Here is a 57,671-nt window from a genome sequence, read left to right as displayed (position 1 = left end):
GGGACCTGACGACGAATCAGCGCCGCCAGGCGACCACCGCACCGCTGGGGGTGGAGACCGCCGCCATCGAGCCGGACGGCCACGGCCTGTGGTGGTTCGACGCCGCTCCCGGCGGTCAAGGCCGCTGGCTGCGCGGGCCGTTCGAGGGTGGGCACCCGCGCCCGGCGCTCGACGGCGTACCCGCCGGGCGGATGCACGGCCTGGCCTTCGACCCCCGCGGCGGCCTCGCCGCCGTCGGCGTCGGGGTCGCGGACCGCTCGCGGCACTACCTCGGCCGACCGGGCGAGCGCGCCCGCCTGGTGGCCGAGGAGCCCGGCTATGCGGCAGTGGTGGGCCTGGCCCCCGGCGGCGGACTGCTGGCCACCGCGGGGTGCCCGGACGGACCGGCCGCGGTCCGGCTGTGGTCACCGGCCTCCGGCGTTCTCGTGGACGCCATCCCCGGCGCAGCGGGGGACGGCGACGGCGGCGCGGTGTGGGCGCTGGGCTTCCGCCCGGACCTCATCACCGCACGACCGGAACTGCTGCTCGTCCTCGAACGCGCGGGCCGCTACACCCTGGCCTTCTGGCGGCAGGGCGAGGGGATCCGTACGCACGGTCCCGGCTCCGCCCTCGACTTCGATACGGAGATCACCGCCTGCTGGTACGGGCCCGGCCGCACGGCGCTGGTCCAGCAGGACCGGGCGGGACGCAGCCGCCTGCTCCGCGCCGACCTCGACCGCGGGACGACGACGGTGCTTCCCACGCCCGAGGGCACGATCATCGACTTCTCCTGCGCACCCGACGGCACGGTCCACTGCCTGTGGAGCCGCGACGGCGAACCGCCCCGGCCACTGATCTGCCACCCGGAGAGCCCGGAAAGCGCGGAGCACCCGGAACCCCCGGAACGTTCCGGCCGCTCCGGCCACGCCGGCCGCTCCACGACGGCGTCACGCGGCACGGCGCCCGGCGGACCGACCGGATCCAGGCGCCGCGAGCTCTGGACACGCCGGCCGTACGGGCAGATCCACAGCTTCGTGGCCACCCCGCCAGGCCGCGGGGCGGGCCGCCGCCCCTGGCCGACGGTCTTCCTCGTCCACGGCGGACCCCACACCCACGACCGGGACGCCTACGACGCCCGGACCGAGGCCCTGGTCCGGGCCGGATTCGCCGTGGTGCGCACCAACTACCGCGGCTCGACGGGCTACGGCCCCCGCTGGCGGGACGACTTCGGCCACCGGGTCGGCCTCGCCCAGCTCGAAGACCTCGCCGCGGTGCGCGGCCACCTCATCGACGCGGGAGTCTCGGAGCCGGGCCGTACCGGCCTGTGCGGCTACTCCTGGGGCGGCTATCTGACGCTGCTGGCGATGGGCGTCCAGCCCCGGCTGTGGGACGTCGGGCTGGCCGTCGCCCCGGTGGCCGACTACACGGCGGCGTACCGGGCGACGACGCCGGCGCTGCGGGAGGTCGACGACCGCCTCTTCGGCGGCACCCCCGAGCAGGTGCCGCACCGCTATCGCGCGGCCTGCCCGATGACCTATGTGGGCCGCGTACGCGGCCCGCTCTTCCTCGCCGCCTCGGCGGACGACGAGAAGTGCCCTCCGGAACAGATCGAGCGCTATCTCGCCGCGCTGCGGCGCCGCGACGTCCCGCATCGCGTCCGGTGGCTCGGCGGCGGACACGACGTGGGCCGTGACCCAGCCGGACACGCCGCCGCCTGGGCCGCCATGGTGCGCTACGCCGACGACACGCTGCGCGCCTCCCCCAGAACCGCCGACCGCCGCGACATCGGGCGGACCGGCTCGCACCACCCCGTCCACCACACCGAAGAAAGGCCAACCCCATGAAGCGTCACGGACTGCGCGTCGACCCCATCAGCGCCACCGAGCGGGAGCGCGGGATCATCATTCCGCCGGACCACCAGCTCACCCTGGACAAGGCGGTCCCGGTCCGGCCGAACGGCCAGGCGCGGACCTGCACCACCACCCGCACGGAGAAGAACGCGGAGAAGTAGTCGCCTCTGCAGCGAGCCCCAGCAGCGCCGCAGCGGGGTGCCGTGCCCGGCACCCCGCCGCGGCGCCGGCCGTGCCGGTGAGGACAGGAGAACATCATGACCACAGCTACGGCAGCGACGGCAGCACCCCGGACGAACGGTCCCCGGCCGGAGAAGCACCGGCCGGACAAGCACCGGCCGGACAAGCCCGAGACGACGGAACCGCGCCAGAACCCGCCGACGTTCCTCAGTGACCCGTACCCGACCCTGGCCAGGATGCGGCAATCGGCCCCGGTCTCCGTGCTGCACAGCGACGGCGGCCTGCGACTGTGGATCATCCCGCGCTACGACGACGTCCGGGCCGCGCTCTTCGACCCCCGCTTCGCGCAGGACGTGCGGCGCGCCCAGGCCCTGGCCGACAGCCGGGTCGAGGGCGTCAACCTGGGCACCGAGATCACCCATATGCTCAGCAGCGATCCGCCCGACCACACCCGCCTCCGCCGCGTGGTCCAGGCGGCGTTCAGCCGCAAGCGCGTCGAGGCGATGCGGCCGATGGTCGAGCGCATCACCCTCGAACTCCTCGACGGGCTGGACGCGGCAGCCGCGCGCCACACGACCCGCACCACCACCGCCACGGTGGACCTGGTACGTGACTTCGCCTTCCCGCTGCCGATCCTCGTCGTCTGCGAACTGCTCGGCTTCCCGCCCGAGGACCGCGACCTCTACCGGAAGTGGTCGACCGCCATCGTCACCCAGGAGGGCGACCACGCCGCGTTCCAACAAGCCGTCCAGGAGATGGGCTCGTACGTCCTGGCCATCGCCGACCGGCGTATCCGCCGCAATGACCGTCCCGCCGATCTGCTCACCGAGCTGCTGGAAGCCCGCGAACGCGGAGAGCTGACGGACGACGAGATCGTGGGCATGGTCGCCCTGCTGCTGATCGGCGGCCATGAGACCACCGTGAACCTGCTGGGCACCTCCTGCCTCGCGCTGCTGCGCGATCCCGGCCAGGCCGCCTGGCTGCGCGCCGATCTCACCCGGATGCCCAGGGCCGTCGAGGAGTTCCTGCGCTACGACTCCCCCATCTGCATGGCCACCACCCGCTTCACCACCGAGCCGGTGGACGTCGGCGGGGTGGAGATCCCGCAGGACGAGTTCGTGCTGCTGTCCCTCGGCGCGGCCAACCGCGACCCGGCGCGCTTCCAGGACCCCGACCGCCTCATCCTCGACCGCCGGGACGCCGGCCATCTCGCCTTCGGCGGTGGCATCCACCGCTGCCTCGGGGCCCTGCTCGGCAAGCTGGAGACCGAGATCGCGCTCACCGCGCTCCTCGCCCGCTTCCCCGGAACGACCCTGGCCTGCCAGGAGCGCGACCTGCGCTGGCGCAACACGATGATGCTGCGCGGCTTGGAGGCGCTGCCCCTCACCCTGCGCCGCTGACCCCCCCCGACCCGGTGCGCGGAAGGAGGCCTACCGGGGGAAGCGGGAGGCCGCAGAACGCCAGGCGCCGGCTCCGTCCGCCGCGAGACCGGAAATCCCTGGTCGGCATGGTGCGGACCAGGGATTCGCCAGGGAGTCCTCAGGGAGGTTCAGAGCTGTCCGAGGGGCCTTTCAGGCACTTCGGGCTGTGTGCGCAGAGAGAGGCCTGGCAGCTCTGACGGAGAAACCATGCAGGTCAGCACACTTGCCTAGCACTCGATGACGTTGACGGCGAGGCCGCCGCGCGAGGTCTCCTTGTACTTGATCTTCATGTCGGCGCCGGTCTCCTTCATGGTCTTGATCGCCTTGTCGAGGGAGACGTGGTGGCGGCCGTCGCCGCGCAGGGCCATCCGGGCGGCGGTGACGGCCTTGACCGAGGCCATGCCGTTGCGCTCGATGCAGGGGATCTGGACCAGGCCGCCGACCGGGTCGCAGGTGAGGCCCAGGTTGTGCTCGATGCCGATCTCGGCGGCGTTCTCGACCTGCTCGGGGGAACCGCCGAGGACCTCGGCGAGGCCGCCGGCCGCCATCGAGCAGGCGGAGCCGACCTCGCCCTGGCAGCCGACCTCGGCGCCGGAGATCGAGGCGTTCTCCTTGAAGAGCATGCCGATCGCACCGGCGGCGAGCAGGAAGCGGACGATGCCGTCCTCGTCCGCGCCCGGGATGAAGTTCAGGTAGTAGTGCAGCACGGCGGGGATGATCCCGGCCGCGCCGTTGGTGGGCGCGGTGACGACCCGGCGGCCGGAGGCGTTCTCCTCGTTGACGGCCATCGCGTAGAGGGTCACCCACTCCATGGCGTTGGCCGGCCCGATGCCCTCGGCGCGCAGGGCGCGGGCGCCCGAGGCGGCGCGGCGGCGCACCTTGAGGCCGCCGGGGAGGATGCCCTCGCGGGACATCCCGGCCCGCACGCACTCCTGCATGACGCGCCAGATCTCCAGCAGCCCGGCCCGGATCTCCTCCTCGCTGCGCCAGGCCTTCTCGTTCTCCAGCATCAGGCCGGAGATGGACAGGCCGGTCTCGCGGCTGAGGCGGAGCAGCTCGTCGCCGGTGCGGAAGGGGTACTTCAGCACGGTGTCGTCCGGCTTCACGCGGTCCGCGCCCAGCGCGTCCTCGTCGACGACGAAGCCGCCGCCGACCGAGTAGTAGGTCTTCTCCAGCAGCAGGCCGCCGTCGGCGTCGAAGGCCCAGAGGGTCATCCCGTTGGCGTGGTACGGCAGCGAGCGGCGCCGGTGCAGGATCAGCTGGGTGCCCGGGTCGAAGTCGATCGGGTGGGCGCCGAGCAGGTCGAGCCGCTTCTCGGCGGTGATCCGCTCGACGTCCCGGTCGGCCTGGTCGACGTCGACCGTGCGGGGGGAGTTGCCCTCCAGGCCCAGCAGGACGGCCTTCGGGGTGCCGTGGCCGTGGCCGGTGGCGCCCAGCGAGCCGAAGAGCTCGGCGCGGACGCTCGCCACCCCGGTCAGCAGGTCCTCGGACTTCAGGCGGCGGGCGAACATCCGGGCGGCGCGCATCGGGCCGACGGTGTGGGAACTCGACGGGCCGATGCCGATGGAGAAGAGGTCGAAGACGCTGATGGCCACGGAGGACGTCCTTGTCTGGTCTCGTGGAAGGACTTGCAGGCGGGGTGCTGACACGGAACGGGGCACCGCGCGCACTGTCCAGTGTGCGCGGTGCCCCGGAATCCCAGGTGACCAGGCGAGGTGAGCCCGGTCACCCGTGTCCGAACTACAGGTTCGGGTAGAGCGGGTACTTCTCGGCGAGGGCGGTGACCCGGGCCTTCAGTGCGGTGGCGACGGTCTCGTCGAAGGCGGGCTTCAGCGCCTCGGCGATGATGTCGGCGACCTCGCGGAAGTCCTCGGCCTGGAAGCCGCGGGTGGCCAGGGCCGGGGTGCCGATCCGCAGGCCGGAGGTGACCATCGGCGGGCGCGGGTCGTTCGGGATGGCGTTGCGGTTGACCGTGATGCCGACCTCGTGCAGCCGGTCCTCGGCCTGCTGGCCGTCGAGCTGGCTGTTGCGCAGGTCGACCAGGACCAGGTGGACGTCGGTGCCGCCGGACAGCACCGAGGCGCCGGCCTCGGCGACGTCGGCCTGCAGCAGGCGCTCGGCCAGGATCCGGGCGCCGTCCAGGGTGCGCTGCTGGCGCTCCTTGAACTCCTCGGAGGCGGCGACCTTGAAGGCGACGGCCTTGCCGGCGATCACGTGCTCCAGCGGGCCGCCCTGCTGGCCGGGGAAGACCGCGGAGTTGATCTTCTTGGCCCACTCGGCCTTGGAGAGGATGACGCCGCCGCGCGGGCCGCCCAGGGTCTTGTGCGTGGTGGTGGTGACCACGTCCGCGTACGGCACCGGGTTGGGGTGCAGGCCCGCGGCGACCAGACCGGCGAAGTGCGCCATGTCGACCATCAGCAGGGCGCCGACCTCGTCGGCGATCCGGCGGAACGCGGCGAAGTCCAGCTGACGGGGGTAGGCGGACCAGCCGGCGATGATCAGCTTCGGCTGGTGCTCCTTGGCGAGGCGCTCGACCTCGGCCATGTCGACCTGGCCGGTCTTGTCGTCCACGTGGTACGCGGCGACGTTGTAGAGCTTGCCGGAGAAGTTGATCTTCATGCCGTGGGTCAGGTGACCGCCGTGGGCCAGGCTCAGACCCAGGATGGTGTCGCCCGGCTGGATCAGCGCGAACATCGCGGCGGCGTTGGCCTGCGCGCCGGAGTGCGGCTGGACGTTGGCGTGCTCGGCGCCGAACAGGGCCTTGATCCGGTCGATCGCGATCTGCTCGACCACGTCGACGTGCTCGCAGCCACCGTAGTAGCGGCGGCCCGGGTAGCCCTCGGCGTACTTGTTGGTCAGCACCGAGCCCTGGGCCTCCATGACCGCCACCGGGGCGAAGTTCTCGGAGGCGATCATTTCCAGGGTGGTCTGCTGGCGGTGCAGCTCGGCGTCGACCGCGGCGGCGATCTCCGGGTCGAGCGAGTGCAGGGACTGGTTGAGAACCGTCATGGTGTGGTCTTCCCAGGGAGGAGAGAAGGAGGTGCCGCGCCTGGCACGCCCCACGGAAGGGTGGCGGCGGGCGACCGGAGGGCGGAGGAGGCCCGGTGGCCGGGGCGGCCGCCGCACTGCGGCCACCCCGAACGGCCGGCTCAGGCCGGGTTGGTCAGGGCGTTGTACTCGTCGGCGCTGAGCAGCTCGTCGGTCGACTCGACGCGCACCTTGAACAGCCAGCCACCCTCGAACGGGGCGCTGTTGACCAGGGAGTTGTCGTCCAGGACGTCCTGGTTGACCTCGGTGATCTCGCCGGTGACCGGCGAGTACAGGTCGCTGACCGACTTGGTGGACTCCAGCTCGCCACAGGTCTCACCGGCGGTCACGGTCTCGCCGACCTCGGGCAGCTGCACGTAGACGATGTCACCGAGCGCGTCGGCGGCGTGGGCGGTGATGCCGACCGTGGAGACACCGTCCTCGACGGCGGTCAGCCACTCGTGCTCCTTGGTGTACTGCAGGTGCTGGGGGTTGCTCATGGCGTCATTCTCCAGGATGGGAAGCGGGTACGACGAAGCGGGCCGCCGGACGGACGGCTTCGACGTGGATCTTCGGGGTGGTCAGGCCCGGGCGGGCGCGCTCGTGAGGCCTCGGCGGGCGCGCCCGAGGGGCGTCAGCGGGCGCGCTTGTAGAACGGCAGCGCCACGACCTGCACCGGCTCGTGCTTGCCGCGCACGTCCACCGCGACGGTGGCGCCCGGGGCGGCGTGCGCCGCGTCCACATAGGCGATCGCGATCGGCTTGCCCAGCGTGGGGGAGGGCGCGCCCGAGGTGATCCGGCCGATCGGCGCGCCGTCGGCGGTCACCACGGTGTACTCGGCGCGCGGCACGCGCTTGCCCTCGGAGACCAGGCCGACCAGCACCCGCGGCGGGTTGGCCTCGGCCGCGGCGGCGGCCTGCTCCAGGGCCTTGCGGCCGACGAACGCGCCCTCGTTGGTGGTCTTGTCGAAGCGGACCACCCGGCCGAGGCCGGCGTCGAAGGGGGTCAGGTCGGTGGAGAGCTCGTGCCCGTAGAGCGGCATGCCGGCCTCCAGGCGCAGCGTGTCGCGGCAGGAGAGGCCGCAGGGGACGAGGCCGCGGCCGGTGCCGGCCTCGGTCAGCGCCGTCCAGATGTGCGCGGCGTCGCCCGGGTTGCAGAAGATCTCGAAGCCGTCCTCGCCGGTGTAACCGGTGCGGGCGAGCAGCACGTCGCGGCCGGCCACCTGGGCCGGGAGGATCGCGTAGTACTTCAGGCCGGGCAGGTCGGCCTCGGTGGTGTCGGCCAGGATCGCGGTGGACTCCGGGCCCTGGACGGCGATCAGCGAGTAGGTGTCGCGGTCGTCGGTGACGACGGCGTCGTAGCCCTTCGCGCGGGCGATCAGCTCGTCCAGCACCAGCTGGGCGTTGGAGGCGTTGGCGACGACCAGGAAGGCGTCCTCGCGCAGGCGGTAGACGATCAGGTCGTCCAGGATGCCGCCGTCCTCGGCGCAGATCATGGTGTAGCGGGCCCGCAGCTCGCCGAGCGCGGAGACGAAGCCGACCAGCGCGTGGTCCAGCATCGCGCCGGCCTGCGGGCCGGTCACGGTGATCTCGCCCATGTGGGAGAGGTCGAACAGACCGGCCTTGGTGCGGACGGCGAGGTGCTCCTCGCGCTCGCTGCCGTAACGCAGCGGCATGTCCCAGCCGGCGAAGTCGGTCATGGTCGCGCCGAGGGCGCGGTGCAGCGCGTCGAGCGCGGTGAGGCGGAGGGACGACATGGCCTGGAACTCCTCGGTCTGGGCACTCAGGTGTGCGCACGCCGGACCGGACCCGCTCGGGGACCGAGCCTGCGCGCGGGCATGCGGCGGCTGGGTCTCCCCATCTGTCGTCGAACCTGAGAGCTTCACCGCACGCGGGCCCGCAGCGCTTCACAGCTAACAGGACAGCATGGCGGCTTGCACCGTGGGTGGGCGCGCGACAGGGCCGTGCGCCGCTTTCCAGATGTGCCTAACCCGTGCGGTAGGGGGGCCTGAGAGATTCCGGGGAGGACTTGCTCCTTCGGCGCCGGCTGTACCGCCTCTCGGGGGTACTCCGGACTCTCCCGCGCGGGTTCGAGCGGCCGGTATGGAGTTGAGGTTCTCGGCGGGGAACACCCGCAGACGCGGACATCATGGCACGTCCCGGCGGAAGACGGGAGAGGGGCCCCGGGCCCGGCCCCGCCCGGCGGGCCCGGCCCGCACCCGCCACCGGTAGCCCACCGGTACCGCCCCGGCCCCGTACCGACCGGTACCGGCGCGCACCGCGGCCCCGGCCGCGGGCCCGCTAGGCTGCTCGGCGTCGGCGGACAGAGGGCGGTACAGCGGCGGATGGGGTACCCGGTGGAGCAGCAGCAGGGGTGGGGCGGCCCGGAGGCGGCGCCGCCCGGCGGTGGATGGCCCGCGAACGAGCTGGAGCAGGTGCTCACGGCCGCGCTCGGCGATCCCGGCGCGACCCCCCGGGTGTTCGAGGTGCTCGCCCGCAGCCAGGTGTGGATCCCGCTGCCGGCCGGCGGCGACCCGCAGGGCCAGGCCCTGGACCTGCCGACCATCGAGCTGGCCGGCGACCCCTACGTCCCGGTCTTCTCCTCGCAGGAGGTGCTCCTCCAGCAGGCGCCCGGGATGGCCTTCGCGATCGCGCCGGTCTGGGAGTTCGCCCGCGGGCTGCCGCTGGGCGTGGGCATCGCGGTGAACCCGGAGGCGCCGGTGGGCATCCCGGTGCCGCCGCAGGGCGTCGCCGAGCTGCGGCGCGGGCCGCGCGAGGACCGCTGGGACGCCCCGGAGGCACCGACCGGCGGCCGGGTGGCGCTGCGCGAACCGGTGCCGGGCGAGGACCCGGAGGCCTTCCTGGCCGCCTGCCGGTACGAGCTCTCGGGCCTGCCCGGCGTCCTGACCGCCAGGCGGGCGCTGGCCAGCGTGGAGGGCGAGCCGACGGTGATGTTCGTCGGCGTCCAGCTCGATCCGGCGGCCCCGGCCGAACCGGCCGCCGTGAACGAGGCCCTGGGCCGTGCGCTGGGAACCGCGCCGCTGCCCGGCGGCGTCCACCTCGTACTGCTCGACCTCGCGGAGGACCCCGTGGTCGAGTGGCTGCTCAACCGGGTCCAGCCGTTCTACGCACGGATGTGACGCGTTCCTCCTCGCCCGGCACCGGGCCGGAGGCCACCGCCGGGCACGTCGGCGTGGCGGTGGCGGGTGGCGCCCCATAGGGTGCCTGCAGATGACCGCCGGGCCGGCGGCAGGTGAGAGAAGAAGAGGCGCAGCGAGGTGGGCGCATGAGTGCGGGAGCGGTAGCGGGCGGTGCACCGGGGCCCTGGGGCCAGGCACCCGCCGGGCGCCCCGGCGCGGATCCGAGAGCGCTGGAGCACGCCCTGCGCGAGGTCGCGCCGGAACGCTGGGAGGCGTACGAGGCACTGCTGCACGCGCTGGCCGCGGGGCAGGTCTGGATGCTGCTCTGGCACGGTACGCCGGGCAGTCCGGACGCCCAGTACGGGAACATGGAGATCAGCGGCCACGGCTACGCGCCGGCCGTCACCTCGCCCGAGCAGCTGGCGGCGTCCGGCTGGGCGCGGGCGCACGAGGTGATCTCGGGGCGCGAGATCGCCGCCTCGCTCTATCGCACCCGCTGGGGCCTCTGGCTGAACCCGCACGCCCCCGGCGGCGGCGTCGGGGTGCCCTGGGCGGACCTGCGCCGGATCGCGGCCGGCCTGGACCGGCTGCCGGCCGGGCCGCTGAAGCTGAGCGAACCGCAGGTGCAGGCCCAGCAGTTCTTCGCGCTGCTGGAGCGGCAGGCGGTCGAGGTGCGGGCGGTCAAGGCGTTGCGCCGGGCCTGGGTGCAGCCCTCCGTGGGCGAACCGTACCTGGCCATCGGACTTGAGCTGTACGAGAGTTCGCCGCCCACGGTGGAGGCCGTCCGGGCGCTGATGCAGCGCGCGATCGCGGTCGCGCCGGAGGGGCTCGCGGTCTCCACCGTCGCCATGGGGGACGAGTACGACCCGGTGGCGCTCTGGATGCGGGCCAACGCGCGGCCGTTCTACGACCGCGAGGCGGGCGGCCACGGCCGCTCGCAGGCCGCGCCGTACCCGCCGGTGCCGCCGCCGCCCTACGCCTCGCAGGCGGGCCCGGCGTACGGCTACGGCACCCAGGCGCCCGGCCCGGTGTGGCCGGGGCAGCAGCCGCCGCCGCAGCAGCCCTGGCCCGGCTACCCGGGGCGCTGACGCCCGCACGGTCGACGCGGCGTGCGCCGGGCGTTCCGCCGCCCGTGCCGGGGCTCCGGGCATTGCGGTGTCGGCAGCGCACGCCGGGCATTCCGGCGCCCGCACCCCAACTCCGGGCAGACCAGGTGTTCGTGTCCCAACTACGGGCACTTCGGACACCTGTCGCAAGCACGGATGTTCGGGTGTTCTCGGCGCGATAACGGGTAGTCCGGGTATATGCACCCAAAGCCCTCCACCAGGACCGACATGACGATCCGTCATGTCGGTCCTGGCATTTCCGGTCGGATTTCCGGCTGGTTCGGTGCAGCCCCTTGACATGCATGTAACAGCTGTGTGAAGAGGGATATGCCGAAGATCCAGAGGTGCATGCCGACAGATCACAGTTGGGCATCTCTCGGTTGTCAGGGCTGGCGCAAGCCAGTTCGGATGGCAGAGAGTTCTGCGCAACGCACCGCGCGTACTGGGTGCCCCACGAGGGTGAACGCGCTGGCGGACCGCTTGAGCCTCGCGACGCCCATCCCGCGCGGCCGCAGTACCCGAGCACGTCGCACCGCTGAACACCCGCACCTGAACCTCCGCACGTCCGCACCAGCCGTACCGCCGAACCGGCGACCGGCACCCGTGGGCCGGCCACCGTCGGCGAGGGGACCGAACTGACCATGACCGCACCCATCAAGACCGCCGGGAACACGCCGGAGGCAGCCGCCGCCGCGAGCCCGGCCACGAAGATCGAGGGCCGCTCGCTCGGCCGGATCGCCTGGACCCGTTTCAAACGGGACAAGGCCGCCGTCGCCGGCGCCGTCGTGGTGATCCTGCTCGTCCTGCTGGCCGTGCTGGCCAAGCCGATCGAGTCGATGTTCGGCCTGGACCCCGACGCCCTCAACCAGGACCTCCTGGACGCCAACCTCGGTGGTCTGCCGTTCGGCGACTGGGGCGGCATGAGCCTCGACCACCCGCTCGGCGTGGACCCGCTGCAGGGCCGTGACCTGCTCTCCCGCGTCATCGAGGGCTCCTGGGTCTCGCTGCTCGTCGCCTTCGGGGCGACGCTGCTCTCCAACACCCTCGGCACCGTGCTCGGCGTGATGGCCGGCTACTACGGCGGCTGGGTGGACGCCCTGATCAGCCGGGTGATGGACGTCTTCCTGGCGTTCCCGCTGCTGCTCTTCGCCATCGCGATCTCCGCCTCGCTCCAGGGCGGCGCGTTCGGCCTGCACGGCCTCCCGCTGCACATCGGCGTGCTGATCTTCGTGATCGGCTTCTTCAACTGGCCCTACATGGGCCGGATCGTGCGCGGCCAGACCCTCTCACTGCGTGAGCGCGAGTTCGTCTACGCGGCCCGCAGCCTGGGCGCCCGGGGGCCGTTCATCCTGTTCAAGGAGCTGCTGCCCAACCTGGTCGGTCCGATCCTGGTCTACTCGACCCTGCTGATCCCGACCAACATCCTCTTCGAGGCGGGCCTCAGCTTCCTCGGCGTCGGCATCCAGGCCCCGCAGGCCTCCTGGGGCGGGATGCTCAACGACGCGATCAAGTACTACCAGGTGGACCCCCAGTACATGGTGGTCCCCGGTATGGCGATCTTCCTCACGGTGCTCGCCTTCAACCTGCTCGGCGACGGGCTGCGTGACGCCCTCGATCCCAAGAGCAACTGACATCACGTCAGGACCCTCCGATCCGCCACCACTTCCTCAAGGGGTTGATCTCACCATGCGTAGGTCCCGTACCGTCGGACTGACCGCAGTGGCCGCCGCCGCTGTCCTGGTCGTCACCGGGTGTACCTCCGGTTCATCCAAGAGCGGGGGCGACTCGTCGTCCTCCGCCGCGTCCGGCGGCGGCGCCGACGCGGCCACCAAGGGCATCGTCAACGCCTCGGACAAGAAGGGCGGGACGGTCACCTACGAGATGAAGGGCACGCCGGACTCGCTCGACCCCGGCAACACGTACTACGCCTACATCTACAACTTCTCGCGCCTGTACGGGCGTCCGCTGACCACCTTCGCGCCGGGCCCCGGCGACGAGGGCAACAAGCTCGTCCCGGACCTCGCCGAGTCCATGGGCCAGCCCAGCGCGGACGGCCTGACCTGGACGTACAAGCTGCGCGCCGGCCTGAAGTACGAGGACGGCAGCGCGATCACGTCCAAGGACGTGAAGTACGCCGTGGAGCGCTCCAACTTCGCGCCGGACGTGTTCTCCAACGGTCCGACGTACTTCAAGGACCTCCTGGTCGACAACCCGACCCCGTACGCGGGCCCGTACAAGGACGCGGCCGGCGACCTCAAGTCCATCGAGACGCCGGACGACCTGACCGTCGTCTTCCACCTGAAGCACGCCTTCGCGGACTTCGACTACCTGGTCTCTGCCCCGCAGACCGTCCCGGTCCCCAAGGACAAGGACAAGGGCGCCGACTACGTCAAGCACCCGATGGCCTCGGGCTCCTACAAGTTCGAGTCCTACGAGGACGGCAAGCAGCTCACCCTGGTGCCGAACACCAGCTGGGACGCGAGCACCGACACGATCCGCAAGCAGCTCGCGGACAAGATCGTGCTCAAGATGAACATCGAGCAGTCCACCATCGACAAGGACCTGCTGGCCGGCAACGCCCAGGTGGACCTCGTCGGCGGCGGCGTCGACCCGCAGACCCAGGCGCAGATCCTGCAGAACCCGAAGCTGAAGGCCAAGACGGACAACGCCTACGGCGGCCGCCTGGTCTACACCGCGATCGACAGCCAGGTCGCGCCGTTCGACAACGTCGAGTGCCGCAAGGCCGTGCAGTACGCGATCGACAAGGTCTCGGTGCAGACCGCGGTCGGCGGCCCGATCCGCGGCCAGATCGCCAACTCCGTCCTGCCGGCGGACATCCCCGGTCACCAGGACATCAACCTGTACGAGACCAAGGACAACAAGGGCGACGAGGCCAAGGCCAAGGAAGCCCTCAAGGCCTGCGGCAAGGAGGGCGGCTTCAACACCGTCCTGAGCGCCCGGACCGAGCGCGCCACCGAGATCGCCGCCGCGACCTCGATCCAGGCCGCGCTGAAGAAGGTCGGCATCAACGCCGAGATCCAGCAGTACCCGCAGGGCAAGTACCTCTCCGACAACGTCGGCGTGCCGGCGAAGAACAAGGAGAAGAACATCGGCCTGATGATGATGCAGTGGGGCGCCGACTGGCCGACCGGCTACGGCTTCCTGCAGCAGATCGTCGACGGCCGCGCCATCAAGGAGGCCGGTAACAGCAACCTGGCCTCGCTGAACGACCCGGCGATCAACAAGCTGCTCGACGACGCCGCCGTCAACACCGACAAGGCGGCCCGCGAGAAGATCTACGCGGAGATCGACAAGAAGGTCATGGAGCAGGCGGTCTACGTCCCGCTGACCTACTTCAAGGTGTTCCTGTACCGCTCGGACACCGCCACCAACGTCGTCTCCACCTCGGCCTTCTCGGGTGAGTACGACTACCTGAACATCGGTACGACCAAGTAAGAGCCTGGCTCCGTATCCCTGAAGGCAGGTGAAGGCAGCGGCGCCCGCCGCCGTCCGGAAGATCCCGGACGGCGGCGGGCCGCCGGAGCCGACCAACTGTGTTTGCCTACATCCTCCGCAGGACGCTCGCGGCCGTGGTGCTGCTGCTGGTGGTCAGCGCGGTCACCTTCGCGATCTTCTTCCTGCTGCCGCGCCTGGCCGGTGAGACCACCGACCAGCTGGCCACGCAGTACATCGGGAAGAACCCGTCCCCCGAGGCGGTCGCGGCGGTCAAGAAGAACCTCGGCTTCGACCAGCCGATCTACGTCCAGTACGGGCGCTTCCTGAAGGCGCTCGTCACCGGGGCCGAGTACAAGTTCGGCCCGGACGCCGCCACCTGCCACGTGCCCTGCTTCGGCTACTCCTTCAAGAACCACCTGGAGGTCTGGCCCGAGCTGACCAAGCGCATCCCGATCACGCTGTCGCTGGCCATCGGCGCCGCCGTGCTCTGGCTGGTCTCCGGCGTCACCACCGGTGTCATCTCCGCGCTCAAGCCGAAGTCGATCTTCGACCGGCTCTCCATGGGTGTCGCGCTGGCCGGTGTCTCGCTGCCGGTCTTCTTCACCGGTGCGCTGCTGCTCACGCTCTTCAGCTACGAGTGGCCGATCCTCGACAACCTCCAGTACGTCAACTTCACCGACGACCCGCTGATGTGGGCCCGCAACCTGATCCTCCCGTGGATCTCGCTGGCCTTCCTCTACTCCGCGCTCTACGCCCGGCTCACCCGCGCCGGCATGCTGGAGACGATGAGCGAGGACTACATCCGCACCGCCCGGGCCAAGGGCCTGGCCGAGCGCAAGGTGGTCGTGAAGCACGGGCTGCGCTCCGCGCTCACCCCGGTCGTCACCATCTTCGGCATGGACCTCGGTCTGCTGCTCGGCGGTGCGCTGATCACCGAACAGGTCTTCTCGCTCCAGGGCGTCGGCGCCTTCGCCGTCTCGGCGATCTCCGACAACGACCTGCCGAAGATCCTCGGCGTCACGCTGCTCGCCGCCTTCTTCATCGTCCTCTGCAACCTCGTGGTTGACCTCCTGTACGCCGCTGTCGACCCCCGGGTGAGGCTGTCGTGACCGAGCTCCAGAAGACCCCGGCGCCGGTGGCCGCCGCGACCGGGGACCCGTTCCTCTCGGTCCGGGACCTGCGGATCCACTTCGACACCGACGACGGCCTGGTCCGCTCGGTGGACGGGGTCAGCTTCGACCTGCACAAGGGGAAGACCCTCGGGATCGTCGGCGAGTCCGGCTCCGGCAAGTCGGTCACCTCGCTCGGCATCATGGGCCTGCACCGCTCCAAGCGGGCCCGGATCAGCGGCGAGATCCACCTGGACGGCGAGGAGCTGGTCGCGGCCGGCCCCGAGCGGGTCCGCCAGCTGCGCGGCCGCGAGATGGCGATGATCTTCCAGGACCCGCTGACCGCGATGCACCCCTACTACACCGTCGGGGCGCAGATCATCGAGGCCTACCGGGTGCACCACCCGCAGGCGACCAAGAAGCAGGCCCGGGCCCGCGCGGTCGAGATGCTCGACCGGGTCGGCATCCCGCAGCCCGACCGCCGGGTGGACGACTACCCGCACCAGTTCTCCGGCGGCATGCGCCAGCGCGCCATGATCGCGATGGCCCTGGTCAACGACCCGTCGCTGCTGATCGCCGACGAGCCCACCACCGCGCTGGACGTCACCGTCCAGGCGCAGATCCTGGACCTCATCCGGGACCTCCAGGAGGAGTTCGGCTCGGCCGTCATCGTCATCACCCACGACCTCGGGGTGGTCGCCGAACTCGCCGACGACATCCTGGTCATGTACGGCGGCAAGTGCGTCGAGCGCGGCCCCGCCGAGACCCTCTTCGACGCGCCCCAGCACCCCTACACCTGGGGCCTGCTGGGCTCGATGCCGCGTCTCGACCGTGAGCTCCAGGAGCGGCTCGTCCCGGTGAAGGGCACCCCGCCCAGCCTGATCAACGTGCCGTCCGGCTGCGCCTTCCACCCGCGCTGCCCGTACGCCGGGCTGACCGGCGGGCGCTCGGCCGACGAGGTCCCCGTCCTGACCGAGGCAGCGCCCGGGCACCACGCGGCCTGCCACCTCGCCGCCGCCGACCGGCGCCGCATCTTCACCGAAGAGATCGCGCCCCGGCTGTGAGCCCGGTTTCGTACCACCATTCTGGAGAGAACCGATGACGGACACTCAGGCGGCGGCCCCCGAGCCCATGAAGAAGGTGCCCGCGCCCGCGCCCGCGCCCGCCCCCGACCGCGAGCCGCTGCTCCGGGTGACCGGCCTGACCCGGCACTTCCCGATCAAGGGCGGTCTGCTGCGCCGCAACGCCGGGGCGGTCCGGGCCGTCGACGGCATCGACTTCACCGTCAACGCGGGGGAGACCCTGGGTGTCGTCGGCGAGTCCGGCTGCGGCAAGTCGACGATGGGCCGGCTGGTCACCCGTCTCGACGAGCCCACCGGCGGGAAGGTCGAGTTCGAGGGCACCGACATCACCCACCTGGGCACGGGTGCGATGCGGCCGCTCCGGCGCGACATCCAGATGATCTTCCAGGACCCGTACTCCTCGCTGAACCCCCGGCACACCGTCGGCACCATCGTCGGCGCGCCGTTCCGGCTGCAGAAGGTGCAGACCGAGGGCGGCGTCAAGAAGGCCGTCCAGGAGCTGCTGGAGCTGTGCGGGCTCAGCCCCGAGCACTACAACCGCTACCCGCACGAGTTCTCCGGCGGCCAGCGCCAGCGCATCGGCATCGCCCGGGCGCTCGCCCTGCGGCCCAAGATGGTCATCGCGGACGAGCCCGTCTCCGCCCTCGACGTCTCCATCCAGGCGCAGGTGGTCAACCTGCTGGACGACCTCCAGCGCGAGCTGGGCCTGACCTACCTGATCATCGCGCACGACCTCTCGGTGGTCCGGCACGTCTCCGACCGGGTCGCGGTGATGTACCTCGGCAAGATCGTCGAGATCGCCGACCGGGACTCGCTCTACGCGTCCCCGATGCACCCGTACACCACCGCGCTGATGTCCGCGGTGCCGGTGCCGGACCCGCGCCGCCGGCAGCGCCGCGAGCGGATCCTGCTCAGGGGCGACGTGCCCTCGCCGATCAACCCGCCGTCCGGCTGCCGGTTCCGCACCCGCTGCTGGAAGGCGCAGGAGGTCTGCGCGGTCCAGGAGCCGCCGCTGGCGGCGCTGAAGACCGGGCACCAGGTGGCGTGTCACTTCCCGGAGCGGAGCGAGGGGAACGACTAGCGGGGTCCGGAGAACAGTCCGGCCGGCGGCGAGAAGGTGCTCGCCACCGCGTGACGGTCCGCGCCCCTCTGCGCCCCTCTGCACGCCATCGGCCGTCACGTGCTGTGACGGCCGATGGCGCGGCCGTGACGGTCGGCCGAGCGCGGTGCCCGGGGGGTCCATAGTTGTCCGGTGACATCGCAGATCTTCCCCTCCGACGTGCAGCAGAGCCTGGACCTGGTCGGCATCTTCGTCTTCGCCCTCTCCGGAGGGCTGCTGGCCGTGCGCAAGAACATGGACATCTTCGGGATCTGTGTGCTGGCGGAGGTGACCGCGCTGGGGGGCGGGGTCATGCGCGACCTCGTCATCGGGGCCACCCCGGTGGCGGCCTTCTCCAACCTCGGCTACTTCAGCACGCCGCTGGCGGCCGGCCTGGTGGTCTTCTTCCTGCACCCGGAGGTCGAGCGGATCAACCGCGCGGTGCAGACCCTGGACGCGCTCGGCCTCGGGCTGTTCTGCGTCACCGGTACGGCCAAGGCGCACGACTACGGCCTCGGCGCGGTGGCCGCGATGGCGCTCGGCATGGTGACGGCGGCCGGCGGCGGCGTGATGCGCGACATGCTCGCCGGGGAGATCCCCTCGCTGCTGCGCTGGGACCGCGAGATCTACGCCGTCCCGGCCCTGGTCGGCTCGGCCCTCGTGGTGATCCTGATCGGCCTCGACCGGCTCACCGCGCTCACCGGGACGGCGGCCGCGCTGACCGCCTTCGGTCTGCGGATGCTCGCCCTCAAGTACGGCTGGCGCGCACCGCGGGCCTGGCACCGCAACGGTTCTCGCACCAGCGAGGAGTAGGCGAGCCCCCGTACGCCAGCGAGATCGCCTCGGCGGTGCAGAGCAGCTCGGGCAGCAGCCGGACCAGTTCGGCCGGCGGGACCCGGTCGGTCGGGGCGCTGACCGCGCAGGCGGCGACCGGCCGCCCGGCGCTGCCGGCCACCGGGGCCGCCACGCAGGCCACCGCCTCCCGGTGCTCGGCCGACTCGGCCGCCCAGCCCTGGCGGCGGACGGCGGCCAGCTCGGGAGGCAGCTCGTCCTCGCCGGCCCCGTCGTCGGGCAGACCGGCCAGCAGGACCCGGCCGATCGCGGTGCCGGCCGCCGGGGCGCGCCGCCCGATCCGGGTCGGCCGGGCGGTGTCGCTCCCCGTCCAGCGGCCGACCAGCTCGTCCAGGTAGAGGACCTCGCCGTCCTGGAGCACGGCCAGCTGGACGGTCAGTCCGCAGCGCCGGTGGAGGGCGGCCAGGTAGGGCGCGGCGATCTGGCGGACGTCGATCTCCTCCAGCGCCCGGTGGGCGAGCGAGAGGACGCGGCCGCCGAGCCGGTAGCGCCGGTCGGACTGGCGGTGGACGAAGCCGTGCTCCTCCAGCGTGCGCAGCAGCCGCAGGGCCGTGGACTTGTGCACCCCGATGCTGGTGGCGGCCTGGTCGAGGGTGACCGGCCCGTCGCCGAGGGACCCGAGGAGGGTGAGGGCGCGGTCGACCGACTGCGACATGGCGCCCCCAGTCCTGATCCGGTCCGGCCGATTTGCGGTGCCCGACAGGCTAACCGTTCGGCCCGGCGGGAGACCAACGAGCCCCCGGCCGTCCCGGCTTGGCCGCCGGCGGCCAAGCCGGTGCCCGGCGCCGCGGGTGGCGGGGGAGCGCCGGCCGGATGGCGGGCGGGTAGCGGACGGTTGGCCGGATCGGGGCGTTCGCGAGCGCTGCGCGGCGGCCGGATCCGCCGGGTGGCCCGAGCGTCGCGCGGTGGCCCTCTACAATCGGATGGTTATGCCATACCTGGACCATGCGGCGACCACGCCGATGCTGCCCGAGGCGATCGCCGCGATGACCGCGCACCTGGGGGTCGTCGGCAACGCCTCCTCCCTGCACGCGTCCGGCCGCCGGGCCCGCCGCGTGGTCGAGGAGTCCCGCGAGTCGCTGGCGGAGTCGCTCGGCGCCCGCCCCAGCGAGATCGTCCTCACCGGCGGCGGCACCGAGTCCGACAACCTGGCCGTCAAGGGCCTGTACTGGGCCCGGCGGGGGGCCGACCCGGCCCGGACCCGGGTGCTGTGCAGCCCGGTCGAGCACCACGCGGTGCTCGACGCGGTGCACTGGCTCTCCGAGCACGAGGGCGCCCGGGTCGACTACCTCCCGGTGGACGGCTACGGCCGGGTCCACCCGGCGGCGTTGCGCGAGGCGATCGAGCGGGACCCGGCCTCCGTCGCGCTGGTCACCGTGATGTGGGCCAACAACGAGGTCGGCACCATCCAACCGGTCACCGAACTCGCCGCGGTGGCGGCCGAGTTCGGCATTCCGATGCACGCCGACGCGGTCCAGGCGCTCGGTCAGGTGCCGGTCTCCTTCGCGGAGTCCGGGCTGACCGCACTCACCGTCACCGGCCACAAGGTCGGCGGTCCGTACGGCGTCGGCGCCCTGCTGCTGTCGCGCGGGGCCACGCCCGTCCCGCTGCTGCACGGCGGCGGCCAGGAGCGGGACGTCCGCTCCGGCACGCTGGACGCGCCGGCCACCGCGGGCTTCGCGGCCGCCGCCGCGCTCGCCGTCGAGCGGCGGGACGAGCACGCGGCGGTGCTCGGCGCGCTGCGCGACGAACTGGTCGCCTCGGTCCTGGCCGGCGTCCCGGACGCGGTCCTCAACGGCGACCCGACGACGCAGGGGCGGCTGCCCGCCAACGCGCACTTCTCCTTCCCCGGCTGCGAGGGCGACGCGCTGCTGATGCTGCTCGACGCCCAGGGCATCGAGTGCTCGACCGGCTCGGCCTGCTCGGCGGGGGTGCCGCAGCCCAGCCACGTCCTGCTGGCGATGGGCGTGGACCCGCTGCTGGCCCGCGCCTCACTGCGGTTCTCACTCGGCCACACCTCCACCCGGGAGGACGTCACCGCGCTCGCCGGAGCCATCGCCCCGGTCGTCCAGCGGGCCCGCAACGCGGGGCTGGCGGCGGCCGCGCGCGCCCGGTAAACCCGGCCGGGCCTCCGCCGCGACCACGTACTCTTGTGGGCATCATGACTGACTTCCCCGGTGCCCCGACCGCCCCGTCCACTGGCCGCCTGCGTGTGCTCGCGGCGATGTCCGGCGGGGTGGACTCCGCCGTCGCCGCCGCCCGCGCGGCCGAAGCGGGGCACGAGGTGACCGGCGTGCACCTGGCGCTCTCCGCCAACCCGCAGTCCTTCCGCACCGGCGCCCGCGGCTGCTGCACCATCGAGGACTCCCGCGACGCCCGCCGGGCGGCCGACGTGATCGGCATCCCGTTCTACGTCTGGGACCTCGCCGAGCGGTTCCGCGAGGACGTCATCGACGACTTCGTCGCCGAGTACGCGGCCGGCCGCACCCCCAACCCCTGCCTGCGCTGCAACGAGAAGATCAAGTTCGCCGCGCTGCTGGACAAGGCGATCGCGCTCGGCTTCGACGCCGTCTGCACCGGCCACTACGCCCGGATCGTCGACCTCCCGGACGGCCGCCGCGAGCTGCACCGCGCCGTCGACGCCGCCAAGGACCAGTCCTACGTGCTGGGCGTGCTCGACGCCGACCAGCTCGCCCACTCGCTCTTCCCGCTGGGCGACACCACCAAGGACGTCATCCGCGAGGAGGCCGAGCGCCGCGGCCTGGCCGTCGCGAAGAAGCCGGACAGCCACGACATCTGCTTCATCGCGGACGGCGACACCCAGGGCTTCCTGGCCAAGCACCTCGGCCGGGCCCCCGGCGACATCGTCGACGCGGACGGCACCAAGCTCGGCGAGCACGACGGCGCCTACGGCTTCACCATCGGCCAGCGCAAGGGCCTGCGGATCGGCCGCCCGGCCGCCGACGGCAAGCCCCGCTACGTGCTCGACATCTCCCCGGTGAACAACACCGTCACCGTCGGCCCCGTCGAGGGCCTGGACGTGACGGCCCTGACCGCGATCCGCCCGCGCTGGTGCGGGGCCGAGGCCGCGGCCGACGGCCGCTACACCGCCCAGCTCCGCGCCCACGGCGAGGAGGTCCCGGTCACGGCCGCCATGGTCGACGGCGAACTCCACGTCACCCTGGACACCCCCGCCCGCGGCATCGCCCCCGGCCAGGCCGTCGTCCTCTACGACACCACCCGCGTCGTCGGCTCCGCCACCATCGCCACCACCCACCGCCGCCCGGTCACGGCCTGACACGGGTCCTCCCGGTCGGAGCGTGCCGTGTGGGCCGCTGTATCAGCGGCACACACGGAAGACCAGTACGAGCGCGGCTGTGACGAGGTGCACCAGGGCGGGGTCTACAAGAACGTGAACCGCGGAATCGTCGCCCTGGTCTTCCGCTGCCGTCCCGAGGGCGGGTCCGAGCGGGTGTCGGACGAGTCGACCGCCGTCGACTGGCTCACGCCGGCCGAGGTGTCCGCCCGGATGGCCGAGGTCTACGCCGTGCGCCTACTGGATGCACTCCGGGACGACCGGGCACCCGCCGTCCGCACCCACGACCGTCGGCGGCTGCTCGGCGGGTGAGGCGCTGACCGGAACCGGATACGACCAGCCCGGCGCCTTCCCGTTCCCGGTGGGAGCGTCGGCCGCGGGTCCCCGGGGTGCGTCATAGTGGACGGAGCCGCACGGGTGGTGCGGCCCGCCGGTGATTCGACGACCCGGGCTCCGGGGAGCGGCCGGCGATGCCCGTGGCGCCTTGCGGAGAGGACGGCATGACCTTCTACGAGCAGCACCGCGACTTCGTCGAGGAGCTGGAGCGGATCGCTCCCGAGGGCGTTCGGATCGAATGGTCCGGGGACACGCTGATCATGCAGGCGTCACCCTCGAACATCCACCAGCTCAACGTCGCGCAGGTGCGCAGGCAGTTCGAGCGGCACGCCCCCGACGGCTACCTCCCCAGTGAGCGGAGCGAGATCGTCAGCCCGGACGTCTCCAAGGGGCGCGAGCCGGACCTGACCTACCTGCCCGAGGAGGCTCTCTCCCAGCCGGGCAACAAGGCCCCCGCCGGGGAGGCCCTGATCGCCGTGGAGATCGTCTCGCCCTCCAACCCGGGCAACGACTGGATGGACAAGCTGCACGACTACGCCGTGATGCGCATCCCGCTGTACCTGATCGTGGACCCGCGGCAGCAGACGGTGACGCTGTTCTCCGAGCCGGACCACGACCGGTACCACACGCGCAGTGACCGGAAATTCGGCGACGAGATCGGCATCCCGGAGCCCTTCGGCTTCACGCTGGGCCTGTCCGAGCTCGTCCCGTACAAGGACTGACCGTGCGCGTCGGCGGGGCGTGATAGACCAGTCAGCATTATGAACATCACTGTCTTCTGCTCCGCGTACTCGCTCGACGAGCGGTACTCCGCACCTGCCGCCGAATTCGCCCGTCTGCTCGGGGAGGGCGGGCACACCCTGGTGTGGGGCGGCTCCAACGCCGGGCTGATGGGGCTGCTGGCCGACGGGGTGAAGGCGGCCGGCGGCAAGCTGGTCGGGGTGCTGGTCGAACTGCTCCGGCACAAGGGCTACGAGGGCGCCGACGAGCTGGTGATGACCCTGGACCTCGCCGAGCGCAAGGCGCAGCTGCTGATGCGCGCGGACGCCGTCGTCGTGCTGGTCGGCGGCCTCGGCACGCTGGACGAGGTGACCGAGGTGCTGGAGCTCAAGAAGCACGCGCTGCACGACAAGCCGGTGATCGTCCTGGACACCGAGGGCTTCTACGCGGGCCTGCGCACCCAGCTGGAGCGGATGGACACGGAGGGTTTCCTGCCGCGGCCGCTCGGCGAGCTGATCACCTTCGCCGACACCCCCGCCCAGGTCTTCGAGCAGCTCAAGGCCTGAGAGGATCGGGACCATGGCTGCACATCTGATCACGGGCGCCGGCTCCGGCATCGGCGCCGTCCTCGCCGAGCGCCTCGCCGAACGCGGGGACGACCTCTGGCTGCTGGCCCGCGACGCCCGCCGGGCCGCGCAGTTGCGCGAGCGCTTCCCCGGGGCGCAGACCCTGGTCGGCGACCTCGGTACGCCGGCCAAGCTCTCCTGGGCCTTCGGCCACCAGGCGCTGCCGGCGGAACTCGACTCGCTGCTGCACGTGGCGGGCGTCGTCGAGCTGGGCCAGGTCGGTGAACTGCCGGTCAAGGCCTGGCAGGACACCCTGAACGTGAACCTGGTCGCGCCCGCCGAGCTGACCCGCCTGATGCTGCCCTCGCTGCGGCTGGTCAAGGGCCACGTGGTGTTCGTGAACTCCGGCGCGGGGCTCACCGCGCACGCCGACTGGTCGGCGTACGCGGCGAGCAAGCACGGCCTGAAGGCGCTCGCGGACTCGCTGCGCCACGAGGAGCACGCCGCCGGCGTCCGGGTCACCTCGGTCTACCCGGGCCGCACCGCGACCGCGATGCAGGTCAAGGTGCACCAGCAGGAGGGCCGGGAGTACGACGCCGACCGCTTCATCGCGCCCGAGTCGGTGGCGAAGGCGGTCCTGGCCGCGCTCGACGCCTCCCGCGACGCGGAGATCACCGAGATCACCGTCCGCCCCGGGAAGTGAGCCCCGGGAAGTGAGGCCGGGAAGTGAGCCCCGGGGACGTGGGTTCGCCGGCCCGAGCCCGGGCGTGGGAGGTCGGCCGGTCCGACTTCCCACGCCGGGCGCACTAGGCTCGGGCGAGTGAGCAACGGACACTCTTTCCCCGACCTGCGCGGCGCCGCCACCGGCGTCGGATCGCTGCCCGGCACCGACGCGCGGGAGGCCGCCAGGACGGCCACCGGGGCGCTGGAGCAGCTGCCGTTCCTGCCCGAGCTGCCCGCCCGCGGGCCGGGCGCCGACATGATCGGGCGCAGCGCCGGCCTGCTGGTCGAGCTGTTCGCGCAGACCGAACCCAGCGGCTGGCGCTTCACCGACCGCCCCGGCCGCGACACCCGGCGGGCCCGTGCCTGGCTGGGCGAGGACCTGGACGCCCTGGAGGAGTTCACCCAGGGCTACCAGGGCGCGCTCAAGGTGCAGGCCGTCGGCCCGTGGACGCTGGCCGCCTCTATCGAGCTCAAGCACGGCGAGAAGGCGCTCGCCGACCCCGGTGCCCGCCGGGACATCGCCGGCTCGCTCACCGAGGGGCTGCGCCGCCACCTCGACGAGGTCCGCCGCCGGATCCCCGGCGCGGCGGTGGTGCTCCAGCTCGACGAGCCCTCGCTGCCCGCGGTGCTGACCGGCGGGGTGAGGACCGCCAGCGGCTTCCAGCGGCTGCGCTCGGTGGACCGCCAGGTCGCCGAGGAGGCGCTGCGCGAGGTGATCCGCGGCGTCGACGTACCGGTGGTGGTGCACTGCTGCGCCCCGGACGTCCCGATCCCGCTGCTGCGCCGGGCCGGTGTGGCCGGAGTCTCCCTGGACTTCTCGCTGTTGACGGAACGTGAGGACGAGCAGCTCGGCGAGGCGATCGAGGCGGGCACCGTGATCCTCGCCGGCGTGGTGCCGCCCACCGACGGAGCTCCCGCTCAATCAACGGCACTGTCCGACCCGGCCGGTAGTGTCCAGGGTGTCAGGACGTTGTGGCGCAGGCTCGGGTTCGCCCCGGAGCTGCTGGGCCGCCGTGTGCTGGTGACGCCCACCTGCGGGCTGGCCGGGGCCTCTCCGGCCCACGCGCGCAAGGCGCTGTCACTCAGTGTGAGGGCGGCCCAGAGCCTGGTGGACAACCCGGAATGAGAACGTAGGAGGGCTTGCGGTGGTGGCTGTCGAGGGCTGGGAGGAGATCCCGGCGGAGGTCCGCGGGCGGCACGCCGAGCTGGCGGCCGAGATCGAGGACCACCGCGCCCGCTACTACGAGCAGGACGCGCCGGTCGTCACCGATGCCGAGTTCGACGCGCTGATGCGCGAGCTGGAGGCGCTGGAGGCCGGGCACCCGGCCCTGCGCACCCCCGACTCGCCGACCCAGAAGGTCGGCGGCGCCGTCACCGAGCAGTTCGCGGCCGTCGAGCACCGCGAGCGGCTGCTCAGCCTGGACAACGCGATGGACGACGACGAGCTGGCCGCCTGGGCCGAGCGGGTCGCCACCGAGCTGGCCGGCATCGAGTACCACTACCTCTGCGAGCTCAAGGTGGACGGCCTGGCCGTCAACCTCACCTACGAGAACGGCCAGTTGGTGCAGGCCGCGACCCGCGGCGACGGCCGGGTCGGCGAGGACATCACCGCCAACGTCCGCACCATCAAGGAGATCCCGCACCGGCTCAAGGGCGACGACGTCCCCGCGCTGGTGGAGATCCGCGGCGAGGTCTACTTCCCCACCGACGCCTTCGAGGCGCTCAACGCCTCCTTCGCCGAGGAGAACGAGCGCCGCCGGCAGGAGAACGAGGAGCGCGCCAAGGAGGGCAAGCGGCCCCGGGCGATGATCCGGCTGTTCATGAACCCGCGCAACGCGGCCGCCGGTTCGCTGCGCCAGAAGGACCCGCACATCACCGCGTCCCGCCCGCTGCACATGGTGGTGCACGGCATCGGCGCCCGGGTCGGCTTCGACATCGACAACCAGTCGCACGCCTACCGGCTGCTGCACGACTGGGGCCTGCCCACGGCCCGGCACAACAAGGTGGTCGGCACGCTGGCCGAGGTCCGCGCCTTCATCGAGCACTTCGGCGCGCAGCGGCACTCGGTCGAGCACGAGATCGACGGCGTCGTGGTCAAGGTGGACGAGATCGCCCTCCAGGGCCGGCTCGGCGCGACCTCGAAGTCCCCGCGCTGGGCGATCGCCTGGAAGTACCCGCCGGAGGAGGTCACCGGCAAGCTCGCCGCGATCAAGGTCGGCATCGGCCGCACCGGCCGGGCCACCCCGTACGCGGTGCTGGCGGAGCCGGTGAAGGTGGCCGGCTCGATGGTGCAGTACGCGACGCTGCACAACCAGCAGATCGTCAAGGCCAAGGACGTCATGCTGGGCGACACCGTGGTGCTCCGCAAGGCCGGTGACGTCATCCCCGAGATCCTCGGCCCGGTGTACGACCTGCGGGACGGCACCGAGCAGGAGTTCGTGATGCCCTCGCACTGCCACGAGTGCGGCGCCGAGCTGCGCCCGATGGCGGAGGGCGACATCGACCTGCGGTGCCCCAACGCGCAGTTCTGCCCGGCCCAGATCCGCGAGCGGATCGCCTTCCTGGGCGGCCGGTCCGCGCTGGACATCGAGGGGCTGGGCTACGTCGCGGCGACGGCGCTGACCCAGCCGCTGGAGCCGGCCGAGGCGCCGGTCCGGGACGAGGGCGACATCTTCCGCCTCACCACCGAGCAGCTGCTGCCGATCAGGGTGCTGGTCCGCGACCCGAAGACCGGCCTGCCGAAGCTCGACGACGAGACCGGCGAGGAGAAGGAGGTCTTCTTCTTCGCGACCACCACGGGCGCGGCCAAGAAGAACACCGGCCTGATGCTCGACAACATCGACCTGGCCAGGGAGCGCCCCCTCTGGCGCTTCCTCAACGGCCTGTCGATTCGGCACGTCGGCCCGGTCGCCGCGCAGGCGCTGGCCAGGGAGTTCCGTGACCTCGACCGGATCTTCGCGGCCAGCCAGGAGGAGCTGGCCGCCACCGAGGGGGTCGGTCCCGGTACGGCGCGCTCGATCGCCGAGTGGTACCAGGAGGAGTGGCACCGGGAGATCCTGGAGAAGTGGCGCGCGGCCGGGGTCCGCTTCACCGAGGAGGCCGGCGAGGAGCAGGGCGAGCGTCCGCTGGAGGGGCTGACGGTGGTGGTCACCGGCACGCTGGCCGGGCACACCCGGGACGGCGCCAAGGAGGCGCTGACCTCGCGCGGAGCGAAGGTGACCGGATCGGTGTCGAAGAAGACCGATTTCGTGGTCGCCGGTGACAATCCCGGTTCCAAGTTCGACAAGGCCGTTCAGCTCGGGCTGCCGGTCCTGGACGACGAGGGCTTCACGGTGCTGCTGGAGCAGGGGCCGGACGCGGCTCGCAGGCACCTGGGCCTGCCCGAACCGGAGGCCGTCGCCGGGGCCGCCGAGGAGCCCCCCGCCGAGGGGTGACCCGAACTCGGAGCCACCGAGTCCGTCTTGTTATCGTCCTGATGCGCCGTCACCGGGTGCCGCGCGGTGAAAGCGGGCATTGTGTCACTGTGCGGCACCGGAACGCGGTGGCGCGCTCCCGGTTGTCCGAAAGTCTGCCCGCCGGGTGGACCCCGGAATACCCTGGAGCGCAACAGAGTGTCAGCAGGGGTGGGGGCACCGGCTGAGCCGGTCTCCGCGGGGTCGCTCATGCCCGGCAGCTGCCGGCACCGGTACGGTGCCTCACCGTAAGGCGGCCTGACGGGGCGGGCCCGACGGAGGACAGGGCTTATGGATCGTACGACCGGCGGTGCGCCCACACGCCCGCCGCAGGGAGTGGCGGGTGCGGTCCTGCTGCTCGGAGTCCTGCTGGCCGGCGCCGCACCGCTCATCCCGCTGGCCGTCCTGGTCTACCGCTACGAGCCCGAGCTGCTGCCGCTGTTCGCGGTGCCGCTGGCCGTGCTGGTCGCGGCCTGGCGGATCGCCCGGGACCGCGCCCGTGACCAGCTCACCGACCCGCTGACGGACCTGCCCAACCGCCAGGCCCTCTTACTGGCCGCCCAGGAGGCCATCGCCGAGCACGAGCAGGGCTACAGCGTCGGGCTGATCCTGCTCGACCTCGACCGGTTCAGGTCGCTCAACGACACGCTCGGCCACACCGCCGGCGACCGGCTGCTGGTGCACATCGCCCGCCGGCTGCACCGCGCCCTGCGCTCCGGCGCGTCCGGCGGAGCGGGACGGGAGACGATCGACGACGTCTTCGCCGGGATGCCCCGGGACTACCGGCGCGGCCGCCCGATGGTGGCCCGGATGGGCGGCGACGAGTTCGCCGTGCTGCTGCCCGGCGTCGGCTGCCCCAACACCCTGGAGCGGGTCGCCAAGGCGCTGATCGCCGAGCTGGCCGCACCGATCCGGCTGGACGGGCTGCTGCTCGTCCTGGAGGCCAGCGCCGGCGTCTGCGTCTACCCGCAGCACGCCCAGGACGCCGAGTCGCTGCTGCGCCGCGCCGACGTGGCGATGGGCCACGCCCAGCGCGGCTGCACCTCCGTCGAACAGTACGACGAGGCCCAGGACGCCGACACGCCGTACCGGATCGGGCTGCTCGGCGATCTGCGGCGGGCGCTGGAGACCGGCGAGGTGCAGCTGCACTACCAGCCCAAGGTGGCCTTCGACGGCCGGGTGGTCGGGCTGGAGGCGCTGCTGCGCTGGGACCGGCCCGGCCAGGGCAAGGTCTCGCCGGACGAGTTCGTCGGGCTCGCGGAGTCCAGCGGCCTGATGCCCCGGCTGACCGACTACGTCCTGGAGGCGGCCGTCGGCCAGCTCGCCTCCTGGCGCGAGCAGGGCCTCCAGGTGCAGGTCGCGGTGAACGTCTCGCCGCGCGACGTGCTGAACCCGGGCTTCGCCCAGCGGGTCGCCGGGCACCTCGTCCGCCACCAGGTGCCGGCCCACGCGCTCCAGCTGGAGATCACCGAGCGGCTGCTGCTGGACGACTCCCGGCGGGCCGCCGACACCCTGGCCGAGCTGCGCGGCTACGGCGTCGGGATGTCCCTGGACGACTTCGGGACGGGCCACTCCTCGCTGGTGCGGCTGCGCAGCCTGCCGGTCGGCGAGTTGAAGATCGACCGCTCCTTCGTCTCCCGGATGGTCGCCGACGACCACGACGCGGCCGTGGTCCGCTGCTCGGTGGAGCTGGCCCACTCGCTGGGCCTGACCGTGGTGGCCGAGGGCGTGGAGGACGACGAGACCTGGGAGCGGCTGCACCGGATGGGCGTGGACGCCGTCCAGGGCTGGCTGGTCTCGGCGGCGCTGCCGGCCGAGCAGGCCACCGCCTGGCTCCGGGTGCACCGCACCGGCGCCCCGCCGGTCGAGCGGTTCGGCCCGGCGGGTCAACTGCCGCGGGTGATCCAGCCGGTGGTCAAGCCGGGAATCCAGCCGGTGCTGCCGCCGGTCATCCCGCCGGTGCTGCCGCCGGTGGTCCAGGCGGTGTCGGCAGCCCAGTTGGAGGTCCAGGCGCAGGGCACGCCGAGGTGGGTCCCGACGAGCCCGCAGTAGGGCGTCCGCGGCGGTCGCCGGCCCGGTCCCGGAGCGGGGCCGGGGCAGGGTGACCGCCCCGCGGGGTTACTCGTTGGCCGGTGGCCGGGCCGGGCCCCATAGGATGGGGTCCACAGACCAAGAGGACGGGAGCGCCGAGCCGGCTGCTCCTGCCCGGGCCCGGCACCGCCTGAGCGCGGCGCCGGGTCTCACCAGAACTCACACCCCTGAGGATCGCCGCATGCCTGGCATCACGCGCGAGGAGGTCGCCCACCTCGCTCGGCTGTCGCGTCTTGAGTTGCAGGCCGAAGAGCTGGACCACTTCGCCGAGCAGCTCGACGTGATCATCGGCGCGGTCGCGCGCGTTTCCGAGGTCGCCGGACAGGACGTCCCGCCGACCTCCCACCCCCTCCCGCTGACCAACGTCATGCGGGCGGACGTGGTGCGACCGTCGCTCACCCCGGAGCAGGCGCTGTCCGGCGCCCCCGCCGCCGAGGAGCAGCGTTTCCGTGTGCCGCAGATCCTCGGGGAGGACTGACCGATGACCGACCTGATCCGTTACACCGCGGCCGAGACCGCGAGCGCCATCGCCAAGGGCGAGGTCTCCGCCGTCGAGGTCGCCCAGGCGCACCTGGACCGCATCGGCGCCGTCGACAAGAAGGTCAACGCCTTCCTGCACGTCGACACCGAGGGCGCGCTGGACGCCGCCAGGGCCGTCGACGAGAAGCGCGCCAAGGGCGAGGAGCTGGGCCCGCTGGCCGGCGTCCCGCTCGCGCTGAAGGACGTCTTCACCACCAAGGGCGTGCCGACCACCTGCGGGTCCAAGATCCTCGAAGGCTGGATCCCGCCGTACGACGCCACCCTGACCTCGCGTCTCAAGGACGCGGGCGTGGTGATCCTCGGCAAGACCAACATGGACGAGTTCGCGATGGGCTCCTCCACCGAGAACTCGGCCTACGGCCCCACCGGCAACCCGTGGGACCTCAGCCGGATCCCCGGCGGCTCCGGCGGTGGCTCGGCCGCCGCGCTGGCCGCCTTCGAGGCCCCGCTGGCCATCGGCACCGACACCGGCGGCTCGATCCGCCAGCCCGGCGCCGTCACCGGCACCGTCGGCGTGAAGCCCACCTACGGGTCGGTCTCCCGCTACGGCCTGGTCGCGTTCTCCTCCTCGCTGGACCAGGGCGGTCCGTGCGCCCGCACCGTGCTCGACGCGGCGCTGCTGCACGAGGCGATCGCCGGCCACGACCCGCTGGACTCCACCTCGATCGACGCGCCCGTCCCGGCCGTGGTCGAGGCCGCCAAGCTGCGCGACGTGCGCGGCATGCGGATCGGCGTGGTCAAGGAGTTCGCCGGCGAGGGTTACCAGGCCGGCGTCATGCAGAGGTTCAACGAGTCCGTCGAGCTGCTGCGCGAGCTGGGCGCGGAGGTCGTCGAGGTCTCCTGCCCGTCGTTCACCCTGGCGCTGCCCGCGTACTACCTGATCGCGCCCAGCGAGGCCTCGTCCAACCTGGCCCGCTTCGACGCGATGCGCTACGGCCTGCGGGTCGGCGACGACGGCACCCGCTCGGCCGAGGACGTCACCGCCCTCACCCGCGAGGCCGGCTTCGGCCCCGAGGTGAAGCGCCGGATCATCCTCGGCACCTACGCCCTCTCCTCGGGCTACTACGACGCCTACTACGGCTCGGCCCAGAAGGTGCGCACGCTCATCTCGCGCGACTTCGACACCGCCTTCGCCGGCGTGGACGTGCTGGTCTCACCGACCACGCCGACCACCGCCTTCCCGATCGGCGAGCGCGCCGACGACCCGATGGCGATGTACCTGGCCGACCTCTGCACGATTCCGTCGAACCTCGCGGGCAACGCGGCCATGTCGCTGCCCTGCGGGCTGGCGCCGGAGGACAATCTCCCGGTCGGCCTGCAGATCATCGCACCCGCGATGGCGGACGACCGCCTGTACCGCGTGGGCGGCGCCGTCGAGGCCGCACTCAACGACAAGTGGGGGCACACCCTGCTGGAGGAGGCACCGGCACTGTGAGCAAGCTCGAAAAGGCGAAGGGCTTCAAGCACTCCAAGCCCGGCCTGTGGCTGTCCATCGGCACCAGCACGTTCGGCGCGGTCTCGATCGTCAAGGACATCCGGAAGGCGCGCGGCGAGAGCGACACGCTCAAGCTGATCAACGCCCTGGTCGGGGCGGCGGCGCTGGTCACCGGCACCGCCCTGCTGGTGCGCGAGTTGCGCCGGCTCGGCGACGACGACGTGCTGCTGGGCTGAGAACGCCCTCGGCCCGGCCGCGCACCCGACCGTGCGCGGCCGGGCCCGTACCTCCACAGACTTTTAGCGAAGGGGACGCTGTGAGCGTCATGAACCTGGTCTCCTACGAGGACGCTCTCGCGTCGTACGACCCGGTGATGGGCCTTGAGGTCCACGTCGAGCTGGGTACCAAGACCAAGATGTTCTGCGGGTGCTCGACCGAACTGGGTGCCGAGCCGAACAGCCAGGTCTGCCCGACCTGTCTGGGCCTGCCCGGCTCGCTGCCGGTGGTCAACGCCATCGGCGTCGAGTCGGCGATCAAGATCGGCCTGGCGCTGAACTGCGAGATCGCCGAGTGGTGCCGGTTCGCCCGGAAGAACTACTTCTACCCGGACATGCCGAAGAACTTCCAGACCTCGCAGTACGACGAGCCGATCGCCTTCAACGGCTACCTCGACGTGCAGCTGGAGGACGGCTCGACCTTCCGGGTGGAGATCGAGCGCGCCCACATGGAGGAGGACACCGGCAAGTCCAGCCACGTCGGCGGCGCGACCGGCCGGATCCACGGCGCCACGCACTCGCTGCTCGACTACAACCGGGCCGGCATCCCGCTGATCGAGATCGTCACCAAGCCGATCGAGGGCGCCGGCGAGCGGGCCCCCGAGGTCGCCAAGGCGTACGTCGCCGAGCTGCGTGAGCTGATCAAGGCGCTGGGCGTCTCCGAGGCCCGGATGGACAAGGGCCAGATGCGCTGCGACGTCAACCTGTCGCTGCGCCCCAACGGCACCGAGAAGTTCGGCACCCGCTCCGAGACCAAGAACGTCAACTCGCTGCGCAGCGTCGAGCGGGCCGCCCGGTTCGAGATCCAGCGGCACGCCACGGTGCTGGGCGACGGCGGCACGATCGTCCAGGAGACCCGGCACTTCCACGAGGAGGACGGCAGCACCACCGCCGGCCGGATCAAGGACAACGCCGAGGACTACCGCTACTTCCCCGAGCCGGACCTGGTGCCGATCGCGCCGTCCCGCGCCTGGGTGGAGGAGCTGCGCGCCGGTCTGCCCGAGCTGCCGCGGGTGCGCCGGGCCCGGCTGCAGGCCGAGTGGGGCCTGACCGACAAGGACATGCAGTCGGTGCTGAACGCCGGCGCGGTCGAGCCGATCCTGGAGACCATCGCCGCGGGCGCCCCGGCCGACCAGGCCCGCAAGTGGTGGATGGGCGAGCTGGCCCGGCGGGCCAACGAGACCGGCACCGAGCTGAGCGAGCAGCCGATCACCCCGGCGCAGGTCGCCCGGGTGACCGCGCTGGTCGCCGAGGGCAAGCTGAACGACAAGCTGGCCCGCCAGGTCATCGAGGCCGTGCTGGCCGGTGAGGGCGAGCCGGACGAGGTCGTCGAGAAGCGCGGCCTGGCCGTCGTCTCGGACGACTCCGCGCTCGGCGCGGCCGTCGACGAGGCCATCGCCGGCAACGAGGCGATCGCCGCCAAGATCCGCGACGGCAAGGTCGCCGCGGTGGGCGCGCTCGTCGGCGCGGTCATGAAGGCCACCCGCGGGCAGGCCGACGCGGCCCGGGTGAAGGACCTCATCCTGGCGAAGCTCGGCGTGGAAGGGCAGTAGGCACTACCTGGAGAAGCTCGGTGCCGACCGGATCCGACCACGGTTTCTAAGGCATCTAAGGCTTTCTAAGGTGCCTTAGTGCGCTCAGGGCCCGGATCCACCCCCTAAGTGGGGTGGATCCGGGCCTTTGCCGTTCCCGGCCGCCCGACCTAAGGCGCAGGCCGCCCGGAACATCGGGCAAGGTGCCGATGTGGCGCACCCCCCTGGGGGAGGAGGCTTTACCTCAGAACGAGAGAGACCACCACGAGGGGAAACACCGTGTTCGAGTACGAGCTCATCCAGCACCAGGTGCGGGAACTCCACGCCCAGGCCGACCACCAGCGCCTGGTCCGCGAGGCCAAGGGCGACCGCCGCGGCCTGCGCCGACTGCCCGCCGTCCGCTCCGAGCGGCGCGCCGCGCGTCTGCGCGAGTGCTGACGGGTCGACACCCGGCCGGGGCCGGGACGGAGATGGAAGGGGAGGTGCGATCCAGCGCCTCCCCTTCCGGGCGTCCGAGGGGCGGGATAACCGATCGGCCCGGCCCGGACGGTTATGGCATGCTCGCCTCCATGCAGCAGATATCGGTGAGTCCCGTCTTCGTCGGCCGCGGCACCGAGATCACCGAACTGGGCGAGGCGCTGCGGCGGGCCGGGGAGGGGAAGCCGCAGACCGTCCTGATCGGCGGCGAGGCGGGCGTCGGCAAGACCAGGCTGCTGGAGGAGTTCCTCGACCGGTGCTGCGCGGACGAGGGCGTGGTCACCACCGTCGGCGGCTGTCTGGAGGTCGGCGCCGAGGGGCTGCCGTACGCGCCGCTGGCCACCGCGCTGCGCCGGCTGCACCGGGGGCTGGGCGCCGAGCTGGAGGCCGCCGCGGCCGGCAGCGAGGGCCACCTCGCCCGGCTGCTGCCCGACTTCGGCGAGGCCGACGGCGAACCCAACGACGAGTACGGCCGGGCCCGGCTGTTCGAGCACACCGCGAGGCTGTTCGAGCGGCTCGGCACGGACCGTACCCTCGTGCTCGCGGTCGAGGACCTGCACTGGTCCGACCGTTCGACCCGGGAGCTCTTCACCTACCTGGTCCGCACCCTGCACCGGGCCCGCGTGCTGCTGGTGGCCACCTACCGCACCGACGACCTGCACCGCCGCCACCCGCTGCGGCCCTTCCTCGCCGAGCTGGAGCGGCTGCGCACCGTCCAGCGGATGGAGCTGGAGCGGTTCGGCCCGGGCGAGGTGGCCGAGCAGCTGGCCGGCATCCTCGGCACCGCCGACCCCGACCGGCAGCTGGTCGACCGGATCCACCGCCGCTCCGAGGGCAACCCGTTCTTCGTCGAGGAGCTCGCCACCTCCTTCCAGTCCGGCTGCTCGGCCGGGCTCACCGACTCGCTGCGGGACATCCTGCTGGTCCGGGTCGAGGCGCTGGACGAGGAGACCCAGCGGGTGCTGCGGATCGCCGCCGAGGGCGGCTCCTACGTCGAGCACGCGCTGCTGGCCGCGGTGCTGGACGACGAGGAGGAGCTGATCGAGTCGCTGCGCGCGGCCGTCGGCGCCAACATCCTGCGCCCGGACACCGACGGGGACGGCTACCGGTTCCGGCACGCCCTCGTCCGCGAGGCGGTCTCGGACGACCTGCTGCCCGGCGAGCGGCACCGGATCAACCGCCGCTTCGCCACCGCCCTGGAGCAGCAGCCGCACCTGGTCGGCTGCGACGTCCGGCCGGCCCGGCTGGCCAACTACTGGTACCACGCGCACGATCCGGTCCGGGCCCTGCCGAGCGCCCTGGACGCCGCCCGGGCGGCCCGCCGGCGCAACGCCTTCGCCGAGCAGCTGCGGATGCTGGAGCGCGCCCTGGAGCTGTGGGACGAGGTCTCCGAGGACGTCCTGGCGCACACCCTGCGCCCCTACGACTGGGCCGAGACCTACCCGCCCTGCTCCTGCGACGCGGACACCCACGACGGCGACTGCGAGCGGCTGCAACTGGTCGACGTCCTCGCCGAGGCGGTGGTCGCGGCCCGGCGCAGCGGGGACCGCGAGCGCGGGCTGAGCCTCTCCCGGCGGGCGCTGAAGCTGGTCGACGAGAACCGCGACCCGGCCCGGGCCGCCTGGTTCCGGATGAACCGGGCCCGGATGTTCGGCCACCTCAACCGCTCCAAGGACCAGGACGAGGCGGCCTACGCCCGGCGGCTGGTCGAGCACCTGCCGCCCTCCGCGGTGCAGGCCGAGGTGTTCGCGCTGAGCGCCGGCATCGCCATGCTCAACAACCCGACCGGCGAGAGCGTCGAACTCGCCGAGCGGGCCGCGGCGATCGCCCGCCAGGTCGGCGCGCACGCCGTCGAGCAGCACGCCCGGATGACGCTCGGCACGCTCCGCCACGACCTGGGCAACGACCCCGAGGCCGCCGTCACCGAGCTGACCGAGGCGCTCGCCGCCACCCGTGGGCTCGGCGTCCCCGACCTGATGCTCCGCGGCCTCAACAACCTGGCCAGCCTGCTGCAGTCGCTCGGCCGCGCGGAGGAGGCGGTGGCGCTCGCCCGCGAGGGGCTGGAGACGGCGGACGGCACCGGCCTGCTGCGCAACATCGGCACCCTGCTGCTCGGCAACCTCGCCGAGGCGCTGCTCGACCTGGGCCGGACCGGGGAGGCGGCCGAGCTGCTGGCCGGCGCCGAGCGGACCCAGTACCCGGGCAGCCACGCCGAGTTCCTCGACCGGCTGCGGGGCGAGCTGGCCCTGCTGCGCGGGGACCTCCCGGCGGCGGCCGGCATGCTGGCCCAGGCCCGGGCCTCGGACCGGGTCTGCCAGGTCCAGCACTCGGTGCCGATCTCCCGGCTCGCGGTGCTGATCGCCGCCCGCGGCGGGCGGCCGCTGGAGGCGCGGGCCGAACTGCTCGCGGTGATCGGGGGCCCCGTCCCGGCCGGGAACGAGGCCGCGCTCTACCCGCTGCTGATCGACGGAGCCGCGGCCGAGGCCGACGGCCGGGGCCTGCCGGAGGCCGATCCGGGCCGGCCCGCGGTGCTGGCCAGGATCGCCGAGGTGGCCGCCGGGCTGACTCCCAAGGCGCCGCTGCACCACGGCTGGGCGCGCCTGCTGGAGGCCGAACTGGCCCGGGCCGAGGGCCTGGACACCCCGGTGCAGTGGGCCGTCGCCGTCGAGGCGCTGCGGCCGGCCGGGCTGCCCGGCCCGCTGGCGGCGGCCCTGCTGCGGGCCGGCGAGGCCGGGGTGCTGGCCGGCGACCGGGAGGCCGGGGCGGCCCTGCTCCGCGAGGCCCGGACGCTGGCCCGGGCCCGGTCGGACAGCGCGCTGCTGGCCGAGATCAACGGCCTGGCCGAGCGGGCCGGTCTGGCGCTGACCGCCCGTGCGGCGAGGGCCGTCGCGGTGCCCGCGGTCGGCGACTCCTTCGGGCTCACCCCCCGTGAGCGGGACGTGCTCCGGTTGCTCGCCCGGGGCCGTACCAACCGGCAGATCGCGGAGGAGCTGTACATCTCGCCGAAGACCGCGAGCGTGCACGTCTCCAACATCCTCGGCAAGCTCGCGGTGGCCGGCCGGGGCGAGGCCGCCGCACTGGCGCACCGCCTGCGGCTCTTCCCGGACGAGCCGGCGCTGGCCGGCCGCTGACCCGCACGCTCGCCGGTGACCACCGGCCGGACCTGCCCGGACCGGCCGGTGGTCGCCGGACCCCGCCGCGTGCTCCCGTGCGCGCCGCGTGAGCCCCCGCCCGCACGCCCCCGCCAACCGGCCTGATCCGGCGGAATCGGGTGCATTTCACCACCCCTTCACCATTACTCTAAGTTGAGTGTGCGTGTCATTGAGTGACCGAAGTGGTGTAGGGTCCCGAGTGGGAACATCGGTGCGGTGCGTCGGCCGGCAGGCCGCCCACCCCCTGGGCCATCGCCCTGACGGGGCGCCTGGTCACCGCGTACGGCCATCAGGTGCGCGGCCGGTGGCCCGTGGCCGGGGCGCCAGGCTCCGGGCCGGAGGGGGAGAGGCCGAGTGAGCTCCACCGATGCGGTGCTGCCCGGAGCCGGACGGTCGGGCGTACCGGACGCCGACCTGTCCGCAGCCGTCCGGCGCGGCCCGGTCCGCCGACTGCTGTACAGCCGATCCCTGCCCGGCACCGTGCTCGGCGCCCTCTGCCTGGCGTACGCCCTGGGCGCGTCCCTCGGCTGGGGGTCACGCCAACTCTCCGTCTTCATGGGGGACTTCGGCCTGGCGGCGGCCGCGCTCGCGGCCGCGCTGTCCTGTCTGACGTACGCCTGTACGGTCGGCGGCCCGGCCCGCTCGGCCTGGCTGCTGTTCGGCCTCTCCTCGCTCATGGTCGCGTTCGGCAACGCCACCTGGGGCTGGTACGAGCTGGTCGAACCCGGCAAGCAGCCGCAGGACTCGCTCGCCGAGTTCGCCTTCCTGCTGTTCGCCCCGCTCGCCATCACCGGCGTGCTGGTGCTCTCCCAGCGCCCGCGCAGCGCCGCCGGCTGGCTCTGCCTGCTGCTGGACGGCTGGCTGGTGGCCGGCTCGCTGTTCACCCTGAGCTGGAGCCTGGCACTCGGCCGGATCGCCGCCGGCGCGGACGGCTCCGTGGTGGCGCTGGCGACCAACCTGGCCTACCCGGTGCTGGACATCCTGCTGGTCAGTCTGGTGGTCGGGCTGCGCTTCGGCGGCCGCGACGGCAACCGGGCCGCGGTGCACACCGCGATGATCGCGCTCGCCGTGACGGTGCTCTGCGACGCCCTCTTCACCTCGCCGGAGCTGAAGAGCAACTACCACTCGGGGGAGCTGCTGGACGCCGGCTGGTTCGCCGGCAGCCTGCTGCTGGCCTGGGCCCCGTGGTCGCCGCGCTGGCGCCGTCCGCTGCGCGAGCACCCCTCGGTCGGCGGCCTGCCGCGCCGCCGGGTGGCCACCACCTTCAGCGCGCTCACCCCGTACGCGGCGGCCGCCGTCTGCACCGCCGGGATCCTCTACAACGCCCTCGGCGGGCGGCCCCTGGACCGGGTGGTGGCCGCGGCCGCCTGCACCGTCGGCCTGGCCCTGATCCTGCGCCAGGGCGTGATGCTGCTGGACAACCTCTCGCTGGCGCAGGAGCTTGCCCACAAGGAGGCGCACTTCCGCTCCCTGGTGCAGGGCTCCAGCGACGTCATCATGATCGCCGGCGCCAACGGCGTGCTCTCCTACGTGTCCCCGGCCGCGCTCGGCGTCTACGGGCGGGATCCGGAGGAGCTGGTCGGCGGCAACCTGCTGGACCTCGTCCACCCCGAGGACGTGGACCGGGTGCTCGCGGAGGTCCGCCGCTTCCTGGCCCGGGGCCGGCTCGCCGCGCTCCGCTCGCCCGCCGCCGCCGAGCCGTCCGCGGCCCGGGTGGAGTGCCGGATCAGCTCCGGCGCCGGCGAGTGGCTGCACGTCGAGTCCACCGTCAACCGGTACCGCGACGGCCTGATCCTGAACAGCCGGGACGTCACCGAACGCGTCATACTGCAGGCCCAGTTGCAGCACAACGCCTTCCACGACCCGCTCACCGACCTGCCCAACCGGGCGCTGTTCGCCCAACGGCTGCGCGCCGCCCTGGCCACCCGCGGCCAGCAGGGCGGCGCGGGCGCCGGGATCGCCGTGCTCTTCCTCGACCTGGACGGCTTCAAGGCGGTCAACGACAGCGCCGGCCACCAGGTCGGCGACGAACTGCTGGTGCAGGCCGCCCGCCGGCTGCAGGGCGCGGTGCGCGGCGGCGACACCGTCGCCCGGTTCGGCGGGGACGAGTTCGCGGCGCTGGTCTGCGGCCCGCTCGGCCGGTTGCAGGTCCAGGAACTCGCCGAGCGGCTGCGGATCGCCCTCTCCGAGCCGTACTGGATCGGCGGCGCCGAACTCAGCGTCGCGGCCAGCATCGGCATCTCCTTCGGCACCCCCGAGCGTGGCCCGGCCGCCGATCCCCGGGCCGCCACCGACGAGCTGATGCGCAACGCCGACCTCGCGATGTACCGGGCCAAGTCCGAGGGCAAGGGCCGGGTGGTGCTCTACACCCCGGCGATGCGGGCCGACCTGGAGCGCCGAACCGAGCTGGAGGAGCGGCTGCGGGTGGCCGTCCGCGAGGGCGGCTTCACACTGCTCCACCAGCCGGTGGTGGACCTCGGGACCGGCGCCGTCACCGGCGTCGAGGCCCAGGCCCGCTGGCGCTCCGCGCAGGGCCTGCTGCTCACCCCCGCCGAGTTCCTGCGCTCCGCCGAGCACGGCGACGCGGCCACCCGGTTCTCCCGCTGGCTGATCCACGAGGCGGTGACGGCCGCCGCGCTGCGCCGCGGGCTGCCGGCGAGAACCCGCTCGGCGCCGGCCCCGGTGCCGGTGTCGGTCCGGCTCTCGGCGCAGCGCCTCTGCTCGCCCGGCATGTACGAGGCGGTGGTCGCGGCGCTGCGCGACACCGGACTGCCGGCCGGCCACCTGGTGGTCGAGGTGGCCCGGATGGGCCCGGACGCGCTGGCCGACGAACTCGGCCGCCGGCTGGCCGCGCTGCGCCGGCTCGGCGTCTCGACCGCGCTGGCCGGCTTCGGGGCGGGCAACGGCTCGTTGGGGGCGCTCGCCCGGCTGCCCTTCGACAGCCTCAAACTGGACCGCACGCTGGTCCAGGACCTCGGTGATTCGCCGCTCGGCCGGACGCTGGCCGGGCACGCGCTGCGGCTCGGCCGGGACCTCGGCCTGGTGACCGCGGCCGAGGGGGTGGACCTGCCGCGCCAGGTGGCCGTCCTCCAGGAGCTGGGCTGCCGGCAGGGCCAGGGGTCGGCCTTCGCCCCGCCGCTGGACGAGACCCGGCTGCGGCGGGCGCTGGTGCGCCGTTCCTACCCGCTGCCGCGCCCGCTCGGCTCGCTCTCGGCGCGGCGCGCGTACCTGGCCGCGGACACCCGGACGGGTGGCCGCGGCGAGCCCGGCGCGGGCCGGTCCGGGCCCCCTCACAGCCCCTCCGACCTGCCCGAACACCGGGCCGCCGCCGGCCCGGGGCACGGTCCGCATGGCGAGACTGTCGTCCCACCTGCTTGACAGTCGACCCCGCACGGGAGGAAGGTCGTTGCCATGCGCACCCGAATTCTCGTACTTGGCGGGCGCGTCGGCTGAGCGGGCGATGCCCCGCTCGTGACAGACCGACGCGCCACCCCTCGCATGCCCTTGGCACGAGGGGTTTTTTGTTGCACTGACGCTGTTCCACTCCGCAAGACCACTGGCCCCGGCCGCCCGATTCCCCCCGATTCCGGAGGGAGAGGAGGGACGATTGGGGCAGAGCCGGCGATCGGCCCGACACGCGGGACCCCACCCTCAGCCACTTGGGGCCCGCAACCACCCGGGCCGGCGAAACCCGAGAAGAGACAGGCAGATGACTGAGCACGCCGCATCCCCCCGCCGCGGGGACACCCCGGCCGCCCACGCTCCCGCTCCCCAGCACGTCGTCGAGACCATGACCGGAGCCCAGTCGCTCATCCGCTCGCTGGAGGCCGTGGGCGCGGACACCGTCTTCGGCATCCCGGGCGGGGCCATCCTTCCCGCGTACGACCCGCTGATGGACTCGACCAAGGTGCGCCACATCCTGGTCCGCCACGAGCAGGGCGCCGGCCACGCCGCCACCGGTTACGCCCAGGCCACCGGCAAGGTCGGGGTCTGCATGGCCACCTCGGGGCCGGGCGCGACCAACCTGGTGACCCCGATCGCCGACGCGTACATGGACTCCGTCCCGATGGTGGCGATCACCGGGCAGGTCGCCTCCAAGGCGATCGGCACCGACGCCTTCCAGGAGGCGGACATCTGCGGCATCACGATGCCGATCACCAAGCACAACTTCCTGGTGACCGACCCCGCCGAGATCCCGCGGGTGATCTCCGAGGCGTTCCACATCGCCGCCACCGGCCGTCCCGGCCCGGTGCTGGTCGACATCGCCAAGGACGCGCTGCAGGCCACCACCACCTTCCGCTGGCCGGCCGAGACCTCGCTGCCCGGCTACCGCCCGGTCACCAAGCCGCACGCCAAGCAGATCCGCGAGGCCGCGAAGATGCTGGTGAGCGCCCGGCGCCCGGTGCTGTACGTCGGCGGCGGGGTGCTCAAGGCGCACGCCACGGCCGAACTGCGGATCCTCGCCGAGCTGACCGGCGCCCCCGTGGTCACCACGCTGATGGCGCTCGGTGCCTTCCCCGACAGCCACCCGCAGCACCTGGGCATGCCCGGCATGCACGGCACCGTCCCGGCCGTCACGGCGCTGCAGAAGTCGGACCTGCTCTTCACCCTGGGCGCCCGCTTCGACGACCGCGTCACCGGCAAGCTGGACAGCTTCGCGCCCTACGCCAAGGTCGTCCACGCCGACATCGACCCGGCCGAGATCGGCAAGAACCGCCCGGCCGACGTGCCGATCGTCGGCGACGCCCGCGAGGTGCTGGCCGACCTGATCGTCGCCGTCCAGGCCGAGTTCGACGCCGGCCACCGCAGCGACTACGCGGACTGGTGGGTCAAGCTCAACGAGTGGAAGAAGACCTACCCGCTGGGCTACGAGCCGGCCCCGGCCGGTCAGCTCTCCCCGCAGCAGGTCATCGAGCGGATCGGCCGGCTGGTCGGCCCGGAGGCGATCTACGCCGCGGGCGTCGGCCAGCACCAGATGTGGAGCTCGCAGTTCATCCAGTTCGAGAAGCCGGCCACCTGGCTGAACTCGGGCGGCGCGGGCACCATGGGCTACGCGGTGCCGGCCGCGATGGGGGCCAAGGCGGGCCGCCCCGAGACGGCGGTCTGGGCGATCGACGGCGACGGCTGCTTCCAGATGACCAATCAGGAACTCGTCACCTGCGCCCTGAACGACATCCCGATCAAGGTCGCGGTCATCAACAACGGTTCGCTGGGCATGGTCCGCCAGTGGCAGACCCTCTTCTACAACCAGCGCTACTCCAACACCGTGCTGCACGCCGGCCCGGACCACGACGGCATCGAGCCGCCGGCCCAGGGCACCCGGATCCCCGACTTCGTGCTGCTCTCCGAGGCGATGGGCTGCGTCGGCCTGCGCTGCGAGCGCCCGGAGGACCTGGACGCGGTGATCAAGCAGGCGATGGAGATCAACGACCGCCCGGTCGTCATCGACTTCATCGTCCACCAGGACGCCATGGTCTGGCCGATGGTCGCGGCCGGCACCAGCAACGACGAGATCCAGTTCGCCAAGGGCGTCCGGCCCGACTTCGGCGACGACCTCGACTGACGCCCGCTCCGGAACGCCAAGGGAACAGAGACCCCATGTCCAAGCACACCCTCTCCGTCCTGGTCGAGAACAAGCCCGGCGTGCTCGCCCGCATCGCCTCGCTGTTCTCCCGTCGGGGCTTCAACATCGACTCCCTCGCCGTCGGCCCGACGGAGCACCCGGACATCTCCCGGATGACGATCGTGGTCAACGTCGAGGACCTCCCGCTGGAACAGGTCACCAAGCAGCTCAACAAGCTCGTGAACGTGATAAAGATCGTCGAACTCGACCAGTCCGCTGCGATCCAGCGGGAACTGGTCCTGGTGAAGGTCCGCGCCGACAACGAGACGCGGTCGCAGATCGTCGAGATCGTCCAGCTCTTCCGCGCCAAGACGGTCGACGTGTCCCCCGACGCGGTGACCATCGAGGCCACCGGTAGTTCGGACAAGCTGGAGGCCATGCTCCGGATGCTGGAGCCGTACGGCGTCAAGGAGCTCGTCCAGTCCGGCCTGGTGGCCATCGGCCGCGGCGCCCGGTCGATCACCGACCGCTCGCTGCGCGCCCTCGACCGCAGCGCGTAGCGCGGTCGTCTCACCCCCTGAAGCACCGTCCCACACCCTGCCGGGTCCACGTACCGTGGGAACGTACCCGGCAAGACCATCACGCAAGGAGATGTGCCCCCGTGGCCGAGCTGTTCTACGAAGACGACGCCGACCTGTCCATCATCCAGGGCCGCAAGGTCGCGGTCATCGGCTACGGCAGCCAGGGCCACGCCCACGCGCTGTCCCTGCGCGACTCGGGTGCCGACGTCCGGGTCGGCCTGAAGGCCGACTCGAAGTCCCGCGCCAAGGCGGAGGAGGCCGGCCTGCGCGTCGTCACCCCGGCCGAGGCCGCCGCCGAGGCCGACGTCATCATGATCCTGGTGCCGGACCCGATCCAGTCCGACGTCTACGAGGAGTCCATCGCGCCGCACCTGAAGGCGGGCGACGCCCTGTTCTTCGGCCACGGCCTGAACATCCGCTTCGGCTTCATCAAGCCGCCGGCCGACGTCGACGTCTGCATGGTCGCCCCGAAGGGCCCGGGCCACCTGGTCCGCCGCCAGTACGAGGAGGGTCGCGGCGTCCCCGCGATCGTCGCCGTCGAGCAGGACGCCTCCGGCAAGGCCCTGGAGCTGGCGCTGTCCTACGCCAAGGGCATCGGCGCCACCAAGGCCGGCGTCATCAAGACGACCTTCACCGAGGAGACCGAGACCGACCTGTTCGGTGAGCAGGCCGTCCTCTGCGGTGGCACCGCCGCCCTGGTGAAGGCCGGGTTCGAGACCCTGGTCGAGGCCGGCTACCAGCCGGAGATCGCCTACTTCGAGTGCCTGCACGAGCTGAAGCTCATCGTCGACCTGATGTACGAGGGCGGCCTGGAGAAGATGCGCTGGTCGGTCTCCGAGACCGCAGAGTGGGGCGACTACGTCACCGGCCCCCGCATCATCACCGACGCCACCAAGGCCGAGATGAAGAAGGTCCTCGCCGAGATCCAGGACGGCACCTTCGCCAACACCTGGATCGCCGAGTACAAGGCCGGTCTGCCCAAGTACAACGAGTACAAGAAGGCCGACGAGGACCACCTGCTGGAGACCACCGGCAAGAAGCTCCGCAAGCTGATGAGCTGGGTCAAGGAAGAGGCCTGAGCCCTAAGGCTCCGCCCCCTTCGGGACCTGTCCGATTCCGTAGGGTCCTTGTACAACTAGGCTGCTCCCGTCCGGGTGATTTCGCCGGACGGGAGCAGCCTGGTACCCAGCCCGTCGATACACTTCCGAGTGCGCGTCAGGCCCACAGCGTCGTGCGTCTACCTACGCGGCATGCCACCTTCCCCCCGCCTTCCACGCCACCTACGTGCCGGGGAGAACCGGACAGTTAAGGACCACTGTCGTGAGCACTGTGACCAAGACCGCCGTTGTACTGATCGCCGAAGAGCTGTCCCCCGCCACCGTCGACGCCCTCGGGCCGGACTTCGAGATCCGCCACTGCAACGGTGCGGACCGCACCGAGCTGCTGACCGCGATCGCGGACGTGGACGCCATCCTGATCCGCTCCGCCACCAAGGTGGACGCCGAGGCGCTGGCCGCCGCCCGCAAGCTCAAGGTGGTCGCCCGCGCCGGCGTCGGCCTGGACAACGTGGACGTCGCCGCGGCCACCAAGGCCGGCGTGATGGTCGTCAACGCGCCGACCTCCAACATCGTCACCGCCGCCGAACTCGCCTGCGGCCTGCTGATCTCGGTCGCCCGCAACATCGCGCCGGCCAACGCCGCCCTGAAGCAGGGCGAGTGGAAGCGCAACAAGTACACCGGCGTCGAGCTGAGCGAGAAGGTCCTCGGCGTCGTCGGCCTCGGCCGGATCGGCGTGCTGGTCGCGCAGCGGATGTCCGCGTTCGGCATGCAGATCGTCGCGTACGACCCCTACATCCAGGCCGCCCGCGCCGCGCAGATGGGCGTCAAGCTGGTCTCGCTGGAAGAGCTGCTGGAGATCTCGGACTTCATCACCGTCCACCTCCCGAAGACGCCGGAGACCATCGGTCTGATCGGCGACGAGGCGCTGCACAAGGTCAAGCCCAGCGTGCGCATCGTCAACGCCGCCCGCGGCGGCATCGTGGACGAGGCCGCGTTGGCGAGCGCCCTGCGCGACGGCCGGGTGGCCGGCGCCGGCCTGGACGTCTACGCCAAGGAGCCGTGCACCGATTCCCCGCTGTTCGGCTTCGACAACGTGGTGGCCACCCCGCACCTGGGCGCCTCCACCGACGAGGCCCAGGAGAAGGCCGGCATCGCGGTCGCCAAGTCCGTCCGCCTGGCGCTGGCCGGCGAGCTCGTCCCGGACGCCGTCAACGTCCAGGGCGGCGTGATCGCCGAGGACGTCCGCCCGGGCCTGCCGCTGGCCGAGCGGCTCGGTCGGATCTTCACCGCGCTGGCCGGCGAGGTGGCCGTCCGCCTGGACGTCGAGGTCCGCGGCGAGATCACCCAGCACGATGTGAAGGTGCTCGAACTGTCCGCCCTCAAGGGTGTGTTCGAGGACGTCGTGGCGGAGACGGTGTCCTACGTCAACGCCCCGCTGTTCGCCCAGGAGCGCGGTGTCGAGGTGCGCCTGACCACCTCCAGCGAGAGCCCCGAGCACCGCAACGTGATCACCGTCCGCGGCACCCTGGCGGACGGCGGCGAGATCGCCATCTCGGGCACCCTGGCCGGTCCGAAGCAGACCCAGAAGATCGTCGGCGTGGACGCCTTCGACGTGGACGTGGCGCTCACCGACCACATGGCGTTCTTCAAGTACGAGGACCGCCCGGGCGTGGTCGGCGTGCTCGGCCGCCACCTCGGCGACGCCGGCATCAACATCGCCGGCATGCAGGTGGCCCGCGACGGCAGCGGCGCGCTCGCCTCGATCACCGTGGACTCCCAGATCCCGCAGGAGGTGCTGTCGGCGATCGCGGCCGAGATCGGCGCCCGCTTCGCCCGCTCGGTCGACCTGGGCGCCTGAGCCCCGGCAGAGCCGTTCCGACAGGGCCCGGACCACCGCCGCGCGGTGGTCCGGGCCCTGTCGCGTCCGGGGCCGGACCGGCGCTCCGGGTGAGTCCCGTCTCAGATACTAGGAAATCCAAGTATTCGTGCAGACAGGCCAGGGCCCGGGTCGTACCGTGGAAGAGCCATACGGTGCGCCGCCCCTGTAGCCAGGGTGTGCGGCCCGTGTGCGCCCGTACGCCGTGGGCAGGCGATCCCCGCCCGGCGTGCTCCCGCTCCGCCGCGAGCCCCCCTGGCGACGCGCTTCGCCGGCACCCCCCTCTCCCCACCCTCTGCGCCACTGCCCGGCGCATTCGATCCAAGGAGCCCGGTATGCCTCCCACCGCAGACCGCCACGCCACCCCCGCCCCCGCCACCACCGCCCGTACGCCGCGCCGCCGCCGCGCGACCGAGCGGCCCCCGTTCGCCGCCGCCGCGCTGCAGCGCGCGCTGGACCGCCGTGACAACGGTGGCGTGACGGGCCACCTCTGAGCGGGCCGCCTCCCGGCGTCCTGGGTCCAGGGCCGCTCGCCGCTGCGCCGGGCGGGTCTCACCCTCCGGAACCGGCGTTCATCTGCCGAATAGCCCGCACAGCCTGACGGTGAGTCACTCCCGAGAGTGCACGTGGCACCCGTTGGAGGGATGTTGCTCGCGCTGTCCGGCGCGATCATCCTAATTTGGGGCCCCGGAAGGGTGATCGGCGTCCGCGCGGGCGGGCGTCAGCGGCACGGCGTGCGGATCAGTTCCCCTTGCCGGGGGAGAGGGCCCAGTGCGTCAGCCACCCGTCCGTCGTCCGATCGCCCGGATCGGCCTCACCCTGGCCCTGCTGGCGGGGCCGTTCCTGCTCACCGCCGCCCCGGCGGCCGGCAGTCCACCGACGGCCGCGCCCCCCGGCGCCGGCCGCCCGGCCTCCGTCCTGCTGGAGCTCGGCACCGAGGCCGCAGGTCCGGCCTGGCGGCAGGCGGCCACCGAGGCCCGGCGAGCCCGGCGCTCCCCGGAGGCCGTCCGACAGGAGGCCGCGCGGGCCGGAGCCGAGCAGGTGACCCGGGCGTCCGAAGCGCTCGACCGGCTGGCCCAGGCCGTCCGCGGTACGGCTCCCACCGTCCGCGAGCTGTACCGCACCCGAACCCTGCTCACCGGACTCGCCGTCACCGTGCCGGCCTCCCGGCTGCCCGCCCTGCGCGCGCTGCCGGGCGTCCGGGCCGTCCACCCCATCGTGCGCAAGCAGCGGGACAACGCGCACTCCGTGCCGCTGACCGGTGCGCCGTGGGTCTGGGACGCCGGAGCCGGTGACGCCGGGGCCGGCAACACCGGTCAGGGGGTGCGGATCGGCATCATCGACAGCGGCATCGACTACACCCACGCGGACTTCGGCGGCCCCGGCACCGAGGACGCGTTCAAGGCCGTGGACGGCGCCAAGCCCGCACCCGCCGGCCTCTTCCCGAACGCCAAGGTGGTCGGCGGCCGCGACCTGGTCGGCGACGACTACAACCCGGACCCGACCTCCCCGCACCACCAGCCCGACCCGCACCCGGACGACAACCCGATCGACTGCGCGCTCAACGGCCACGGCACACACGTCGCCGGTACCGCCGCCGGCCTCGGCGTCACCACCGACGGCCGCCCCTACCCCGGCCCCTACCGGCCCGGCCTCGACCCGGCCGGCTTCGCGGTCGGCCCGGGCGCCGCGCCCGGCGCGCAGCTGTACGCGATCCGGGTGTTCGGCTGCGACGGCGCCACCGACCAGCTCGCCCAGGCCCTCGACGTGGCCGCCGACCCGAACGGCGACGGCGACCTCGGCGACCGGCTCGACGTCGTCAACCTCTCCCTCGGCAGCCGCTTCGGCGCCACCGACGACGCCGACGCGATCGCCGTCGACCACCTCTCCGAACTCGGCACCGTGGTGGTCGCGGCGGCCGGGAACGAGGGCGACGTCTACGGCATCGGCGGCAGCCCCGGCACCGCCGCCCGGGCCGTCGCCGTCGCCGCCTCGGTCGACCCGCACAGCGACGCCGACGGCCTGACGGTACTGGCCCCCGAGCCGCTCGCCGGGGTCGTCCCGGGCCACTGGAGCGCCCGCTACCAGGGCTGGTCGAGCGCCGACGTCAGCGGTGAACTCGCCCTGCCCGTCGACCAGTCCGACGGCTGCACGGCGTTCGGCGAGGCCGACCGGCAGCGGCTCGCCGGGCGGATCGCCGTCCTCGCCTGGAGCACCCGGGCGTCCGAGCGGGCCTGCGGCTCCGGGCCGCGCGCGGACCACGCCGCCGACGCGGGCGCGATCGGCGCCCTGCTCGCCGCCGACGACGACCACCTCGCCGAGGTCTCCGGCAACGACCGGATCCCGCTCGCGCTGCTCGCCCGGGCCGACGGGGAACGGCTGCGCCAGGGTGCGGCGAGCGGCCCGGTCACCGTCCGGCTGGCCGCCCCCGGCAACCCGCTGCACGGTGTCGTCTCCCAGGACCAGCCGCAACGCGCCGACACCCTCACCGACTTCACCTCGCGCGGGATCGGCGTGCCCGGCGTGGTCAAGCCCGACCTCGCCGCCCCCGGCGAGACCATCTGGTCCGCCAAGGCCGGCAGCGGCGTCGGCGGCCAGCGCGAGGACGGCACCTCGATGGCCACCCCGCACGTCGCCGGGCTGGCCGCGCTGGTCCGCGCGGCCCACCCGGAGTGGACGGTCGAGCAGCTCAAGGCCGCGCTGATGAACACCGCCGGGGACACCTGGCCCGGCGACGGGCACACCGGCCCGGTCTACGGCCCCGAGCGCACCGGCGCCGGCCGGGCCCAGGTGGACCGCGCCGTCCGGACCCCGGTGGTCGCCTACGCGGCGGGCGAGGGCGCGGCGCCGGGCAGCGTCGGCGTCTCCTTCGGCCCGGTGGCCGTCGGCGGCCCGCTCGGGCTCGTCCGCGAGGTCGAGGTCCGCAACCTGTCCGGCACGGCGGCGCTGTACCGCACCGGCTACGCGGCCGCCACCGAACTGCCCGGCGCCCGCTTCGAGATCGCGCCCGACCGGGTCGAGGTGCCGGCCGGCGGCACCGCCCGGGTCAGGGTCACGCTGACCGTCCCGGGACAGCTGGGCCGCGCGCCCGACCCGACCATCGACACCAGCCAGGGCGGCCGGGCCCGCAGCTACCGGGGCGAGCTCTCCGGGCGGCTGCTGCTCACGCCCGTCTCGGACGACGCGCTGCCCCAGCTTCGGGTCCCGCTGCTCGCCGCTCCCCGCCCGGCCTCGGACCTGAGCGCGGCGGCGCCGGCGCGCGGCACCAGGACCGGCGCCCTGGTCGTGCTCGGCGGCACCCGGGCGCCGGCCGAGCAGCCCGGACTGCTCAGCGCCTTCGCGCTGGGCGGCGAGGGCGCCCGCTGGCCCGACTGCCCGCCCGACAGCGGCGCCGCGGTCGGACCGGGGGCCGGCATCGTGCCGGAGGAGAGCACCGAACCGCAGGCCCCGCAGGACGTCTGCGTCGAGCGCCCCGGCGACCGGGCGGCCAACCTGCGCGCGGTCGGCGCGGCCTCCGACGCGCCCGCCGTCGGCGACGAGCAGGGCATGCTCTACCTCGCCGCGCAGTTCTGGGCGCCCGCCGCCACCCCGGTCGGCGTCTTCGCCGTCCGGGCCTCGCTGGACACCGACGGGGACGGCGCCACCGACGTCTTCGTCAAGGCGGACCGGCAGCCCGGCAGCGACGTCCTGGTCGCCCGGTCGGTGGACGCCCGCAGCGGCGCCGAGCTGGACGTCCAGCCGCTGAACGCCCGCTGGGGGGACACCGACACCGCGCTACTGGACAGCGACGTCCTGGTGCTGCCGGTGCGCCTCGCCGCCCTGCCGGGGGTGCGCGCCGGGCACAGCACCGTCCGCTACGGGCTCTGGACCGGTGTCGCCACCTCGGGGAAGCCCGACCCGGCCGAGGCGTTCTCCGCCGTCGGCCTGCGCGGCACCAGGCCCACCCTCGCGGTCGACGTGCTGCACCCGGCCCTGGACGTCCGCACCGGTCCCGGCGGCCCCGCCGCGGTGGCCGCCGCCCTCCCGCCGGGCACCGTCCTCGACGTCCGGCGCGCCGACGGGGACACCTCCCGGCTGCTCCTGCTCCACCACTTCAACCGGGACGGCCACCGGGGCCAGGTCCTCGCCCTCCCCTGACCGCTCCGTCCCGACCCGCCCCGCCCCGCCGGAGGCCGTCACCGCACGCGGTGACGGCCTCCGGCATCGCTACCCGTCGGCGCGCCCCCGGTGGGCGGCCCGGCGGATCCGGCGCGGTGTGCGGGTGGGCCGGTGGCGGAGCCGGCCGAAGACCCCGGTCAGGGTGGTGACGGCGGCCGCGGCCAGCGCGAGGAGCAACCCCTCGGTCAGACCGGGCGGCCGGAACGAGCAGCTGATCCGGTCCGCGCCGGCGCCGAGCGGGACACCGATCATGCCGAGGACGGAGGTGGGCGCGGTGGGCCGGCCGCCGCCGGTCGCGCAGGTCCAGCCCGCGGTGGCCGGGACGGAGAGCAGCGCCGTCCCGGTGCTGCCGGGCGGGAGGACGGCGGCCAGGGTGTGCCCGCCGGCCGTGACCGAGCGGGCGCCGGTCGCGGTGAGCCGCGCGACGGCCGCGTCCAGCGCGCCGGGCCGCAGACAGCCGACCGGCCGGGCCGGGACCTGGGTGACGGCGTCCGCGCGCAGCACCACCCGCACCACGCCGTCGGCGGGCACCGTCCCCAGCTCGTGGATCGGCACGGCGGTGGTCGGCTGCTCGCCGTCGCTGCGGTAGGTCGTGGCGAGGCCGCTCACCGTGCCGTCGAACCAGACCCCGTGGAAGTACGCGGTGGCGCCCGGGGTGCAGGCCGCGGTGAACGCGGTGCCGTCCGAACCGGCGGGGGTGGCGGGGACGGACCAGCCGCTGCTGCCGTGCTCCGCCGGCTCCGGACCGCCGGCCGGGACCAGCCCGGGGACGTCGTAGACCGGGCCGCCGAGCAGCGACTCCTGGCGCGACCAGACCGAGGAGGTGTCCGGGGCGGAGCCCGCCGGGAGGACGGTGACCAGCGGGGGAGCGGCGGACCGGGTGACCGTGAAGCCGTTCGGCGCCGGCCCGTCGGCGAGCTGGGTCCGGACGGCGAACAGCGCCCGTCCGACCGGGTCCGTGACGCTCCGGGTGAGCCGCCCGCCGGCCGACCAGCCGGCGCCCAGGTCGTGCAGCAGCAGCGCGGTGACGGTGGGCAGGGACCCGCTGGAGTAGCCGCCGCCCTGGCCGTCGAGCAGCAGCGGGTCGTTCGGGGTGAAGGCGTGCGGTCCCGGGTCGCTCCGGGCCCGCGGCCAGTCGGCGGCCTGCCGCAGCGCCGCGTGCGCGGCCCGGACTGCGGCGCCCGAGGGCGTCCCGGCGGCCGGCGTGCCCAGCGCGGCGTAGGCCGACCAGACCGCTCCGCCGAGCACCGCGGCGCCCAGGACGGTGGTCGCGGCGGCGCCCGCCCGGCGGTCGGTGTGCCGGTGCTCCAGGGTCCACAGCGCGGTGAGCAGCACCGCGCCGCCCAGCGCGAGGAGGGCCCAGGTCGACCCGTGCACCGAGCGGTGCGCCGCCGCGATCCCGGCCACCAGGGCGGTCACGGCGGCACCGCCGAGCAGCGTCGGGGTGTCGGGCCGGTGCACCAGCGAGACCCAGCCGGCCAGCACCAGCAGCCCGCTGAGCACGAAGGCCGCCCGGTAGGGGCCGCCGGCCGGGATGGCCAGGCCGTGCCAGACCAGCACGGTCGGCGTCCAGACGAAGCTCAGCACCACCATGGCCAGCAGGGCGCACCAGACGATCCGCTCCCGGGGCCGCACCCGCCGGTTGAACGGCAGCCCGGCCACCAGCAGCAGGCCGAGCAGGCCGATCGAGACGTCCGGCAGCGGCCGCCCGCTCTGGGTGCCGGGCAGCAACTGGGCGAGGTGCCCGCCGAGCCCGGAGGGGCCGAGCGGCTGGACGGGGGACTCGGGCTGCGCCTCCTGCGCGGCCCGGACGCCGACGAACAGCACCGGCGCGGCGAGCAGCACCCCGAGGCCGGCCGTGGTGACCGCCCGACCGGTCACCCGGACCACGGCCTTGAACGGCCGCCGGACGGCCGCCAGCCGCACCGCGAGCACCAGGCCGGCCGTGATGGTGGCCATCGCGGCGGTGTAGAGGTTGCCCGCCCAGGCGAGGGCGACGCAGAGGGTGCCGGCCATCCAGCGGCGCTCGTGCAGGCACCAGTCGCCGGCCAGGACGAGCAGCGGCAGCGAGACCAGGCCCCAGAGCCACATCGGGGCCGAACCGCCCACGGTCGGCACCCAGGCGCAGAGCCCGTAGCCGAGGGCGGCGACCGCCCGCAGCCAGTGCGGGCCGGCGTGCAGGCGGCCCAGCGCGTGGGTCATCAGGCCGGTGCCCAGGCCGATGCTGCCCAGCGCCACCAGGAAGACCGCGAGCTGGGCCTGGTCGCGCGGCAGCAGCGCGGCCGGCCAGGAGAACGGGTTCATCAGGTAGGCGAAGAAGTCGGCCAGGAACGGCGCGCCGTACCCGCTGTTCCAGGTGAACAGCAGGTCCCCGGTGGTCTCGCCGTGGACGAGGTCCCACAGCTGGGCGTGGAACGGCACCGCCGTCTCCGCGGCCCCGGGCGGCCAGGCCCCGCGCAGGGCGGCGGCGAGCGCGTACCCGGCCATGCCCAGGCCCGCCGCGACCCCGCAGGCCAACGCCTCCCGCCGTCGCTCGGCCATGGTGATTCGCCCCGTTCCACGAGGAATGCCGGACCAGTTCGTCGCGAGCATAGACGCGCCCCGGGCGCGGGTTCCGCCTCCCGCGCTCCCTCGTGGGAGTGACGTCCGGCGGGATCCCGCCGAGTAGCCTGAGAGCGTCCGTCAGGATGCCCGTACGGGAGGATCATGAGCATCGAGCCGTACCTCGACTGGCTCCGCCCCCGGTCGGCGGGTACACCGCCGAGGACCTCGACCGGCTGCCGGATCTCCCGCCGCACACCGAGTTGCTCGACGGGAGCCTGATCTTCGCGATTCCGCAGACGCTGTTCCATAGGGCGACCCTCAAGCGGTTGGAGCGCGCGCTCGACGACTGCGTGCCGGATCGATCGTCCGGATAGTGGACGCGAAGTGTCAGCCCCTGGGACGGCGGAGTAGGGTCCGAGCATGTCTCGCACCATTCGTCTCGCAGTAGTTCCCGGTGACGGCATCGGCCAGGAAGTGGTGGCCGAAGGCCTCAAGGTCCTTGGCGCGGCGCTGCCCGCCGACGTGAAGCTGGAGACCACCGAGTACGACCTCGGCGCCCGGCGCTACCACCGCACCGGCGAGACGCTGCCGGACAGCGTGCTGGCGGAGCTGAAGACCCACGACGCGATCCTGCTCGGCGCCATCGGCGACCCGAGCGTCCCGTCCGGCGTGCTGGAGCGCGGGCTGCTGCTGAAGCTGCGGTTCGCCTTCGACCACCACATCAACCTGCGGCCGGGCCGGCTCTTCCCGGGCGTGGCGTCGCCGCTGGCCGGTGACCCCGCGATCGACTTCGTGGTCGTCCGCGAGGGCACCGAGGGCCCGTACGTCGGCAACGGCGGCTCGCTGCGCACCGGCACCGAGCACGAGGTGGCCACCGAGGTCAGCCTGAACACCGCCTACGGCATCGAGCGGGTCGTCCGCGACGCCTACCGCCGGGCCCAGGCGCGGCCGCGCAAGAAGCTGACCCTCGTCCACAAGAACAACGTGCTGGTGCACGCCGGTCACCTGTGGACGCGGATCTTCGAGCAGGTCGGCCGGGAGTTCCCCGAGGTCACCACCGACTACCTGCACGTCGACGCGGCGACCATCTTCTTCGTCACCCAGCCCGAGCGGTTCGACGTGATCGTCACCGACAACCTGTTCGGCGACATCCTGACCGACCTGGCCGCCGCCGTCACCGGCGGGATCGGCCTGGCCGCCAGCGGCAACATCAACCCGAGCGGCGACTTCCCGTCGATGTTCGAGCCCGTGCACGGCTCCGCCCCGGACATCGCGGGCCAGGGCAAGGCCGACCCGACCGCCACCGTGCTCTCGGTCGCCATGCTGCTGGAGCACCTCGGCTTCGCCGCCGAGGCCGCCGCGGTCGAGGCCGCGGTCGCCGCGGACCTGACCGAGCGCACCGGCACCCGCAGCACCTCCCAGGTCGGCGACGCGCTCGCCACCCGAGTATCCGGCTGACAGGCCGGATCCGACACGCGGGATCAGGCCGGGAGGCCGGATCCGACAAGCGGTGTTCCGGCCGAAGGGGCCGGGGCGCACAAGCGCACAACCGCGGCCGCCGACTCCTCCTGGGGTCGACAGCTGTTCGGCACGGCCCTCTGGATGCGAGTATCGACAGTGGGCCGTGCCGTCGTGCGTTCGTTCGCCGAAACGTTCACCCGACGGAGGCGGCCCGGACCAACCCCACGGTGAAGGACACACAGCCATGAGCACGCCCACCCAGGCGCCCATCACGTTCGACCTCAAGCCCTCCGCGCACCCGCTGTCCGACGCGGAGCGCGAGGCCCGGCTGGCCAACCCCGGCTTCGGGAGGATCTTCACCGACCACATGGTCACCATCCGGTGGACCGAGGGCCTGGGCTGGCACGACGCCCAGCTGGCGCCGTACGCGCCGCTGGAGATCGACCCGGCGAACATGACGCTGCACTACGGTCAGTCGATCTTCGAGGGCCTGAAGGCCTACCGCCAGGCCGACGGCTCGATCGCGACCTTCCGCCCGGAGGCCAACGCCGCCCGCTTCCAGGCCTCCGCCCGCCGGCTGGCCATGCCGGAGCTGCCGATCGAGACCTTCGTCGAGGCCGTCGAGCACCTGGTCCAGCAGGAGCAGAACTGGGTGCCGAACGAGCAGGAGCAGAGCCTCTACCTGCGGCCCTTCATGTTCGCCACCGAGGTGGGCCTGGGTGTGCGCCCGGCCAACTCCTACCTCTTCATGATCATCGCCTCGCCGGCCGGCGCCTACTTCTCCGGTGGCGTCAAGCCGGTCTCGGTCTGGCTCTCCGAGGACTACGTCCGCGCCGCGCCGGGCGGCACCGGTGCCGCCAAGTGCGCCGGCAACTACGCCGCCTCGCTGGTCGCCCAGGCCGAGGCCGCCGCCAAGGGCTGCGACCAGGTGGTCTGGCTCGACGCCGCCGAGCACCGGTGGATCGAGGAGATGGGCGGGATGAACCTGTACTTCGTCTTCGGCGAGGGCAAGGACGCGACGATCGTCACCCCCGAGCTCTCCGGCGCGCTGCTCCCCGGCATCACCCGCGACTCGCTGCTCCAGCTCGCCGCCGACCTCGGCTACGCCGTCGAGGAGCGGAAGATCTCCACCGAGGAGTGGAAGCGGGGCAACGCCGACGGCACCCTCACCGAGGTCTTCGCGTGCGGCACCGCCGCCGTCATCACCCCGGTCGGCTCGGTCAAGTCCCGCGGCGGGGACTGGACCGTCGGTGCCGGCGAGCCCGGCCCGACCACCATGGAGCTGCGCCGGGCGCTGCTGGCCATCCAGGGCGGCCAGCGCCCCGACACCCACGGCTGGCTGCACAAGATCGTCTGATCCGGAGCCGCCCCGGCCCGTGCCGTTTCGGATCGCGAGACGGCCGGGCCGGACTCCGGAGGGTGTGCCACACTGCGAGCGTGTCCTCGCTTTCGCTGATCATTAGCAGCAGGCGCGCCGGTCCGCAGTGACCGCTCCGCAGTACCCGATGCGGAGCGACCACCAGCGTCCAGACCCGCGCGCAGACCTCTCGCACCCGCGAGGGGTCTTTTGCTTTTCGGGCCCGGCCCGAACGGCACACCCCCGGACCGGCCGGAGCCCCCACAAGGGGCCGAGCGACACCGGGCGCGCGCGGGATGCTGGACAGTGGAGCCGGATCAGAACCGGCAGAGCAGTACCAACCTCCCGGAACGGAGACCCAGGGCCATGACCCAGGCCAGCAACCGCACCGACGACAGCTTCCACGTCTTCGACACCACCCTGCGCGACGGCGCGCAGCGCGAGGGCATCAACCTCACGGTGGCCGACAAGCTGACCATTGCCCGGTATCTGGACGAGTTCGGGGTCGGGTTCATCGAGGGCGGCTGGCCCGGCGCCAATCCGCGGGACACCGAGTTCTTCGCCCGGGCCGCCGCCGAACTGGACCTCCGGCACGCCCAGCTGGTCGCCTTCGGCGCCACCCGGCGGGCCGGCGGCAAGGCGGCCGAGGACCCGCAGCTGGCCGCTCTGGTGACCTCCGGCGCCCCGGTGATCACCCTGGTCGCCAAGGCCCACGACCGGCACGTCGAACTGGCGCTGCGCACCACGCTGGACGAGAACCTGGAGATGATCCGGGACAGCGTGGCCTACCTGCGCTCCCAGGACCGCCGGGTGTTCATCGACTGCGAGCACTTCTTCGACGGCTACAAGGCCAACCGCGCCTACGCCCTGGCGGTGGTCCGCGCCGCGCACGAGGCCGGTGCCGACGTGGTGGTGCTCTGCGACACCAACGGCGGGATGCTGCCGGCCGGCGTCCGCGACATCGTCGCCGACGTCCTCGCCGACTCCGCGACCTACAAGCCCGGTGCCCGGATCGGCATCCACGCCCAGGACGACACCGGCTGCGCCGTCGCCAACACGCTGGCCGCGGTCGACTCGGGCGCCACCCACGTCCAGTGCACCGCCAACGGCTACGGCGAGCGGGTCGGCAACGCCAACCTGTTCCCGGTGGTCGGCGCGCTGGAGATCAAGTACGACCGCCGGGTGCTGCCGCCCGGCAGCCTGGCCGAGATGACCCGGATCTCGCACGCGGTCGCCGAGGTGGTCAACCTGACGCCCTCCACCCACCAGCCGTACGTCGGCCACTCCGCCTTCGCGCACAAGGCCGGTCTGCACGCCTCCGCGATCAAGGTCGACCCGGACCTCTACCAGCACATCGACCCGGAGACGGTCGGCAACACCATGCGGATGCTGGTCTCCGACATGGCCGGCCGCGCCTCGGTCGAGCTCAAGGGCAAGGAGCTCGGCTACGACCTGTCCAGCGACCGGGACCTGGCCGGCCGGGTGGTCGTCAGGGTCAAGGAGCAGGAGAACCTCGGCTACACCTACGAGTCCGCCGACGCCTCCTTCGAGCTGCTGCTCCGTGACGAGGTGCGCGGCAGCCGCGAGCGCTTCTACACCCTGGAGTCCTGGCGGACCATCAGCGAGCAGGGGCCGCAGGGCTTCGCGGGCAACGAGGCGACGGTCAAGGTCTGGGCCAAGGGCGAGCGCCGGATCGCCACCGGCGAGGGCAACGGCCCGGTCGACGCGCTGGACAAGGCGCTGCGCACCGCGCTGGAGCGGATCTACCCGCAGCTGGCCAAGCTGGAGCTGGTCGACTACAAGGTCCGCATCCTGGAGGGCCAGCACGGCACCGGTTCCAAGACCCGGGTACTGATCGAGTCCACCGACGGCACCACCAGCTGGTCCACCGTCGGGGTGGCCGACAACGTGATCGCCGCGTCCTGGCTGGCCCTGGACGACGCCTACACCTACGGCCTGCTGCGGGCCGGCCTGGAGCCGTCCGCCGGGTGAGCCCCCGGGCGGTGCGGCCCACGGACCCCCTGGTCCGGTGGCCGCACCGCCCCGGTGGCCGCCCCGTTCACCGCAGGCGGGCGAGGAGGGCGTGTTCGACGAGGGTGATGAGGGCGCTCTTGGCGCTGTCGCGTCGTCGGGCGTCGAGGGTGATGACGGGGGTGTC

41 protein-coding genes, 3 pseudogenes and 1 riboswitch (1 of these 45 running past the window's edge) are annotated in these 57,671 nt (G+C 73.0%); of the genes and pseudogenes, 37 read left to right on the top strand and 7 right to left on the bottom strand.

Translation table 11 applies throughout. The features are described from left to right. The 3 genes from ABZ497_RS02990 to ABZ497_RS02980 all read left to right on the top strand — a co-directional run. Positions 1 to 1,823 carry the 3' portion of a prolyl oligopeptidase family serine peptidase gene (locus ABZ497_RS02990; RefSeq protein WP_359803045.1) on the top strand. It extends 109 nt beyond the left edge of the window, so the window shows 1,823 of its 1,932 coding nt (coding positions 110–1,932); its start codon lies off the left edge, out of view; its stop codon occupies positions 1,821 to 1,823. Continuing rightward, complete coding sequence (locus ABZ497_RS02985) at positions 1,820 to 1,990, top strand: hypothetical protein (protein WP_329489686.1); 171 nt, start codon at positions 1,820 to 1,822, stop codon at positions 1,988 to 1,990. Before ABZ497_RS02990 ends, ABZ497_RS02985 begins: the two co-directional genes overlap by 4 nt. Positions 1,991 to 2,086: 96 nt before the next feature. Next, entirely contained in the window at positions 2,087 to 3,409 is a 1,323-nt protein-coding gene (locus tag ABZ497_RS02980; RefSeq protein ID WP_359803043.1) for a cytochrome P450, read from the top strand. 248 nt (positions 3,410 to 3,657) lie between these two features. On the opposite strand, the gene ABZ497_RS02975 is transcribed toward ABZ497_RS02980, so the two are convergent. From ABZ497_RS02975 to gcvT, 4 genes are all read right to left on the bottom strand, one after another. Then, on the bottom strand, positions 3,658 to 5,025 hold the full coding sequence (locus tag ABZ497_RS02975; RefSeq protein ID WP_329489688.1) for an L-serine ammonia-lyase: 1,368 nt from the start codon (positions 5,023 to 5,025) through the stop codon (positions 3,658 to 3,660). A 145-nt stretch (positions 5,026 to 5,170) separates the two neighbouring features. Beyond that, on the bottom strand, positions 5,171 to 6,439 hold the full coding sequence (gene glyA, locus ABZ497_RS02970) for a serine hydroxymethyltransferase (protein WP_329489689.1): 1,269 nt from the start codon (positions 6,437 to 6,439) through the stop codon (positions 5,171 to 5,173). Between the two features lie 140 nt (positions 6,440 to 6,579). Next, entirely contained in the window at positions 6,580 to 6,957 is a 378-nt protein-coding gene (gene gcvH, locus ABZ497_RS02965; protein WP_329489690.1) for a glycine cleavage system protein GcvH, read from the bottom strand. 134 nt (positions 6,958 to 7,091) lie between these two features. Then, the gene (gcvT, locus tag ABZ497_RS02960) at positions 7,092 to 8,213 is read right to left on the bottom strand and encodes a glycine cleavage system aminomethyltransferase GcvT (protein ID WP_359803040.1); all 1,122 of its coding nucleotides are present in this window, start codon (positions 8,211 to 8,213) and stop codon (positions 7,092 to 7,094) included. A gap of 229 nt (positions 8,214 to 8,442) precedes the next feature. Continuing rightward, positions 8,443 to 8,549, bottom strand: a riboswitch (glycine riboswitch). Between the two features lie 264 nt (positions 8,550 to 8,813). Here gcvT and ABZ497_RS02955 point away from each other — a divergent pair. From ABZ497_RS02955 to ABZ497_RS02920, 8 genes are all read left to right on the top strand, one after another. Further along, entirely contained in the window at positions 8,814 to 9,596 is a 783-nt protein-coding gene (locus ABZ497_RS02955; protein WP_359803038.1) for an enhanced serine sensitivity protein SseB C-terminal domain-containing protein, read from the top strand. 146 nt (positions 9,597 to 9,742) lie between these two features. Next, a complete protein-coding gene (locus ABZ497_RS02950; RefSeq protein ID WP_352289527.1) occupies positions 9,743 to 10,684 on the top strand; it encodes an enhanced serine sensitivity protein SseB C-terminal domain-containing protein in 942 nt (313 codons plus the stop codon). 659 nt (positions 10,685 to 11,343) lie between these two features. Continuing rightward, positions 11,344 to 12,333, top strand: coding sequence for an ABC transporter permease (locus ABZ497_RS02945; RefSeq protein ID WP_352289530.1), 990 nt, complete (start codon positions 11,344 to 11,346; stop codon positions 12,331 to 12,333). 55 nt (positions 12,334 to 12,388) lie between these two features. Further along, positions 12,389 to 14,158, top strand: a complete 1,770-nt coding sequence (locus ABZ497_RS02940) for an ABC transporter substrate-binding protein (RefSeq protein WP_329489695.1) — start codon at positions 12,389 to 12,391, stop codon at positions 14,156 to 14,158. Positions 14,159 to 14,256: 98 nt separating this feature from the next. Beyond that, positions 14,257 to 15,267 carry an ABC transporter permease gene (locus ABZ497_RS02935; RefSeq protein WP_329489696.1) on the top strand — a complete coding sequence of 337 codons (1,011 nt, stop codon included), beginning with the start codon at positions 14,257 to 14,259 and terminating at the stop codon, positions 15,265 to 15,267. Beyond that, positions 15,264 to 16,331 carry an ABC transporter ATP-binding protein gene (locus ABZ497_RS02930; RefSeq protein WP_352295271.1) on the top strand — a complete coding sequence of 356 codons (1,068 nt, stop codon included), beginning with the start codon at positions 15,264 to 15,266 and terminating at the stop codon, positions 16,329 to 16,331. The genes ABZ497_RS02935 and ABZ497_RS02930 overlap by 4 nt, the downstream gene beginning before the upstream one ends. A gap of 67 nt (positions 16,332 to 16,398) precedes the next feature. Beyond that, a complete protein-coding gene (locus tag ABZ497_RS02925; RefSeq protein ID WP_359803311.1) occupies positions 16,399 to 17,430 on the top strand; it encodes a dipeptide ABC transporter ATP-binding protein in 1,032 nt (343 codons plus the stop codon). A gap of 171 nt (positions 17,431 to 17,601) precedes the next feature. Then, positions 17,602 to 18,261, top strand: coding sequence for a trimeric intracellular cation channel family protein (locus ABZ497_RS02920; RefSeq protein WP_329489698.1), 660 nt, complete (start codon positions 17,602 to 17,604; stop codon positions 18,259 to 18,261). Here the strand turns inward: ABZ497_RS02920 and ABZ497_RS02915 are convergent. Further along, entirely contained in the window at positions 18,197 to 18,955 is a 759-nt protein-coding gene (locus tag ABZ497_RS02915) for an IclR family transcriptional regulator (RefSeq protein ID WP_359803034.1), read from the bottom strand. The genes ABZ497_RS02920 and ABZ497_RS02915 overlap by 65 nt on opposite strands. Positions 18,956 to 19,229: 274 nt before the next feature. On the opposite strand from ABZ497_RS02915, the gene ABZ497_RS02910 reads away from it, so the two are divergent. The 22 genes and pseudogenes from ABZ497_RS02910 to ABZ497_RS02805 all read left to right on the top strand — a co-directional run bounded on the left by ABZ497_RS02910 (position 19,230) and on the right by ABZ497_RS02805 (position 50,130). Next, entirely contained in the window at positions 19,230 to 20,417 is a 1,188-nt protein-coding gene (locus ABZ497_RS02910) for a cysteine desulfurase family protein (RefSeq protein ID WP_329489700.1), read from the top strand. 44 nt (positions 20,418 to 20,461) lie between these two features. After that, complete coding sequence (mnmA, locus tag ABZ497_RS02905; protein WP_329489701.1) at positions 20,462 to 21,598, top strand: tRNA 2-thiouridine(34) synthase MnmA; 1,137 nt, start codon at positions 20,462 to 20,464, stop codon at positions 21,596 to 21,598. Between the two features lie 99 nt (positions 21,599 to 21,697). Further along, positions 21,698 to 21,928, top strand: a pseudogene (locus ABZ497_RS02900) (NUDIX hydrolase); the annotation flags it as partial. A 188-nt stretch (positions 21,929 to 22,116) separates the two neighbouring features. Then, complete coding sequence (locus ABZ497_RS02895; protein ID WP_359803031.1) at positions 22,117 to 22,674, top strand: Uma2 family endonuclease; 558 nt, start codon at positions 22,117 to 22,119, stop codon at positions 22,672 to 22,674. A 39-nt stretch (positions 22,675 to 22,713) separates the two neighbouring features. Then, a complete protein-coding gene (locus tag ABZ497_RS02890) occupies positions 22,714 to 23,238 on the top strand; it encodes a TIGR00730 family Rossman fold protein (protein WP_352295281.1) in 525 nt (174 codons plus the stop codon). A 13-nt stretch (positions 23,239 to 23,251) separates the two neighbouring features. After that, positions 23,252 to 23,941 (top strand): SDR family oxidoreductase, encoded by a 690-nt coding sequence (locus ABZ497_RS02885; RefSeq protein WP_359803029.1) that lies wholly within the window; start codon positions 23,252 to 23,254, stop codon positions 23,939 to 23,941. A 117-nt stretch (positions 23,942 to 24,058) separates the two neighbouring features. Further along, positions 24,059 to 25,087 carry a methionine synthase gene (locus ABZ497_RS02880; protein WP_359803027.1) on the top strand — a complete coding sequence of 343 codons (1,029 nt, stop codon included), beginning with the start codon at positions 24,059 to 24,061 and terminating at the stop codon, positions 25,085 to 25,087. Between the two features lie 22 nt (positions 25,088 to 25,109). Beyond that, entirely contained in the window at positions 25,110 to 27,395 is a 2,286-nt protein-coding gene (gene ligA, locus ABZ497_RS02875; RefSeq protein WP_359803309.1) for an NAD-dependent DNA ligase LigA, read from the top strand. A 309-nt stretch (positions 27,396 to 27,704) separates the two neighbouring features. After that, positions 27,705 to 29,465 (top strand): bifunctional diguanylate cyclase/phosphodiesterase, encoded by a 1,761-nt coding sequence (locus ABZ497_RS02870; RefSeq protein ID WP_329489707.1) that lies wholly within the window; start codon positions 27,705 to 27,707, stop codon positions 29,463 to 29,465. 220 nt (positions 29,466 to 29,685) lie between these two features. Next, entirely contained in the window at positions 29,686 to 29,982 is a 297-nt protein-coding gene (gene gatC / locus ABZ497_RS02865; protein WP_280719380.1) for an Asp-tRNA(Asn)/Glu-tRNA(Gln) amidotransferase subunit GatC, read from the top strand. 3 nt (positions 29,983 to 29,985) lie between these two features. Continuing rightward, a complete protein-coding gene (gene gatA, locus ABZ497_RS02860) occupies positions 29,986 to 31,479 on the top strand; it encodes an Asp-tRNA(Asn)/Glu-tRNA(Gln) amidotransferase subunit GatA (protein ID WP_329489708.1) in 1,494 nt (497 codons plus the stop codon). Continuing rightward, positions 31,476 to 31,715, top strand: coding sequence for a hypothetical protein (locus tag ABZ497_RS02855; protein ID WP_329489709.1), 240 nt, complete (start codon positions 31,476 to 31,478; stop codon positions 31,713 to 31,715). Before gatA ends, ABZ497_RS02855 begins: the two co-directional genes overlap by 4 nt. Positions 31,716 to 31,795: 80 nt before the next feature. Then, a complete protein-coding gene (gatB, locus tag ABZ497_RS02850; RefSeq protein ID WP_329489710.1) occupies positions 31,796 to 33,307 on the top strand; it encodes an Asp-tRNA(Asn)/Glu-tRNA(Gln) amidotransferase subunit GatB in 1,512 nt (503 codons plus the stop codon). Between the two features lie 258 nt (positions 33,308 to 33,565). Next, on the top strand, positions 33,566 to 33,724 hold the full coding sequence (locus tag ABZ497_RS02845) for a hypothetical protein (RefSeq protein ID WP_329489711.1): 159 nt from the start codon (positions 33,566 to 33,568) through the stop codon (positions 33,722 to 33,724). A gap of 119 nt (positions 33,725 to 33,843) precedes the next feature. Next, on the top strand, positions 33,844 to 36,894 hold the full coding sequence (locus tag ABZ497_RS02840) for an AAA family ATPase (RefSeq protein WP_359803023.1): 3,051 nt from the start codon (positions 33,844 to 33,846) through the stop codon (positions 36,892 to 36,894). Positions 36,895 to 37,365: 471 nt separating this feature from the next. Next, entirely contained in the window at positions 37,366 to 40,293 is a 2,928-nt protein-coding gene (locus ABZ497_RS02835; protein WP_359803307.1) for an EAL domain-containing protein, read from the top strand. A 331-nt stretch (positions 40,294 to 40,624) separates the two neighbouring features. Beyond that, positions 40,625 to 42,478, top strand: coding sequence for an acetolactate synthase large subunit (locus ABZ497_RS02830; RefSeq protein WP_329489713.1), 1,854 nt, complete (start codon positions 40,625 to 40,627; stop codon positions 42,476 to 42,478). Between the two features lie 35 nt (positions 42,479 to 42,513). Continuing rightward, complete coding sequence (gene ilvN, locus ABZ497_RS02825; protein ID WP_329489714.1) at positions 42,514 to 43,038, top strand: acetolactate synthase small subunit; 525 nt, start codon at positions 42,514 to 42,516, stop codon at positions 43,036 to 43,038. Between the two features lie 101 nt (positions 43,039 to 43,139). Then, the gene (gene ilvC / locus ABZ497_RS02820; protein WP_329489715.1) at positions 43,140 to 44,138 is read left to right on the top strand and encodes a ketol-acid reductoisomerase; all 999 of its coding nucleotides are present in this window, start codon (positions 43,140 to 43,142) and stop codon (positions 44,136 to 44,138) included. 250 nt (positions 44,139 to 44,388) lie between these two features. After that, positions 44,389 to 45,975 (top strand): phosphoglycerate dehydrogenase, encoded by a 1,587-nt coding sequence (gene serA / locus ABZ497_RS02815; protein WP_329492255.1) that lies wholly within the window; start codon positions 44,389 to 44,391, stop codon positions 45,973 to 45,975. Positions 45,976 to 46,328: 353 nt separating this feature from the next. Continuing rightward, positions 46,329 to 46,487, top strand: coding sequence for a hypothetical protein (locus tag ABZ497_RS02810; RefSeq protein WP_359803020.1), 159 nt, complete (start codon positions 46,329 to 46,331; stop codon positions 46,485 to 46,487). Between the two features lie 277 nt (positions 46,488 to 46,764). Then, entirely contained in the window at positions 46,765 to 50,130 is a 3,366-nt protein-coding gene (locus ABZ497_RS02805) for a S8 family serine peptidase (protein ID WP_359803018.1), read from the top strand. A gap of 69 nt (positions 50,131 to 50,199) precedes the next feature. On the opposite strand, the gene ABZ497_RS02800 is transcribed toward ABZ497_RS02805, so the two are convergent. After that, a complete protein-coding gene (locus ABZ497_RS02800; protein ID WP_359803016.1) occupies positions 50,200 to 52,692 on the bottom strand; it encodes a YfhO family protein in 2,493 nt (830 codons plus the stop codon). Positions 52,693 to 52,838: 146 nt separating this feature from the next. On the opposite strand from ABZ497_RS02800, the pseudogene ABZ497_RS02795 reads away from it, so the two are divergent. The 4 genes and pseudogenes from ABZ497_RS02795 to cimA all read left to right on the top strand — a co-directional run. Continuing rightward, positions 52,839 to 53,003: pseudogene (locus tag ABZ497_RS02795) on the top strand (Uma2 family endonuclease); the annotation flags it as partial. A 112-nt stretch (positions 53,004 to 53,115) separates the two neighbouring features. Continuing rightward, positions 53,116 to 54,153, top strand: coding sequence for a 3-isopropylmalate dehydrogenase (locus ABZ497_RS02790; RefSeq protein ID WP_359803014.1), 1,038 nt, complete (start codon positions 53,116 to 53,118; stop codon positions 54,151 to 54,153). Positions 54,154 to 54,400: 247 nt separating this feature from the next. Continuing rightward, a complete protein-coding gene (locus ABZ497_RS02785) occupies positions 54,401 to 55,513 on the top strand; it encodes a branched-chain amino acid aminotransferase (protein WP_329489720.1) in 1,113 nt (370 codons plus the stop codon). 366 nt (positions 55,514 to 55,879) lie between these two features. Then, on the top strand, positions 55,880 to 57,505 hold the full coding sequence (gene cimA / locus ABZ497_RS02780; RefSeq protein WP_352295297.1) for a citramalate synthase: 1,626 nt from the start codon (positions 55,880 to 55,882) through the stop codon (positions 57,503 to 57,505). Positions 57,506 to 57,572: 67 nt separating this feature from the next. Here the strand turns inward: cimA and ABZ497_RS02775 are convergent. Next, positions 57,573 to 57,671: pseudogene (locus tag ABZ497_RS02775) on the bottom strand (ATP-binding protein); the annotation flags it as partial.

Source organism: Kitasatospora sp. NPDC005751, from assembly GCF_040630835.1.
In the GTDB taxonomy this organism is placed as follows: Bacteria; Actinomycetota; Actinomycetes; order Streptomycetales; family Streptomycetaceae; genus Kitasatospora.
The sequence above is the reverse complement of the archived record's forward strand: the minus strand, read 5'-3'. Positions and strand labels throughout refer to the sequence as shown.

Coding starts and splice junctions, on each gene's coding strand:
- ABZ497_RS02985 (WP_329489686.1), top strand. CDS start 1,820: ATGAAGCGTCACGGACTGCGCGTCGACCCCATCAGCGCCACCGAGCGG.
- ABZ497_RS02980 (WP_359803043.1), top strand. CDS start 2,087: ATGACCACAGCTACGGCAGCGACGGCAGCACCCCGGACGAACGGTCCC.
- glyA (WP_329489689.1), bottom strand. CDS start 6,439: ATGACGGTTCTCAACCAGTCCCTGCACTCGCTCGACCCGGAGATCGCC.
- gcvH (WP_329489690.1), bottom strand. CDS start 6,957: ATGAGCAACCCCCAGCACCTGCAGTACACCAAGGAGCACGAGTGGCTG.
- gcvT (WP_359803040.1), bottom strand. CDS start 8,213: ATGTCGTCCCTCCGCCTCACCGCGCTCGACGCGCTGCACCGCGCCCTC.
- ABZ497_RS02950 (WP_352289527.1), top strand. CDS start 9,743: ATGAGTGCGGGAGCGGTAGCGGGCGGTGCACCGGGGCCCTGGGGCCAG.
- ABZ497_RS02945 (WP_352289530.1), top strand. CDS start 11,344: ATGACCGCACCCATCAAGACCGCCGGGAACACGCCGGAGGCAGCCGCC.
- ABZ497_RS02940 (WP_329489695.1), top strand. CDS start 12,389: ATGCGTAGGTCCCGTACCGTCGGACTGACCGCAGTGGCCGCCGCCGCT.
- ABZ497_RS02925 (WP_359803311.1), top strand. CDS start 16,399: ATGAAGAAGGTGCCCGCGCCCGCGCCCGCGCCCGCCCCCGACCGCGAG.
- ABZ497_RS02915 (WP_359803034.1), bottom strand. CDS start 18,955: ATGTCGCAGTCGGTCGACCGCGCCCTCACCCTCCTCGGGTCCCTCGGC.
- ABZ497_RS02910 (WP_329489700.1), top strand. CDS start 19,230: ATGCCATACCTGGACCATGCGGCGACCACGCCGATGCTGCCCGAGGCG.
- mnmA (WP_329489701.1), top strand. CDS start 20,462: ATGACTGACTTCCCCGGTGCCCCGACCGCCCCGTCCACTGGCCGCCTG.
- ABZ497_RS02895 (WP_359803031.1), top strand. CDS start 22,117: ATGACCTTCTACGAGCAGCACCGCGACTTCGTCGAGGAGCTGGAGCGG.
- ABZ497_RS02890 (WP_352295281.1), top strand. CDS start 22,714: ATGAACATCACTGTCTTCTGCTCCGCGTACTCGCTCGACGAGCGGTAC.
- ABZ497_RS02885 (WP_359803029.1), top strand. CDS start 23,252: ATGGCTGCACATCTGATCACGGGCGCCGGCTCCGGCATCGGCGCCGTC.
- ABZ497_RS02870 (WP_329489707.1), top strand. CDS start 27,705: ATGGATCGTACGACCGGCGGTGCGCCCACACGCCCGCCGCAGGGAGTG.
- gatC (WP_280719380.1), top strand. CDS start 29,686: ATGCCTGGCATCACGCGCGAGGAGGTCGCCCACCTCGCTCGGCTGTCG.
- gatA (WP_329489708.1), top strand. CDS start 29,986: ATGACCGACCTGATCCGTTACACCGCGGCCGAGACCGCGAGCGCCATC.
- ABZ497_RS02840 (WP_359803023.1), top strand. CDS start 33,844: ATGCTCGCCTCCATGCAGCAGATATCGGTGAGTCCCGTCTTCGTCGGC.
- ABZ497_RS02830 (WP_329489713.1), top strand. CDS start 40,625: ATGACTGAGCACGCCGCATCCCCCCGCCGCGGGGACACCCCGGCCGCC.
- ilvN (WP_329489714.1), top strand. CDS start 42,514: ATGTCCAAGCACACCCTCTCCGTCCTGGTCGAGAACAAGCCCGGCGTG.
- ABZ497_RS02810 (WP_359803020.1), top strand. CDS start 46,329: ATGCCTCCCACCGCAGACCGCCACGCCACCCCCGCCCCCGCCACCACC.
- ABZ497_RS02800 (WP_359803016.1), bottom strand. CDS start 52,692: ATGGCCGAGCGACGGCGGGAGGCGTTGGCCTGCGGGGTCGCGGCGGGC.
- ABZ497_RS02790 (WP_359803014.1), top strand. CDS start 53,116: ATGTCTCGCACCATTCGTCTCGCAGTAGTTCCCGGTGACGGCATCGGC.
- ABZ497_RS02785 (WP_329489720.1), top strand. CDS start 54,401: ATGAGCACGCCCACCCAGGCGCCCATCACGTTCGACCTCAAGCCCTCC.
- cimA (WP_352295297.1), top strand. CDS start 55,880: ATGACCCAGGCCAGCAACCGCACCGACGACAGCTTCCACGTCTTCGAC.